Origin of the sequence: Xenorhabdus sp. IM139775, from assembly GCF_028598745.1 — a bacterium.
In the GTDB taxonomy this organism is placed as follows: Bacteria; Pseudomonadota; Gammaproteobacteria; order Enterobacterales; family Enterobacteriaceae; genus Xenorhabdus.
The window spans coordinates 1-57671 of sequence record NZ_JAQRFK010000013.1 but is presented as its reverse complement, the minus strand read 5'-3'; the positions used below and the strand labels follow the sequence as shown (position 1 = coordinate 57671).

Annotated in this window: 50 protein-coding genes, 1 tRNA gene and 1 pseudogene (1 of these 52 running past the window's edge); 13 read left to right on the top strand and 39 right to left on the bottom strand. The window is 45.8% G+C overall.

All coding sequences use genetic code 11. The features are described 5' to 3' along the window. Positions 1-845: the 5' portion of a pilus assembly protein PilM gene (gene pilM / locus PSI17_RS04895; RefSeq protein WP_273550895.1), read on the bottom strand. The gene continues 4 nt to the left of window position 1, outside the view; only the first 845 of its 849 coding nucleotides appear in the window; its start codon is at positions 843-845; its stop codon lies beyond the left edge, outside the window. Positions 846-1069: 224 nt separating this feature from the next. Between pilM and mrcA the strand changes: the two genes are divergently transcribed. Beyond that, the gene (gene mrcA, locus PSI17_RS04890) at positions 1070-3601 is read left to right on the top strand and encodes a peptidoglycan glycosyltransferase/peptidoglycan DD-transpeptidase MrcA (RefSeq protein ID WP_273550894.1); all 2532 of its coding nucleotides are present in this window, start codon (positions 1070-1072) and stop codon (positions 3599-3601) included. 491 nt (positions 3602-4092) lie between these two features. On the opposite strand, the gene nudE is transcribed toward mrcA, so the two are convergent. Beyond that, positions 4093-4644: an ADP compounds hydrolase NudE gene (nudE, locus tag PSI17_RS04885; RefSeq protein WP_273550893.1), complete on the bottom strand. Its 552-nt coding sequence runs from the start codon at positions 4642-4644 to the stop codon at positions 4093-4095. Between the two features lie 355 nt (positions 4645-4999). Here nudE and PSI17_RS04880 point away from each other — a divergent pair, with 355 nt between their 5' ends. From PSI17_RS04880 to pckA, 4 genes are all read left to right on the top strand, one after another. Continuing rightward, positions 5000-7099 carry an IgaA/UmoB family intracellular growth attenuator gene (locus PSI17_RS04880; RefSeq protein WP_273550892.1) on the top strand — a complete coding sequence of 700 codons (2100 nt, stop codon included), beginning with the start codon at positions 5000-5002 and terminating at the stop codon, positions 7097-7099. A gap of 81 nt (positions 7100-7180) precedes the next feature. Then, entirely contained in the window at positions 7181-7612 is a 432-nt protein-coding gene (gene hslR / locus PSI17_RS04875; protein WP_273550891.1) for a ribosome-associated heat shock protein Hsp15, read from the top strand. Further along, positions 7599-8465, top strand: a complete 867-nt coding sequence (gene hslO / locus PSI17_RS04870) for an Hsp33 family molecular chaperone HslO (protein ID WP_273550890.1) — start codon at positions 7599-7601, stop codon at positions 8463-8465. The genes hslR and hslO overlap by 14 nt, the downstream gene beginning before the upstream one ends. A 249-nt stretch (positions 8466-8714) precedes the next feature. After that, positions 8715-10334 (top strand): phosphoenolpyruvate carboxykinase (ATP), encoded by a 1620-nt coding sequence (gene pckA, locus PSI17_RS04865; RefSeq protein WP_273550889.1) that lies wholly within the window; start codon positions 8715-8717, stop codon positions 10332-10334. A gap of 96 nt (positions 10335-10430) precedes the next feature. On the opposite strand, the gene PSI17_RS04860 is transcribed toward pckA, so the two are convergent. The 7 genes from PSI17_RS04860 to PSI17_RS04830 form a co-directional block, all read right to left on the bottom strand. Next, entirely contained in the window at positions 10431-11141 is a 711-nt protein-coding gene (locus PSI17_RS04860) for a pirin family protein (RefSeq protein ID WP_273550888.1), read from the bottom strand. A 78-nt stretch (positions 11142-11219) separates the two neighbouring features. Further along, a complete protein-coding gene (locus PSI17_RS04855) occupies positions 11220-12380 on the bottom strand; it encodes an MFS transporter (protein WP_273550887.1) in 1161 nt (386 codons plus the stop codon). A 282-nt stretch (positions 12381-12662) separates the two neighbouring features. Then, complete coding sequence (locus PSI17_RS04850) at positions 12663-13592, bottom strand: GNAT family N-acetyltransferase (protein WP_273550886.1); 930 nt, start codon at positions 13590-13592, stop codon at positions 12663-12665. A gap of 11 nt (positions 13593-13603) precedes the next feature. Further along, complete coding sequence (locus PSI17_RS04845; RefSeq protein WP_273550885.1) at positions 13604-14860, bottom strand: phenylacetate--CoA ligase family protein; 1257 nt, start codon at positions 14858-14860, stop codon at positions 13604-13606. A gap of 15 nt (positions 14861-14875) precedes the next feature. After that, positions 14876-17311, bottom strand: coding sequence for an acyl-CoA reductase (locus tag PSI17_RS04840; RefSeq protein ID WP_273550884.1), 2436 nt, complete (start codon positions 17309-17311; stop codon positions 14876-14878). A gap of 1 nt (position 17312) precedes the next feature. Continuing rightward, a complete protein-coding gene (locus PSI17_RS04835) occupies positions 17313-18446 on the bottom strand; it encodes a LuxE/PaaK family acyltransferase (protein ID WP_273550883.1) in 1134 nt (377 codons plus the stop codon). Positions 18447-19584: 1138 nt separating this feature from the next. Continuing rightward, positions 19585-20796, bottom strand: a complete 1212-nt coding sequence (locus tag PSI17_RS04830; protein WP_273550882.1) for an MFS transporter — start codon at positions 20794-20796, stop codon at positions 19585-19587. A 280-nt stretch (positions 20797-21076) separates the two neighbouring features. Between PSI17_RS04830 and PSI17_RS04825 the strand changes: the two genes are divergently transcribed. After that, entirely contained in the window at positions 21077-21994 is a 918-nt protein-coding gene (locus PSI17_RS04825) for a LysR family transcriptional regulator (RefSeq protein WP_273550881.1), read from the top strand. Positions 21995-22087: 93 nt separating this feature from the next. Here the strand turns inward: PSI17_RS04825 and PSI17_RS04820 are convergent, their stop codons facing one another. Beyond that, positions 22088-23290: an NAD(P)/FAD-dependent oxidoreductase gene (locus PSI17_RS04820; protein WP_273550880.1), complete on the bottom strand. Its 1203-nt coding sequence runs from the start codon at positions 23288-23290 to the stop codon at positions 22088-22090. Between the two features lie 299 nt (positions 23291-23589). On the opposite strand from PSI17_RS04820, the gene pitA reads away from it, so the two are divergent. Beyond that, complete coding sequence (gene pitA, locus PSI17_RS04815; protein ID WP_273550912.1) at positions 23590-25083, top strand: inorganic phosphate transporter PitA; 1494 nt, start codon at positions 23590-23592, stop codon at positions 25081-25083. Between the two features lie 94 nt (positions 25084-25177). On the opposite strand, the gene uspB is transcribed toward pitA, so the two are convergent. Next, entirely contained in the window at positions 25178-25507 is a 330-nt protein-coding gene (uspB, locus tag PSI17_RS04810; RefSeq protein ID WP_273550879.1) for a universal stress protein UspB, read from the bottom strand. 299 nt (positions 25508-25806) lie between these two features. Between uspB and uspA the strand changes: the two genes are divergently transcribed. After that, positions 25807-26238 (top strand): universal stress protein UspA, encoded by a 432-nt coding sequence (gene uspA / locus PSI17_RS04805; protein WP_273550878.1) that lies wholly within the window; start codon positions 25807-25809, stop codon positions 26236-26238. A 259-nt stretch (positions 26239-26497) separates the two neighbouring features. Next, entirely contained in the window at positions 26498-27841 is a 1344-nt protein-coding gene (gene gdhA / locus PSI17_RS04800; protein WP_273550877.1) for an NADP-specific glutamate dehydrogenase, read from the top strand. A 19-nt stretch (positions 27842-27860) separates the two neighbouring features. On the opposite strand, the gene rsmJ is transcribed toward gdhA, so the two are convergent. Together rsmJ and prlC are read right to left on the bottom strand one after the other, a co-directional pair. Further along, positions 27861-28604, bottom strand: coding sequence for a 16S rRNA (guanine(1516)-N(2))-methyltransferase RsmJ (rsmJ, locus tag PSI17_RS04795; protein ID WP_273550876.1), 744 nt, complete (start codon positions 28602-28604; stop codon positions 27861-27863). Between the two features lie 6 nt (positions 28605-28610). Next, the gene (prlC, locus tag PSI17_RS04790; RefSeq protein WP_273550875.1) at positions 28611-30653 is read right to left on the bottom strand and encodes an oligopeptidase A; all 2043 of its coding nucleotides are present in this window, start codon (positions 30651-30653) and stop codon (positions 28611-28613) included. 224 nt (positions 30654-30877) lie between these two features. Here prlC and PSI17_RS04785 point away from each other — a divergent pair. After that, positions 30878-30969 (top strand) — tRNA-Sec (locus tag PSI17_RS04785). A gap of 318 nt (positions 30970-31287) precedes the next feature. Here PSI17_RS04785 and PSI17_RS04780 read toward each other — a convergent pair. Further along, positions 31288-31593 (bottom strand): His/Gly/Thr/Pro-type tRNA ligase C-terminal domain-containing protein, encoded by a 306-nt coding sequence (locus PSI17_RS04780; RefSeq protein WP_273550874.1) that lies wholly within the window; start codon positions 31591-31593, stop codon positions 31288-31290. Beyond that, positions 31544-32146 (bottom strand): annotated as a pseudogene (locus tag PSI17_RS17320) (aminoacyl--tRNA ligase-related protein). Before PSI17_RS17320 ends, PSI17_RS04780 begins: the two are co-directional and overlap by 50 nt. A gap of 216 nt (positions 32147-32362) precedes the next feature. On the opposite strand from PSI17_RS17320, the gene PSI17_RS04765 reads away from it, so the two are divergent. After that, positions 32363-32599 carry a hypothetical protein gene (locus PSI17_RS04765; protein WP_273550871.1) on the top strand — a complete coding sequence of 79 codons (237 nt, stop codon included), beginning with the start codon at positions 32363-32365 and terminating at the stop codon, positions 32597-32599. 73 nt (positions 32600-32672) lie between these two features. On the opposite strand, the gene PSI17_RS04760 is transcribed toward PSI17_RS04765, so the two are convergent. From PSI17_RS04760 to paaA, 17 genes are all read right to left on the bottom strand, one after another. Continuing rightward, complete coding sequence (locus PSI17_RS04760) at positions 32673-32999, bottom strand: lysozyme inhibitor LprI family protein (protein WP_273550870.1); 327 nt, start codon at positions 32997-32999, stop codon at positions 32673-32675. Then, positions 33000-33509, bottom strand: a complete 510-nt coding sequence (locus PSI17_RS04755; RefSeq protein WP_273550869.1) for a hypothetical protein — start codon at positions 33507-33509, stop codon at positions 33000-33002. Between the two features lie 88 nt (positions 33510-33597). Then, positions 33598-34929 carry a hypothetical protein gene (locus tag PSI17_RS04750; RefSeq protein ID WP_273550868.1) on the bottom strand — a complete coding sequence of 444 codons (1332 nt, stop codon included), beginning with the start codon at positions 34927-34929 and terminating at the stop codon, positions 33598-33600. A 245-nt stretch (positions 34930-35174) separates the two neighbouring features. Continuing rightward, positions 35175-36836, bottom strand: coding sequence for an alpha,alpha-phosphotrehalase (treC, locus tag PSI17_RS04745; RefSeq protein ID WP_273550867.1), 1662 nt, complete (start codon positions 36834-36836; stop codon positions 35175-35177). Between the two features lie 35 nt (positions 36837-36871). Next, positions 36872-38305 (bottom strand): PTS trehalose transporter subunit IIBC, encoded by a 1434-nt coding sequence (gene treB, locus PSI17_RS04740; RefSeq protein WP_273550866.1) that lies wholly within the window; start codon positions 38303-38305, stop codon positions 36872-36874. Between the two features lie 672 nt (positions 38306-38977). Continuing rightward, positions 38978-39916, bottom strand: coding sequence for a phenylacetic acid degradation operon negative regulatory protein PaaX (paaX, locus tag PSI17_RS04735; protein ID WP_273550865.1), 939 nt, complete (start codon positions 39914-39916; stop codon positions 38978-38980). 89 nt (positions 39917-40005) lie between these two features. Continuing rightward, the gene (gene paaK / locus PSI17_RS04730; RefSeq protein ID WP_273550864.1) at positions 40006-41334 is read right to left on the bottom strand and encodes a phenylacetate--CoA ligase PaaK; all 1329 of its coding nucleotides are present in this window, start codon (positions 41332-41334) and stop codon (positions 40006-40008) included. A gap of 41 nt (positions 41335-41375) precedes the next feature. Continuing rightward, positions 41376-42590: a 3-oxoadipyl-CoA thiolase gene (gene pcaF / locus PSI17_RS04725; protein WP_273550863.1), complete on the bottom strand. Its 1215-nt coding sequence runs from the start codon at positions 42588-42590 to the stop codon at positions 41376-41378. Further along, positions 42587-43039: a hydroxyphenylacetyl-CoA thioesterase PaaI gene (paaI, locus tag PSI17_RS04720; protein ID WP_273550862.1), complete on the bottom strand. Its 453-nt coding sequence runs from the start codon at positions 43037-43039 to the stop codon at positions 42587-42589. The genes pcaF and paaI overlap by 4 nt, the downstream gene beginning before the upstream one ends. After that, positions 43029-44666, bottom strand: a complete 1638-nt coding sequence (locus PSI17_RS04715) for a 3-hydroxyacyl-CoA dehydrogenase (RefSeq protein ID WP_273550861.1) — start codon at positions 44664-44666, stop codon at positions 43029-43031. Before PSI17_RS04715 ends, paaI begins: the two co-directional genes overlap by 11 nt. Before the next feature lie 2 nt (positions 44667-44668). Continuing rightward, entirely contained in the window at positions 44669-45466 is a 798-nt protein-coding gene (gene paaG / locus PSI17_RS04710) for a 2-(1,2-epoxy-1,2-dihydrophenyl)acetyl-CoA isomerase PaaG (RefSeq protein ID WP_273550860.1), read from the bottom strand. Positions 45467-45469: 3 nt separating this feature from the next. Further along, on the bottom strand, positions 45470-46243 hold the full coding sequence (gene paaF, locus PSI17_RS04705; RefSeq protein WP_273550859.1) for a 2,3-dehydroadipyl-CoA hydratase PaaF: 774 nt from the start codon (positions 46241-46243) through the stop codon (positions 45470-45472). 19 nt (positions 46244-46262) lie between these two features. Further along, complete coding sequence (paaE, locus tag PSI17_RS04700) at positions 46263-47378, bottom strand: 1,2-phenylacetyl-CoA epoxidase subunit PaaE (RefSeq protein WP_273550858.1); 1116 nt, start codon at positions 47376-47378, stop codon at positions 46263-46265. Positions 47379-47394: 16 nt separating this feature from the next. Further along, a complete protein-coding gene (gene paaD, locus PSI17_RS04695) occupies positions 47395-47892 on the bottom strand; it encodes a 1,2-phenylacetyl-CoA epoxidase subunit PaaD (protein WP_273550911.1) in 498 nt (165 codons plus the stop codon). Positions 47893-47968: 76 nt separating this feature from the next. Next, positions 47969-48760 carry a 1,2-phenylacetyl-CoA epoxidase subunit PaaC gene (gene paaC, locus PSI17_RS04690; RefSeq protein ID WP_273550857.1) on the bottom strand — a complete coding sequence of 264 codons (792 nt, stop codon included), beginning with the start codon at positions 48758-48760 and terminating at the stop codon, positions 47969-47971. Positions 48761-48771: 11 nt separating this feature from the next. After that, entirely contained in the window at positions 48772-49059 is a 288-nt protein-coding gene (paaB, locus tag PSI17_RS04685; protein WP_273550856.1) for a 1,2-phenylacetyl-CoA epoxidase subunit PaaB, read from the bottom strand. A gap of 12 nt (positions 49060-49071) precedes the next feature. Then, positions 49072-50031, bottom strand: coding sequence for a 1,2-phenylacetyl-CoA epoxidase subunit PaaA (paaA, locus tag PSI17_RS04680; protein WP_273550855.1), 960 nt, complete (start codon positions 50029-50031; stop codon positions 49072-49074). A gap of 327 nt (positions 50032-50358) precedes the next feature. On the opposite strand from paaA, the gene paaZ reads away from it, so the two are divergent. Further along, positions 50359-52431: a phenylacetic acid degradation bifunctional protein PaaZ gene (gene paaZ, locus PSI17_RS04675; RefSeq protein WP_273550854.1), complete on the top strand. Its 2073-nt coding sequence runs from the start codon at positions 50359-50361 to the stop codon at positions 52429-52431. Positions 52432-52606: 175 nt separating this feature from the next. Here the strand turns inward: paaZ and PSI17_RS04670 are convergent, their stop codons facing one another. Continuing rightward, entirely contained in the window at positions 52607-53596 is a 990-nt protein-coding gene (locus tag PSI17_RS04670; protein WP_273550853.1) for a glycosyltransferase, read from the bottom strand. A 667-nt stretch (positions 53597-54263) separates the two neighbouring features. On the opposite strand from PSI17_RS04670, the gene PSI17_RS04665 reads away from it, so the two are divergent. Continuing rightward, positions 54264-54743 (top strand): Hcp family type VI secretion system effector, encoded by a 480-nt coding sequence (locus PSI17_RS04665; protein ID WP_273550852.1) that lies wholly within the window; start codon positions 54264-54266, stop codon positions 54741-54743. Between the two features lie 32 nt (positions 54744-54775). Here the strand turns inward: PSI17_RS04665 and PSI17_RS17395 are convergent, their stop codons facing one another. The 6 genes from PSI17_RS17395 to PSI17_RS04650 form a co-directional block, all read right to left on the bottom strand. Beyond that, positions 54776-55060, bottom strand: coding sequence for a DUF1240 domain-containing protein (locus tag PSI17_RS17395; RefSeq protein WP_443256001.1), 285 nt, complete (start codon positions 55058-55060; stop codon positions 54776-54778). 236 nt (positions 55061-55296) lie between these two features. After that, a complete protein-coding gene (locus PSI17_RS17390) occupies positions 55297-55605 on the bottom strand; it encodes a DUF1240 domain-containing protein (protein WP_443255999.1) in 309 nt (102 codons plus the stop codon). Positions 55606-55835: 230 nt separating this feature from the next. Further along, entirely contained in the window at positions 55836-56177 is a 342-nt protein-coding gene (locus tag PSI17_RS17385; protein WP_443256000.1) for a DUF1240 domain-containing protein, read from the bottom strand. Positions 56178-56287: 110 nt separating this feature from the next. Beyond that, the gene (locus PSI17_RS04660) at positions 56288-57151 is read right to left on the bottom strand and encodes a hypothetical protein (RefSeq protein WP_273550851.1); all 864 of its coding nucleotides are present in this window, start codon (positions 57149-57151) and stop codon (positions 56288-56290) included. Positions 57152-57205: 54 nt separating this feature from the next. Then, on the bottom strand, positions 57206-57406 hold the full coding sequence (locus PSI17_RS04655; protein ID WP_273550850.1) for a hypothetical protein: 201 nt from the start codon (positions 57404-57406) through the stop codon (positions 57206-57208). A 112-nt stretch (positions 57407-57518) separates the two neighbouring features. Then, on the bottom strand, positions 57519-57671 hold a 153-nt coding region (locus PSI17_RS04650), incomplete at its 5' end, for a transposase domain-containing protein (RefSeq protein WP_273550910.1).

Here is a 57671-nt window from a genome sequence, read left to right as displayed (position 1 = left end):
TGATCACTCGGCCTGAGCGCCAAACCTGCGGCAATGATGAACGCATTCATTTTGTCGGGTAGTGGGGGATGATAATGGCGAAACGCCATCAAGAGTTGCCAAATATCAGCCGATATTGTTGATACTGATGCCGCTTTGATGGATGTCGGTTGCCCTTCATCACTGTAATAAATGGCATAACCTTCTGTTTCTGGCGTCATGGGGAGTTGATTGATGACCCCAACCAGATGGAGCGCCGGTTGTGCAGCTAGCAAGCCATAGCTGAAAGGCCGGCTGGCGGGGGCGACCCATAGCCAGTCTGTCATACGTTTGTGAATCAACCAACTGTCGTCAGGCACGCCCGAAAGTTTGGCTGCATAACGCAGTGCACAAGGGGCAATATCAATGGCATCAAGGGATAAGTTGATCTCTGAGAACAGATTCAGCCAGAGATTAAGATCTTTTTGACGGGTTGCGCTGATGCAAATCTGCTGACCATGCACACGATAATCCAGCGCCAGATCGCTGACAGGAAATTGTTTTTCAGCATTGGCGTGCACAAACCAGCCAAGTTCCGGCTCCTGCAAGGCCGTATGGTCAGGTAAGGCGATTTGTTTCTGCAAAGTGTGTTGAACGGGCAGGGCGAACCTTAGACTAAGGTGCTTGGGTAATATTTTTCGCCACCGCCTTAAAATGTGGAGTAGTTTTTCAGGATCTTGTAGCCGTCCTCCTGAAATAACCCCGATGGGTAAGTGATATTGCCAGCAATGCCGAAGTTGCCAACCGTCACGGCGTTTAATGGCGGCCAGGGCGAAAATGTCATGATCTTGGACATCCAGTCCGATATACCATTTGGGCGGATACATGTCGCGATCTCCTTATCTACTGTCAATTCAACGAAAAATTAACTCGCCGAAAACATAAAGTTAACGAAAAACAAATGAAAAGTTGCTATACATGAACGGGGTATTGGTAAAGGTGATATCTATCGTGTTGTACAGCCCTTATACTAATCCCTTTATACTAGCCTTTTATACTACGTACTGATCGTTTATAAACTGCCCGATTAACATGGCGTGAGAAATTTCAGGTGAAGTTCATAAAGTATTTTTTGATCCTTATTGTTGTTTGCATTTTATTGGGAGTCGCCTCGATTTTTGGTTTGTACAAATATATCGAGCCACAGCTTCCTGATGTTGCGACCTTAAAGGATGTCCGACTACAAACACCGATGCAGGTGTTCAGTGCTGATGGCGAATTGATCGCCCAATATGGTGAAAAACGTCGTTTACCCCTTACCTTGGCAGAAATACCGCCTCTCATGGTGCAAGCCTTTATTGCTACGGAAGATAGCCGTTTTTATGAACATCATGGTGTTGATCCCATCGGGGTTATCCGTGCTGCTTCTGTGGTCATCACGTCTGGTCATGCTTCTCAGGGGGCAAGTACCATCACTCAGCAGCTTGCGAGAAACTTTTTTCTCGGCCGCGAGAAGACATTGGTACGTAAAGCGAAAGAAGCATTTCTGGCGATTAAAATCGAGCAAATGTTAACTAAGGATGAAATCCTTGAGTTATATCTCAACAAGATCTATCTCGGTTATCGTGCTTATGGGGTTGGCGCTGCGGCTCATGTCTATTTTGGCAAGAACATCAATGAGTTGACATTGAGTGAGATGGCCATGATTGCTGGTTTACCGAAAGCGCCTTCAACGTTTAACCCGCTTTATTCTTATGACAGGGCGGTCAACCGCCGCAATGTGGTATTGGGGCGGATGTTGGAAGAGGGGTATATCACCCGGCGTCAGTATGACGAAGCCAGGAAAGAAAAACTGGTTTCCCGTTACCACGCGCCACAAATTGCTTTCTCTGCACCTTATCTGACGGAAATGGCTCGTCAGGAAATGATTAATCGTTATGGTGAAAATGCCTATACAGAAGGTTATAAGGTCTATACCACGATCACACGCAAAGCTCAGTTAGCGGCGGTTGATGCGGTTCGTAGCAATGTGATTGACTATGATGTTCGTCACGGTTATCGCGGCCCTCAGGAAGTGTTATGGAAAGCAAACCAGCCAGCATGGGGTCAGGCGCAGATTATCGATAAGCTGAAAACCTTGCCCAAATACGGTTCTCTGGTGCCGGTTGTTGTGACGAAATCCAATGCTAATCAGGCACAAGTGATGCTGGTGGATGGCAGTCAAGTTGAGTTGACGATGGCCGGCGTTCGTTGGGCGCGCCCATTCAAAACCGACAGCCTGCAAGGGACGGCGCCACGTAGCGTCGGTGAAGTCATTCGGGCAGGCGAACAAATCTGGATCAGGAAAGTCAATGATACTTGGTGGCTGGCCCAACTTCCCGAAGTGAATGCGGCGCTGGTTTCCCTCAATCCGATCAACGGTGCGATCGACGCGTTGGTCGGTGGATTTGATTTTGAACTGAGCGAATTTAACCGTGTGACACAATCATTGCGTCAGGTCGGTTCCAATATCAAGCCATTCCTGTATACCGCCGCAATGGATAAGGGGCTGACGTTAGCCTCATTGCTGAATGATGCACCAATCAGCCGTTGGGATGCCGGAGCCGGGACGGATTGGCGTCCTAAAAACTCACCACCGACTTACGATGGCCCCATTCGCTTGCGTCAGGGATTAGGACAATCCAAAAACGTCGTGATGGTGCGTGCCATGCGTGCGATGGGCGTTGATTACGCCGCTGATTACTTGAAGCGTTTTGGTTTGCCGGGTGAAAACGTGGTGCGCACAGAATCTTTGGCGCTGGGATCGCCTTCATTTACCCCGTTACAGTTAGTACGCGGCTATGCAGTCATGGCAAACGGGGGTTATTTGGTTGATCCTTACTTCATCAGCAAGATTGAAAATGACGAAGGGAAAGTGCTGTTTGAAGCGAAACCTAAAATTGCTTGCCCGCAATGTGAAAACATTCCGGTGATTTATGGTGAAACCGCCCGTTCCATCGAATTGTCTGAAGATTCCATTGAAAACGTGTCGCATTCTGACGTTCCGCAAAATATGGCCTTGCCGCCGCAACCGGAGTTAGAGAGTGTATCGGGAAATGTGAATGCGGAAGACCAACAGTATGCTCCTCACGTTATCAGTACACCGCTGGCGTTCCTGATCCATGATGCCTTGAATACCAATGTCTTTGGTGAGCCGGGTTGGATGGGGACGGGGTGGCGGGCTGCCCGTGACTTAAAGCGTCGTGATATTGGCGGCAAAACCGGGACGACCAACAGCTCAAAAGATGCATGGTTCTCCGGCTATGGCCCGGATATGGTGGCAACGGCCTGGATTGGTTTCGATGAGCACAGCAGAAGTCTGGGGCGCACTCCGGTATTAAAAGGTGAAGGTGGTGCGAAAACGGCTCAACCCATTTGGGATGATTTTATGAAAGTTGCGCTGGAAAGTGTTCCTGTGAAAACCATGGAACCCCCTGCCGGCATTGTTTCTGTCACGATTGATCGGGCAACGGGCAGGTTATCTGACGGTGGCAGCTATACCCGCAAAGAGTATTTCATTGATGGCACTCAGCCGACGGAGTATGCCGTACCCGATGTGGGAACGACAGTCACTGAGAATGGTGAAAGTCATGAATTATTCTGATTGATGTTCCGGTCGTCAATATCACTCACAATGAAAGATAAAAAGGCCTTGTCGGGCAGGGCGAGAGCGCGAACGTTTTTTGACCTTAATTTGTATGTAGCATAATCAATTATAGGGTGAATATCACTCAATTCGGTCTTGTTAAAGTATCAATCAGTATTTTATTTGCACGGATCGTTCAAAAAACAGGCTTTCATGCTCTCGCCCTGCCTTGTCGGGAAACCGGCGAGGTCTTTTGTTATTTAATAAGAGGATATGATTATAATGCGAATTAATTTTAAGAATATAGTTAAATGGTTTATTTATTATTTTTAATAAACAAAATTATTTTTCATCAATATCATTAAAATTATTACACGGATAAAATTAAACCTTACTCTATTTAAGTGATTATTTTTGAACGCCGTATTTCACTTAAAACAGGTATAAAATGGGTATTGAAATATCAATTTTATACCTGTTTTAAAGAATGAAACGATTAACGCTCCCCATTATTTGTTTGCTTGCAGGTATCGTTGGGCAAAAAATAGCGCACTGACATTTCTGGCTTCATTAAAATCGGGATGCGCCAATAATGACATCATGTCAGAGACAGGCCATCGTTTCTGCACAAGCGGCTCAGGTTCATCGCCTTTCAGCCATTCTGGATAAAGATCATGAGCAATCATGATATTCATCTTGCTGGAAAAATAGGACGGTGCCATCGTTAATTTTGCCAGCAGCTCCAATTTTCCTGCACCGAAGCCAATTTCTTCCTTCAATTCACGATTGGCAGCGTCAAAGATGCTCTCACCAGCATCAATAGCACCTTTTGGGAAACCTAATTCGTATTGTTCAATACCCACCGCATATTCGTGAATAAGCACTAATTCATCCCCGATAATTGGAATAATTAAAACTGCTTCACGATTTGCCGGTTTCATTCGTTCATAAACGCGTTTTACACCATTGCTGAATTCAAGATCAACCGATTGAATATTGAATAAGCGTGAGTGGGCAACGTCATTTATATTCAGTATCTTAGGTTTTTTTAGATCAATCATGCTTGCCCCTGATGGTTGTTATGTGCCGGATAATTGAAAACAATAATGCGACCATTCACTTAAATATTACTGTATATTTTAAGTGTTATAACGAAATGGATACCGTCCCCACGCTTTGCTTTAATATGGCCGATTATGTTAGTAAATGATAGCGATTATCGCTTGAATGTATTTTTGTTGCTATCTTACCCTTGCAAAAAGTCTTTATTTTATGGAAAGGTATGAGAAAAATTATATAACCTTTTGTAAATAAAATTAAAATAGAAGGCAAGAATAGGAATAGCCTGATTCTGTGTGTTTCATGAGATTGTTATTCTGCTGAACTCTGTACTGCTGTCGTGAGCGTGGGGAAAAAATGAGCTCATTGGTCATTATATTGGCTATATTTATCATTAGCCTGATTATAATGGCCTCCTTTCTGATTTTCAGATGGAGGCGGCTTGATAACGCGCGTTATCTACAGTCGATGACGAAAACGGTCTGCCGTAAATTGAATACCGACGAATATCAAGCCATAGAATCTTATTTGCACAATGCCCGTCTGCTGATGAAGCCGGATAGGCACCGGGCGGGTTATTCGGTGCTGCCTGTTAAACCGGGTGATGTTTATACCACCACTCACCCCATTACCCGTTTTTCTTCCGCTACGGATGGTGTGCACCATTGGCGCTATTATCTTGGTGAAACGGAAATACATTTGCCCGTGTTGCTTGAGCCATTTATCAAGCAGCAGAATACGATTGAAATTGTTCAAACCGCATCAATGCCGCTTGTTATCGCGGTTAATGGCCGCTTTCTGAAAGATTATCAGCAAGATTTGTACATCACGAGAGTCGCGGCAAAAACCGAGCAGGCTTCCATTCAAAAAAACGGCAATTCGAGTGCTAACTTACTGTATGTCCGCAAGGAAACCTTAGAAGAATATCGCCTGCGGAAATCAACGGGCATTCAGGAAAGTATTCTAATGTGTGCGGGTTTATCGCTGTGGTTTGTGGCCCTTTTCGTGCCCATGCCAATATTGCCGTGGTTAATGTTGGCGGCGTTCCTGTTTATTCTCGGGAGCTGCTGGCTGCATGTTCGACTGCCACCGGGCCGAAAATTAGCCAACATCCATTGCTTTAATGGCATTCCCAAACGATGGGGCGTATTTAGCGAGTTTGAGCCGGAGCAAAAAAAGAATATCTCTCTGGGCGGCATTGATCTGGTTTATCCCGTACATTGGGGGCCTTATATTTCCCATTATCTTGATCAGAATACCGATATCGACATGTACACTAACTGCCATGTTGTGCGGCAGGGGCGCTTCCTCTCTTTACATGAAGAAGAAAAGCACTATGCTTATCAGCGTAGCAGGAAGAATGTGATATTGGTGGTTTTCTCTGTACTTATCATGCTGTTGCTTTATTTTTACCAACCCGTGAATTTATCCCTACGGCTGAGTTTTGCTTGGTTATATGGCAGTAATACCAAAGTCATTACCAGTTTCAATGAACTAAAAAATATGCCGTTGAAAGAAGGGGATGTGTTAAAGGTGAAAGGTGTTGGGATGTGTTATGTTCCGCCTAATATCATGCCCAAAGCCAACATTACTATATTTGCGCCCTTTGATTGTGTGGGTATCTATTGGAATAGTGAAATTCCATTACCCATGCTGGAGTCGGAAGTTGTCGAAAATGCGACATCGCTGCTTAAAACCGTTAGTGAGCAATTACATCCCGTTGAACGTAAAATTAATCCCAGTCTGAATGACGCGATTGCTCAATCGGGCATGACCCTGCTCGACAATTTTTCACAAATCATTTTGAAAACCCAAAAGTTGTGCCAGAACGATGTGGATTGTGACCGTTTGAAAAATGCGCTGGTCAATTTGGGCAATGCCAAAAACTGGGATAAATTGTTGAAAGATGCAGCAAGCGGAAAGCTGGCTGGAAATAAAGTGTTATTGCGTTCTATCAGTGCCGATGCGTTGGAAAAGCTGGTTGATAGCACGACGGCATCATTTATCTATCGGGAGATCGATAGGATGGTTATTCTGATCAACAGTCCATCCCCGGGAGGCGTCTTACTGCTGAGTGATGAGGGAAAGACATTAGTTGAATACCCGATGCGGACACAATATATCTATGAACACTCTGCCTTAGACCGATGGCGGGAATTACAGGGGCTCTTGGAATTGTTGATGAAGACCCCCTTCGAAACCGAGGGGATTGTGACAAAATTGTCAGAAGATCCCAATGGGACGCGTCATATCATATTGCATCGTGAGCCGGATTCCACGTCTGTCATTCGTTATCTGGGAAGTTGCCTGCTGGGGGCAATCTTGTCGGCAATGTTGATCATCAACCTCGTATTGATTATCAAGAAAAAGCAGAGAAACCAGCGGCGTCTTCAACATATCACGCAATACTACGATAACTGTTTCAATGCGCCACCGCCGCCAATGGATTGGCGATAATCCAGCAGGCTGTGTTACCCTCAGCCCGTTTTTTGCCAGCACCGATTAAACATGTGAATGAGATCATTGGGAGAAATATCCATGCAGAATTCAGACACTAATCAGGCGATTCGTCTTGATAAATGGTTGTGGGCTGCCCGTTTTTATAAAACCCGTTCCATTGCGCGTGAAATGATTGAAGGGGGGAAAGTCCATTATAATGGGCAGCGGAGTAGGCCGAGTAAGCTGGTTGAGTTGAATGCGCAAATCAAACTGCGTCAGGGGAATGATGAAAAAACAGTCACCGTCTTGGCATTGAGCAGTCACAGGCGGAGTGCCACCGAAGCCCAGCAGCTTTATCAAGAGACGGCAGAAAGTATTACCAATCGGGAAAAAATGGCCTTGGCGCGTAAAATGAATGCGCTCACCATGCCGCATCCCAATCGTCGTCCAGATAAAAAAGAACGGCGTACATTAATAAAATTCAAGAACACAAAATTAAATGAGTCGGAAGAGATTTATGATCAAACATGACCAATTACACCGCTTTTTATTTGCAAGCCATTCTGTCAGGGGGGAACTCGTTTCCGTGAGTGAAACTTACCAACGGATGCTGGAGAATCACCATTTTCCTCAACCCGTACAGCAGCTATTGGGTGAATTGTTGGTCGCAACCAGCCTGTTGACCGCCACATTGAAATTCAATGGCGATATCACGGTACAGATTCAGGGTGACGGGCCGGTCAAACTGGCGGTCATTAATGGCAATAACCTGCAACAGATGCGCGGCACGGCTCGCATTGATGGCGAAGTGAATGCCGCAAGCAGCCTGCATGACATGATCGGCAAGGGGTATATGGTCATCACCGTGACACCAACAGAAGGCGAGCGTTATCAGGGTGTTGTGGCACTGGAAGGTCATACCTTGGCAGAGTGTCTGGATGTGTACTTCAGACAGTCAGAACAGTTACCCACCCGTCTGTTTATTCGTACTGGGATGCAGGATGGCAAACTGGCAGCAGGCGGTATGTTGTTGCAGATTTTGCCGGGAGCGCAGGAAAGCAGCGAAAATACGCTTGATCATTTGGTGCAACTGACTGCAACCATCAAGGGAGAAGAGCTGTTTACGCTGGATGCGAAAGAAATTTTGCATCGCCTTTATCATGAAGAAGATGTCACGCTGTATGAACCCCAGCCAGTCGAATTCCGTTGCACCTGTTCCCATCAACGTTGTGCTGACACGCTGGTGATACTACCGGAAGCGGATATTCAGGACATTTTGCACAACGATGGCAAAATCGACATGGAATGCGAATTCTGTGGTATGCACTATATTTTCAATGAGAAAGATATCAGCGAGATAAAGGCGGCAAAAAAAGCGCATTGACACTGATTAAGCGGCTGCATTGCCTGTCGGGTTGCACATAGTGGCACCAATTGTTAAATCATGAGTTCGCATGGGGCGTTACTGACGCCCTGTTTATTCTGAGTTATTCCCCCTATTTCGTGTTCTGCGTCTCATATAACCTTAAAAAAAGCAATAAAATTCCAATTTTTTGATAACAATCGCGGTTAATTAGTCATAATTATTTATTATCCCCCGCAGAGAGAAAGTATAACTGACCAGGAGCAACAAATGAGCGTGACAGGCATTACTGAGCAGGAACTTGCGGTTTATGGTATTCGCGGTGTGAGTGAAATTGTTTATAACCCAAGTTATGAATTGTTATTCTCTGAAGAAACTCAATCCTCACTACAAGGCTATGAGCGTGGCACATTGACTGACCTTGGTGCTGTCGCCGTCGATACGGGGATTTTCACGGGGCGCTCCCCGAAAGATAAATATATTGTCCGCGATGATGTCTCCCGCGATACCGTATGGTGGGCTGATCAGGGCAAAGGCAAGAACGACAATAAACCGCTCAGTCAGGAAACCTGGTCTCATCTTAAGGGTCTGGTGACTCAGCAGCTTTCAGGCAAACGTTTGTTTGTGGTTGATGCTTTCTGTGGCGCTAATGCGGATACTCGTCTGAAAGTGCGTTTTATTACTGAAGTGGCGTGGCAGGCACATTTTGTGAAAAATATGTTTATCCGCCCGTCAGATGAAGAGTTAGCTGGCTTCACGCCGGATTTTATTGTGATGAACGGGGCCAAATGCACGAACCCACAATGGAAAGCGCAGGGGCTGAATTCTGAAAACTTTGTTGCTTTTAACCTGACAGAGCGCATGCAGTTGATCGGGGGAACTTGGTACGGTGGTGAAATGAAAAAAGGGATGTTCTCAATGATGAACTACCTGTTGCCACTGAAAGGGATTGCTTCTATGCACTGTTCCGCCAACGTGGGTGAAGAGGGGGATGTCGCTATTTTCTTCGGTCTTTCTGGAACCGGGAAAACCACGCTTTCCACCGATCCGAAACGTAAGTTGATCGGTGATGACGAACATGGCTGGGACGATGACGGCGTGTTTAACTTTGAAGGCGGTTGCTACGCGAAAACCATCAATCTTTCCAAAGAGGCGGAACCGGATATCTATCACGCTATTCGCTGTGATGCGCTGCTGGAGAATGTCACGGTACGGGCGGATGGTACGGTTGACTTCAATGATGGCGGCAAAACAGAAAATACCCGTGTGTCTTATCCGATTTACCACATTGAAAACATCGTTAAGCCGGTATCCAAAGCAGGGCACGCGACTAAAGTCATTTTCCTGACTGCCGATGCTTTCGGTGTCTTGCCACCGGTATCCCGCTTAACCCCGGAACAGACCCAATATCATTTCCTGTCTGGCTTCACGGCGAAATTAGCCGGCACTGAACGCGGTGTAACAGAACCCACACCCACGTTCTCTGCTTGCTTCGGGGCGGCATTCCTGTCACTGCATCCGACGCAATATGCGCAAGTTCTGGTTAAGCGCATGCAGTCATCCGGAGCGAAAGCCTATCTGGTCAATACGGGCTGGAACGGCACAGGCAAACGTATCTCCATCAAAGATACCCGTGCAATTATCGATGCGATCCTCAATGGAGACATTGAAGATGCGGATACCATTCAACTGCCGATTTTTGATTTGGCTGTACCGACCACGTTGCCGGGCGTAGAGACGAACATTTTAGATCCGCGCAATACCTATGCCGATAAATCCGAATGGGATGTGAAAGCAAAAGATTTGGCACAGCGCTTTATTGATAACTTCGATAAATATACGGATACTGCGGCGGGCGCGGCATTAGTGAAAGCGGGTCCTAAACGGTAATGTAACTTTTCCATGCAAGAACGCTATTTCACTGAATAGCGTTCTTTCTCAATGCCTATTCTGCAATACCCGAAGCCCGTGATACAAAAACCACGATTAGTTAGAGGGTAAGCTGCTGGGCGGTAAGTCGAACAGTAAGATCTCACTTTCTTGGCTTGCAGCTAAGTGGAGATGGGATTCATCCCGGATAGCGATCCCATCGCTGGTGGTAGCTTGTATTCCATTAATCATCACTTCACCACGAACGACCTGAATCCAGATGTTTCGCGTTTTTTCCATCTGATATTCACCCTGTTCGCCATTTTTCAATGTCCAACGCCATAATGTCATATCCTGAAAAACTTTCAGGGAGCCGGAACGGGCATCAGGAGAGAGAACCAATTGACGCCCTTCGGGAGTATTAAAGCGGTGTTGTTCATAGCGGGGAGTGAGTCCCGTTTTTTCCGGCATGATCCAGATCTGGTAAAGATGTAATGGCTTATCATGCTGTGGGTTATATTCTGAGTGACGGATACCCGTGCCTGCACTCATAATCTGGTATTCTCCGGCAGACACTTGCCCTTTGTTCCCCTGACTATCCTGATGTTCGACTGTTCCAGACAGCACATAGGTCAAGATTTCCATATCCTTGTGCGGGTGCATACCGAAGCCTTGACCCGCGTCAATCACATCTTCGTTAATCACCCTGAGTGCAGAAAATCCCATGAAATTTGCATCATAATAGTCAGCGAACGAAAAAGTGTGCCAACTGTCCAGCCAGCCGTGATTAGCGTGACCGCGTTCTGAAGCCCGACGTAAGTAGATCATCTTCAAAATCCCTCAATGTTTTTTGGTAGTCTAGTTGAAGGACTGAAATATAAAAGGTTGAAAATTTAATCTTAGGATTCAAAATATTTGAATGAAATGTATTGGGTAAAGGCGATTAAAACAAATCAGGGCAAGGATGAAAAGCCCCCACATTAAACCTGCCGCAGTGGTTGTATGCCCGCTGGCGAAAAACAATAATGCAATAGCCGAGCCGGCCATTTTTAGTGCGCCTTGTAAAGCACTCCCGGTTCCGGACAGTTCAGGATGCCCGTGTAAGCTGATCCCAAGTAATAGCGGGGAAGAAAGTCCACATCCGAGTCCCACCGTAAAACTATAAATAGTGATAAATGCAATTGATAATATCTGTGTGAAATAAAGCGAAATGAGCGCTACTGCGGTAAAGAAAAGTAATAACGGAAGCGAAACTTTAAGAATTTTTTCAGGGGCAGCGTGTGACAGCCATTTTTTTGTCAGTAATGAGCCTATTACAATCCCGGCAGAATAGATCATAAACAGATATCCATTCTGGGATGCGGATAAATCAAACTGTGTCTGAAAGACGAAAGGACTGGCAGTAAAATAGCCAATGGTAATAGCAAACAAAACGGCAGAGACAACACTGTATGCAACGAAATTAACGTCAGATAACAGAATTCGAAAACCGGTTATCCTACCACTACCTGTTGATTTCACCGGCGATGTTTCTGGCAACGTCATCTTCACAAAAAATAGGCCTATCAGCATCATGATGGCGAGCGCGATAAAATTAAATTTCCAGGGCAGATACTGTGTGATATATCCGCCAATAACCGGCGAAACTTGTGATGCCATCGAAAAAACAGCCAATGATTTGGATAATTCTGTCTTATCACGGAAAGTATCACTGAGTATCGCTCTGCTGATAACCGGGCACCCGCCAGCGCCAATCCCCGTCAGCAGTCGGAATAACGACAGCGTGTGAAATGATTCGGCCATCGAGGTCAAATAATTACCAACGGCGGCAAATAATAAGGAAAATAAAATAACAGGGATACGCCCATGCTTATCGGAAAGGGGGCCATAAAATAGCTGAGACACAGCAAAACCCAATAGATAATAAACGACAAGACCTTGTGCTTGATTATTCGTTATTGCGAGTGCGGATGTTATGGCAGGTAGCGCCGGATTATAGAGATCGATGGAAAATAATCCCAATACGAGAATAACGCACGAATTAATGATGATTGATTTTGATTGCATTGATGGATTAAGTGAATTCTGTAGGTTTTCTCATTATGCAAAGATTTACGTAAACAAAAAGTAAATAAATTGTTAATTTAATATTTGGCGTTAAATTTCAGGCAAAAAAAAGCCAACATAAAAGTTGGCCTATAAAAGTAAACACTGGAAGCAATGTGAGCAATGTCGTACTTTCACATGGACCCTGAAGGTGGTGCACTGAAAGTGCTAAGAATGATAATCGTTCTCAATATCATTTGTAAAGTGTTTTTTTAACCAAATGTGTAAAATACAGTTATGTTGTCAGCTCACCCCCAATTCCATTTGATAGAGATATTGAGTCCCTGTGTCGTGAAATTGATAGGGCGTTAATTGGTAGCCGCGTAGCCACAGCAAAAACCATCCATCATGGGTGTCCGGGCAAAGTCCGGCGAAGCGGAATCCGCCTTTTTTAAGTAATGGGCACAATCCCAGCGCCTCTTCACACGCAGGCAACTTCAAATAGATTAACTGCCCGGCGGGAAAATTGATGACCTCCGATAAAAAGTCAGAATGGACTTCGTAAAGGGTGATCTCCAAACGCCGGCCGGATTTTTTAAGGGTAAATGGCGTAGGGATCATGGCGTGCCGATGCGCAGATTGGGCATTTTGTGATGCTTCACCAACATATTGGCTAATTCGGGAAACCCAATTTTGCCAAGGACGGGGCCAGTTCAGCTTAGGCAGTGGCAATGATTTAAGCGGCAAGATGCCCTGAACGATACTTTCAGGTTTTGGTAAGCCAAATGGCGAATCGACATAATCCAGCATCAGAGCCGTAGAATAGAAACCTAAATTTCGGGCGATGTACTGGCTCTTCGGGTGTGAACAGACCTGTTTTATCGTCAGTAAATTATAACCTTGCTCTTGCGCATAACCGCATAAATAACTGCCCAGAGACTTGGCCACGCCATGACCTTGAAAATCGGGATACACCGCAATCAGTGCCAGCTCTGCCTGATTTTTCTGCACAGCATCTTTCACCAAAGCAGCATGACCGATAAGCTGCCCCTGATGGAATGCCAAGGCCGAGTGCCATTGCCCTGAGGTTTGGTAGTCATTGATAAGTCTTGGCAGATAGATGTCAGGGTAGACATAGGCATCGCCGTAAACCTCCCGAAATAACTGGCTGATTTTTTTATCATCGCCTGACTGATAGCTGCGGATCTGAATAGCAGATGGGAAGATAGTCATCGATTTCAACCCTAGTTATAACGACAGGTATAACGGCGTAGATCCACAACTCGCTGCAATTTACCTGATCGTGGATGTGTATACATATCCTCAATGTGGATTTGCACGATCTCCAGCATGTTTTGATGTAGGCATGCTTTTGCCAGATTGGGAAAGGCTGTCATGACACGGTGGCGTATTTTGTCGATATCCACCGTTTGCAGGCTTGCTACCAATAACCGGATCTGATCTTGCCCCGCTTTCTGGCTTAACACCAATTGCCAGGCCAAAAGTTCCGTTTGTTGTGATAGCTGTGTGGCTAAATCGTCAGGGAATAATGACAGTGTGCCAAATCGTATACGGTAGCCCTGATCAGCACGTCCTTGCAGGGCGAATTTACGGCTTGGTTGTTCTGGTTCGCACCAGCAGGCCAGATCACCGGTAGGATAGCGGATCACCGGCATAAGGCGTCGTTGCAGGTTAGTGACAACCAGCAGGCCATGCTTTCCCAGCACAGTAATGGGCTGATGATTGCTTTCATCCACGATCTCAACAATCGTGTCATCACTAAATACGTGGTGTTCTCCCTGCCGGCATTCTGGATCAGCAAAGCCGATCAAACCGGCATCGACACTGGCACACCCGATTGAGCCTAAACGGGCCTGAGGAAAAACGTGTCGTATGACAGCGATCTGTGCATCAAACAGACTTTCTCCACCGTAAAGAATGGTCTCCACCATCGGCAATGCTTGCCCCCTGTCTTTCAGATAGTGCGCCAGACGGATTAATTGCGCCGGTACACCCGCCAGCACATTGATGTTATGCAGACGGATATTGTTAATCAGCAATTCATCCTCTACTTTGCAGGTGAAAGGAAATTCTATGATGGGGAGTGGCGCATTCGATAATGCGCCGTGGATAAAGAGAAAACTGGTATAAAGATCACCGGCAAAAAACAGGTTGGCGACCCGATCGCCATGCTTTAACTGGCGGGCAATACCTTGGCCAAAGGAAGCAATGAATGCTTGCCACTCTTGTTGGCTGAAAACGGATAACCGCCCATCACTGGTGGAGCCACCTGTTTTAAACACATGACCGCCTTCCAGCGGTGCAGTCAGCACCGGCCAGGTTGGTAGATCGTTTGAATGTGCCCAGTAATGACTGGGTTCCACGAGGGGCAAATCTTCCAGCGTCCAATTATCGGGAATGGCTTGATAGTGTTGTCGGTAATAAGCAGAATGCTCGCGTGCATGATGGAGCAAATCAATCAATGTTGTTCTGGTCATCATCTGAATTTTACTCAATTAATATTTACGCAAGTCGATGAACAACGGGGTTTTTCCACTATGTTCATTGCGGCGAAATTCAGCGGCTGGGGTGGAAGTCACGTCTAAATTCAGCAGATTTCCGCTAACCACTTCAGTAATTTTGGGATCTTTCAATAAATTCTGACGCACGGTGAGGGGATCGGCATGATCAACCAAGAGTTGGATGTTATCGATGCCTTCACTGTTATGATCGATGATCCATTGCACTGGCAATGCCAGTTGCTCAGATAAATCAGCAAGATTGAAAAAGATACTTCCTATGCGTAGCAGGGAGTCATGTCGCCCTTTAAGCCGGAAACGCGGTGAAGTCAGGCCACAAGAACAAGGTGGGTTAATCCAGCCGCCGAGATCGCCTAAATCGTAGCGTTGGACGGGTTGAGCCTCACGGTGGCGGGAAGTAAATACCAGACGTCCGGTTTCGCCCTCTGCCACGGGGTGATCATTCTCTACATTGGGAATTTCCAGCCATTGCGTGTCAGCCATTAAATGGAACACGCCGTCTTCGCTGGCCGCGCACGCATGGCCGACAGGGCCGGCATCGACTGAACCGTAAATAGTTGAACGTATCAGGGTGACGCCAAAACCGGCCAGAAAATGCCGTTGGTTAATATTAAGGTGTTCGCCACCCAGAAATAGCTTACGAATGCCACCATATTGACGTAATTTGGTTTCTTCATTCAGAAATAACCGGTGCAGTGTGCTTGGCATGCCGACCAGCGTATTAATACGTTGTTGCACGATAAAATCAGCGATTTCGCTAAAGTCATTGTCAGCCGGCCCGCCCATGGGATATTGCGTCACGCCCAATTTATCCAGAATGGTGAAGAAGCTCATCATGCCACCATACAGTTTCCCGCCATATAACAGATTCATGACGCGATCGGTTGCGGGTTCAAGCCCGGAGGCAAATACACCATCGGCGGCGGCCTGCATCTGCCGATGGTAATCACGGTAGCTATAGGCGGCCAGTTTAGGTATCCCACTGCTGCCGCCACTGCGGAAAAACAGGCGGGCCTTATCATTAGGGATCATCGCTTGAAAATCGGCCTTATTCATCACGGGAAGATTTTCTAACCCGCGTGGACGATCGGGAGGAACATCAAGGTGGGCGCAACCCGCCATTAAATCCGGCGCAAGGCTGACAGATACGCGCTTGGTCAGGCGTGCCAGTGCATAGACCCCATCGTGGGGTTCACCACGATAGCCGTCATGCATCTGACCTGCCGGGGTGATACGGCTGATACCCGCAGCAAACAGGATATGGCTCATTTCGCTGATATGTTCTTGGCGGGTAATCAGAGCACAGCTTTGCAGATGGTTACGCCAGGGCAGCAAAATAGAGCACAGGCGCTGACGTGGAGCAGGACGTACCTGCAATGTACGGAACAAAGGCGACGCGGCTAATTCTTCTTCGTGTCGCCATATCACCCGCCACCCGTCGGCTTGCCAAATTTCACCGTTGATTTGCGCAAAAGCAAAATCGAGTTGCTGGAAAGCGGTTTGGGTGGTAATTTCTGCGGCTTCCTGAATATCCGGTTTCAGGGCTGGGTGTAATCCGGCGCGGCGTTGCAGGGCGGCAGCCATGCGTTGCCCGATATGTTGTAATACTTCCGGATCATCGCTATCCACTAATAAACACTGTGGGCTGGAACAGGCTTGTTGGTCATAACGACAGACATCATCAGCCAATGCGTCCAATTGGGTATCATCGGCCGACTCAGGGCTTAACCAAGCCATACTGATACGGTGTCCCCAATCTATCCAACGGCAACCTGCGGGCAGTTGGGTACGTATGGATGTGAGGGAAGCGTCACTTCCCCAGGCCGAAACCGCATCAGCCTGACTAAACAATTCTGCCAGTTGTGTGACCGGCAACGGCAATACAGTGACCCGATCAGCCAAATCCCCAGAAATATCGTGGGCTAAAAATTCTGACCAAAGTAGCGCACTAAACCCGTTATCGCTGCTGCTTGGGCGTAACCAGTTAATATTACCCACCAGCAAACTTTCGAGCACGGCCATAAAGGGCAGAAGTTTCGCGTTGGAGGGCGTAATATGGACGACCAATCCCAACGGTTTCCAAGTCTCATACCGGTTCTGGTTATAATCGAATCGACGCAGCGAAAACGCGTTTTGTCCGAGTTCCCGCTCCAGTTTGGTCGCCAGCGCTTCACGTTGGCAAAAAGCGATAAGTTCCTCCCGGATTTGGGTATCAAACAGTGGGTGCGCACTCAGATTGGCCAGATATTCAGTAAAGCGTTGTGCGCAATCAAGTACCTGTTCAGAAGTATGCGGACGAGCCAGCAACTCAGGTAATCGCTCGCGTAGTGTCGCGATTTTTTGTTCGGCCAACAGTTCTGGGGAAACCGGGTTATTCCTTGTTTTTATCGAGTCAGTTTTTATGGAAGACATATCAAGATCTCTTAATCAATTCTGAAGCGGCAATCGCGCAACTACGGTTTTTACTGGTACCGGCCCGGCCAAGCAGCTCAAACCAATCTGTGTCCAGTTCACAACCACAGCTTTTGCCGGAATGCAGTACGGCCAGATCGCTGGTCACAATGCTGTGGGCTGGGCAGGAAGTGATATAAGGTGAGATAAAATGCAGAAAACCGGGTTCTCCATAAGGTTGGCAGGTCAGGTTGGCGGTATGGCGCACATAGGCTCTGGCATAGACGGGAACGTGGAAATTATGGCGGGAGCATTCAACATAAGGAACCGGGTGTTCAACTGAACCATAACCATCACGACATCGAGCATCAGGGATACCCAGTTGTTCGGTTAGCCGTCGATACAGTTCTTCTTTGGGAATGGATTGATCGACATGTGTTTTCCAGCCTCCGCCGAGGAAAACCAGCGATTCAGGATGTAATTTTAATGCCGGCAGACCCATTTGCTTCATTCTTTGCAGGGTAAACCACAAAAAGGCGGGGAAACCGAAAATACGTACCGGCAACCCTTCCTGAGCAAATTGCTGGAGTGCCGTGATCGCCCCGAAGGGATCGAATTCATTACCTTGCCCATTATGGCGCAAGGCATAGCAGGCCCGATTGGCCGGCGCATATTTGCACAGGAACTGATCGGTGTAGGCTGTGCCCAGCGTGATGGCACCTGCGGGTTCGTAGCTAAGCAGTAGATAGTTACACGGTTGATCCGGGGTATTCCAGCCATAATAGTCAAAAATGCAATTCACCATATACTGGGCCGCCGTAATACTTGCAGGATCATAGCGCATGCGGCTTTTCTGGCCGGTAGTTCCGGAAGAGGTCAGTTCCAGCGCATCATCATCTGCACTCTCACTGAGGATCAGATTACGTTTGAAATAATTGGCAAATAGAAAAGGCAGCTTTGACCAATCATCCAGCGCCATTATCGCTTGTTTATCCAGCCCCTGATCGGCCAGCCATCGCTGATAACCGGAAGTATGTTCACAATGGTATAGCGTCAATTCACGCATGGCGTGATTAAATAAGGCATCATATTCGGCGCAGGCACGGTAAGGATGTGCGATAGCACGTAGTGCTTTGACGTAAGGTAAATTTTGCATATCAGTACTCATTTTTCAGTAACAACTACGAAGGATGATTAATTAAGGAATTAATTTGTTGTTATTTGATTCAAAGTAATAAATTTTAATAGACGATATTTATTACCTATGACAATGAATTTAAAGACCCTATTTTAATTTCTGGGCATTATTGGAATATGATGTGTTGGAGGCTGACAGTGTATGAGCTTTTTTTTAAAAACATTGATTTTATGGATGGTAATAGGTTTTATTACCCAGGGCGAGAGCATGAAAGACTAATTTTTGAACGAATTGTGTAAATAAAGCACTAATTCATACTTTAACAAGACCAGATTGAGTGATCTTTATTCTAATTATGGTTGCGTAGCATACATTTCAAGCTCAAAAAACGTTCACGCTCTCGCCCTGTTTTATTACCAACTTTAGCATTAATGTCAGTCCTGCGTTTGCGGAGCGCATTATTCCAAACCCAATGCTAACAATCAAACTGTTTTTCTAATATTTTGTCTAGTTATTGTCCTTAACTCAATCATTATTTAGTACGTCGCAATCATTATTTATTACTATGTAATGATTGGATTAATTTTATTTTGGTAAACGGGTAGTTGATAAAATACTTGTTTTCAAGTTAACTTAATAAATTAAATCGAATTGAATAATCAAATCAGAAAATTGATATTGAGTTATTAAAGACAGGTTAATCTTCCTAAGAAATATCAAAGGGGTAATGGAGAAGATATTTAATGAATGGAATAAAAATAAAGTGTAGTGGAATATTGATGCCTTGAATCGGGGATCTTAGCCCTTGAGTCAACCATTGGTAATGTTTGTTTTTTCATTTTAGGTCGCTATTTTGTTGTTTAAGATACTGAAAAATGTAACACAGTTGAGTCAACCGCTAAAAAACGGCCTGTTGTTCTTATTGTATTAATCCAGCGTCCGCATTATTGGGTGATTTTTTCTAAAAGAGCGTAATTAAAGAGTTGTATTATTAAGGGATGTCCAAATAGGTATAATTTTTCTGTTTCATGAACTTCAACTCACTTTAATGCTTAACTAATATCCGTTTAATCCCGCCCGGAATTCCGGGCAGTTTATTTGGGTTAGATTTTGTTGTAGCAGCGATAGCAGCTTGGTATGTGGTTAGTCTCTTTTTTCATAGGGTTTTCTCTGTGAGTTTTTCACTAATCGGTTTACTTGAGGGGATTATCGTGACGAAAAGTATGGACAGCACGATGGTGACACCCGCTGTCACAAATAACACCTGAAGTGATAATGCTGAACCTATCCAGGCCCCCACTGAAGCGCCAATGCCGATTGCGCCGTTAAAAAATGAAACGTAAACAGCCGATGCTGGGAAAGCTGCATCACCCGCTAGACGGAGAACCCATGTTTGAAAACCAACGAAGACGCCTGAGATTGAGATTCCCCACACAACCAAAGCAATCAGGATATTAGCGCGTGATAGTGACTCCGAATTATTACCTAACATCAACAGTACAATACCAATAAGTAAAGCCGACAGTACGACAGTCGCTTTTAGATATTTATCAATAATCATACCCGTGAGGAAATTACCTGCCAGACCCGCAATTCCATAAATGAATAGGGTTGCAGGAATGAAACTTTTAGACAGTGTTGGTTGTGAGTGAAGCCAGGGTTCGATAAAAGTAAACGCGGCAAAATGTGCGGAAATAGCAAATAGTGTGGCGGAATAGATTTTCCACAGTGTCGCTGAACCCAGAACGCCTTTTAACGCGTTAATGCCAATTGTACTTTTGGCTGTGATCTTAGGGAGAATAAGCATAATACCAATAAATGCAATCACACTGAGCACAGCCATCAACCAGAAGGCCTGACGCCAACCAAAATTCAATCCTATATAGTTAGACAGGGGGACACCAAATACGCTGGCAGCGGATACACCGCCAAAGACAATGGACGTCGCGGCACCCAGATATTTTGTTGGCACCATTGCCACGGCTGTTGCGCCGATCATCGCCCAAAACGCACCGTGTGCCAGCGCACCAATGACCCGGGCAACCAGTAGTACTTCAAATGAATCAACAGTTGCAGACAAGACATTGGAGATGAATAGAATGACGGTTAGCGTTAACAAAAGTAACTTTTTGGGTAAATTACCCAGAAATACAGAGGCAAAAAGTGCACTGAGTGCACCAACCCAGGCGTAAAGTGATACTGTCATGCCAATACTGGATTCTGAAGTGTAAAGCCCTGCTGCCATAGGAGTTAGCAGACCGACCGGAGCCAATTCCGTTGTCACAATCGTAAATGTTGATATAGAGAGTATAAATAAAGCTAACCATGCCCTGAATGTCATTTCAGGTTTTCTCATTTCTGTAGTCATAAATGACGACCTTTAATCAGTATTAAATATGATTCCATCACATATTTTGTAGACATATTAAATACGCAGTGGTTATGAATTTCGTTTGTATAATTACCATGATAAGATTTCATGAGAATTGTTAATTTTGTAATTCACTTTTTATATCAATGAGCGTCTCGATTGCTTTGTTAATGAAAATTTACAATTTATTTGCAGAAAAATTGAAGTGAGATAAGGTGACAAAGTAAAATGACAATGTACTTGTCAATTAATAGGTCACCCAATTAATGGAGAATCTGTGGACAGCATTAACAATAAGCTACCCAGCATAAAACAGTTACAATGTTTTTTAGCCGTTGCTCAGGAGCTTAATTTTAGAAGGGCCGCAGAGCGGTTACGCATGACGCAACCTCCCCTGACTCGACATATAAAATGTCTTGAGGAAACGCTTGGGTGTGAACTTTTTGCGCGTAATACTCATGAGGTTCACCTGACCGATACGGGTCTGATGCTTGTTGAAAAAGCAACCTATCTTATCAATGAATTTACATTGTTTATGCGTGAAATTAAAAACGAGAAAACGCATTTGCGGATTGGTCTGACCAGAACGCTGAATTTCGACAATATACCCGAACTTGGGTATAAAATAAAAACCCTCATGTTTGACGACATTGATATACAGCACTTGGCTTCCAGTCAACTTTTGAATTTTCTCTCAAAAGGACAAATGGATATTGTTATTACTGGAGAGCGAAGTTTGCACAGTGAACATGATTTTAAATTTCACTGGCTTTATCGGGAACCACTTTTACTGGCCATTCCATCATCTCACCCCAGCAGTCTGAAAGAAAAAATTTCTCTTACCGATGTTTCAGATCTTCCTCTCTTTTGGTTTTCAAGGAACGCAAATCCTGTTTTTTATGACAAATGTGAAAAATATTTTCAGCGCTTGCCTTTCTTGTTGAAAAGGCGCAGGGAACCTGATGATTCACTGGTGATGCTTTCCTTTATTGCAAGAGGAAAAGGAATGGCGCTCATGCCGCGCTCCATGTGTATATTTAATCAAGAAGGGCTTTGTTATCGGGAATTAGTGGATGATGTGGCTCAATCCCTGAATATTGATGTCTATGCCGCAATGAGGAAAAACGAAACCAGAGAAGTGGTCATAAATGGTTTAAACAGTTTGCTGAATGAGAAGCCTGCGGTACAACCTTAAAATTAACCTATGCTATATCTGCTTTCTCAACGTACGTACAGATGGTGTTCGTATCCAACCAACGCCATCTGTTAAAGTGAACAAGCTGCTATTTTATTTCCTATCCTCGGATACCAACGCTTGCGCACAAGCCCATGCCGAGCTCCATGCCCACTGGAAGTTATATCCCCCAAGCCAGCCGGTGACATCAACCACTTCGCCAATAAAGTACAGTCCTTTCACTTTATGGGCTTCCATGGTTTTTGATGACAACTCATGCGTATCCACGCCGCCAAGGGTGACTTCCGCCGTGCGATAGCCTTCTGTTCCGTTGGGTTGTACCTGCCAGCCTTGCAGGGTGGTGAGCAGGGCTTTTTTCTGGGTGAGGTTCAGTTGTTTCAGGGACAGCTCCGGTAATTGCCCAAGGGACTGCAAACATTCCACCAAACGTTTGGGCAGTAATTTAGCCAGTGTGTTTTTCAAACTCTGGTTGGGATGCGATTCCCGTTCTTTATCCAGAAAATGGTCTAAGTCGGTATCAGGAAGTAAGTTAATACTTACATATTCACCTGACTGCCAATAGCTGGAGATCTGCAAAATAGCCGGGCCGGAAAGACCGCGATGGGTGAACAGAACATTTTCCCTGAATAGGGTGCCGTCTTTTGCGGTCACAACAGAAGGAACCGCGACACCGGAGAGCATCTGGAGTTGTTCCAGTAGCGGTTTATGCAGAGTAAAAGGGACTAATGCCGCTCGTGTAGGCAGGATATTGAGTCCAAATTGCTCTGCGATGCGGTAACCCAGAGGAGAAGCGCCCAAGCCGGGCATGGACAATCCCCCGGACGCGACAATAAGTGAGTGCGCACTTACTTCTTTCCCTGCCGTCGTGATAACAAAACCCGGCTCTTTTTTCTCGACATGAGTGACTTCACTGCGTAGCCGAATGGTGACCTCTCCTGTTTCGCACTCTTTCAACAGCAGATCTAAGATTTGTTGCGCTGAGTCGTCGCAGAAAAGCTGCCCCAATGCTTTTTCGTGATAAGGAATAGCATGGCGTTGTACCAGATCAATAAAATCCCATTGGGTATAGCGAGCAAGTGCTGACTTACAAAAATGGGGGTTGGCAGAAAGGTATGCTGCCGGTTCGGTATACAGGTTGGTAAAATTACAGCGCCCTCCACCGGACATCAAAATCTTGCGGCCTGCTTTTTTGCCATTATCCAATACCAAAACATTTAATCCGGCTTGTCCTGCCTGCGCAGCACAAAATAAGCCGGCAGCGCCGGCACCAATAATAACTACATCAAATTTTTCCATTCGTTTGTCTCTTGCGGCCGAGTTATTTGTAGGAATTCACGGCATTGTGAAGGCTCTGTTCACGAACTACAGAGAAAAATAGGCATTTGGTTTAACTTTCTGCGGTAAAAAGTTATTTCCCATTAAAAAAAATATCAAAATATTAAAATTAAATAACTCTTTGATATATTTAATAAATGCAAGAATTTTCATGCTATTTGACCATGATTAAATCAAAAAAAGGTCATATTTCTCTTTTCCCGCTAACGTTTGTCACTGATAATGCGCGCGTTCATGTCCTACTAACTGGCTTAACGTCTATGCTACATCTGTTTACTGGCCTGGAATTTTATACCGGCCTCATGTTAGTGCTTGCTCTGTTGTTTGTGCTTTTTTATGAAGCCATCAATGGGTTTCATGATACCGCAAACGCAGTAGCAACTGTTATTTATACCCGGGCGATGCGTTCACAGCTTGCTGTTGTGATGGCTGGGGTTTTTAATTTTTTGGGTGTGCTTCTTGGTGGATTAAGCGTCGCTTATGCGATTGTGCATCTGCTACCTACGGATCTTCTGCTCAATGTCAGTTCGGCGCACGGCTTGGCTATGGTGTTCTCCATGCTGCTGGCGGCGATCATCTGGAATTTAGGTACGTGGTATTTCGGTATTCCTGCATCAAGTTCCCATACGTTGATTGGCTCTATTATCGGCATCGGCCTGACCAATGCGATAGTGACCAGTTCTTCGGTGGTTGATGCCTTGAATATTCCGAAGATGATACAGATTTTCATGTCCTTGATCCTGTCTCCGCTTGTTGGTCTGGTGATTGCCGGAGCGATGGTGTTTTTACTGCGCCGTTATTGGAGTGGTACAAAGAAACGTCGTCGTATCCACATGACGCCTGTTGAGCGTGAAAAACAGGATGGTAAACGTAAACCGCCATTCTGGACACGGACTGCCCTGATCCTTTCGGCTGTTGGGGTGAGTTTCTCCCACGGCGCGAATGATGGTCAGAAAGGTATCGGTTTGATTATGCTGGTTCTGATTGGCGTTGCACCTGCGGGTTTTGTCGTCAATATGAATTCAACCAGTTATGATATCGCCCGCACTCATGATGCCGTTGTCCACTTGCAGCAGTATTATGGGCAGCATGCCCCGGCATTGGCTCATGCAATTGAGTTGCATCCCGCCGCGACGTCTTCTGTTGAAGAGCAGCCGGATATGGCGTTCCATTGCGATAACTCACGCGCGTTGGTGGTGTTGAACAAGACTGAAAATATGCTGGCGAATATCCATAATTTCAGCGAGTTGAACCCGGATCAACGCAACAGTATGCGCCGTATGCTGATGTGCATCACCGATACGGCCAGCGCGGTGGCTAAGTTACCCGAAACCAGCCATGAAGATGCGCGTTTCCTGAATAAACTGCGTAAAGATCTGCTGAATACGGTGGAATATGCGCCATTGTGGATCATTATTGCGGTGGCACTTGCCCTGTCTTTGGGCACTATGGTCGGTTGGAAACGGGTTGCTGTGACTATCGGTGAGAAGATTGGCAAAAAAGGCATGACTTATGCGCAAGGTGTTTCTGCTCAGGTGACTGCGGCGGTTTCTATTGGTGTTGCCAGTTATACGGGGATGCCCGTCTCCACGACACAAGTACTCTCTTCTGCGGTTGCAGGTACGATGCTGGTTGATGGTGGTGGTGTGCAAAGCAAGACCATCAAAAATATCATGCTGGCGTGGGTCTTGACGTTGCCGATTTCCATTGCATTGTCAGGCGTACTGTATTGGATCGCGTTGAAACTGATCTAATGACGTTGTAGAAAATAAGGTTGGCTGCTCGCTATTGCAGGCCAACCTTTTTTATTTTCATTGGTTTTTGGTTTACATTCATCTCAAATTGACGCTAAATCACAATCGCTATCAGGCATAGCAGCACAATGCCACAGAGCATTTCCATCAATATAAATTGTTTCCTTATCCTTTCGCAGAACAAGATGACATCAGGGTCGTGATGGTTGATATAGCTTTGTGAATTGATATAACGCACGAGCCTAATCTGTTTATTGAACTGACCATGAGTTTTAAAAAAACCATTTCCATCAACGGATTGATACAGCATTGGGTCTGACTCGCGTAAAATCGACAGCAGTACACGGAGCGAAGAAAAGTAACGAATTATATTAATAATGCAGATAAGGCAAACTGCCCAAAATAGTGCAGTGGTATTGAACATACTTCCCCCTCCTGATAGCGGCAGCAAAAGTGGCTCATGTTGCCCGTTAAAGAAGAAACCAATCGGAAAAGTTTTTATTTGAGTAATAACTATATTAAATATTTGGTAAAAATACAGTGTCAAATTGGGATTATTGTGGGCGTGTCATTCTTTAGTGTGGATAGTCTGCTGGAAAGTAAAACAATAAGTTGTGATCGAAACAACACTCAAAAGACATATTGAGCAGTTATAGTATAAACATCGAATCATGGCGTTTAATATTGCCAATCCGTTTAATTGACGTTATGGAAGGAGCTCTTATGGCTTATAAACATATTCTTGTTGCGGTTGATTTATCTCCGGAAAGTCAGGTCTTGGTGGAGAAAGCTGTGTCAATGGCGAAACCGTACAATGCCAAAGTTTCCCTGATCCATGTTGATGTTAACTACTCTGATCTTTACACCGGCCTGATTGACGTAAACCTTGGCGATATGCAGGAACGTATTGCGGATGAAACGCGCAATTCCCTGAAAGATTTATCTGCCGGTGCAGGTTATCCGGTTCAGGAAACGTTGAGTGGCAGCGGTGATTTAGGTCAAGTCCTTGTTGATGCTATTAAAAAGTACGACATGGATTTGGTTGTATGTGGTCATCATCAGGATTTTTGGAGCAAATTGATGTCTTCGGCTCGCCAGCTTATTAACACCGTTCATATTGATATGTTGATCGTACCTTTGCGTGACGAAGAATAATCTTCGGTTGATATTTTATTCTGTAAAATCGCCTGCTCATGCAGGCGATTTTTTTGTCCCCAGAAAAGGTGATGAAACTGCTTTAGAAATTATAAAAGTTATTTTTTGGAAAACCTATAAGAAATAGTTGTTGAAATTTAAGCATGAAATAGTGATATATTCAGAAAGCAAACCGTAATTACCTCACATTTTCGACAACAAAATAATATGGAAAATGGCTGGGGGTCATCACTTCTGAATGACAAAAAGGAAGCCCAAAATGAATATTTCATCATCTTTAGTTTCATTTCTCGATTCGGTTCAATCCCGTAATCAGCATCAAGTAGAATATTTACAGGCAGTACGAGAAGTGTTGACCTCTCTCTGGCCTTTTCTTCAACAAAATCCACAATATTGTGAGCAAGGGTTATTGGAACGTCTGGTGGAACCGGAACGAGTGATCCAATTCCGCGTCTGCTGGGTGGACGATCAAGGGAAAGTACAGGTTAATCGTGCGTGGCGAGTGCAATTTAATGCTGCCATCGGGCCATTTAAGGGAGGGATGCGTTTTCATCCTTCGGTTAATCTTTCTATCCTGAAATTCTTAGGCTTTGAACAAACCTTGAAAAATGCGCTGACAACATTGCCGATGGGCGGCGGAAAAGGCGGTTCTGATTTCGATCCCAAAGGGAAAAGCCACGGTGAAATCATGCGATTCTGTCAGTCCCTGATGACAGAACTTTACCGTTATTTGGGGCCGGATACCGACGTGCCTGCCGGAGATATTGGCGTAGGCAGTCGCGAAGTCGGTTTTATGGCGGGCATGATGAAAAAACTGTCCAACAATACAGCGTGCGTTTTTACGGGCAAAGGGCTTTCTTTTGGTGGCAGCCTGATCCGCCCCGAAGCCACCGGATATGGGTTGGTTTATTTCACCCATGAAATGCTTAAGCGTCATGGCTCCGGGCTTGAAGGTATGCGGGTTTCTGTGTCCGGTGCCGGGAATGTCGCCCAATATTCCATTGAAAAATGTATGGAACTGGGGGCGAAGGTTGTTACGGCTTCGGATTCAGGCGGTACGGTATTGGACGAGGACGGTTTTACGCCGGAGAAACTGGCTCACCTTGAAGAGATCAAAAATCAGCGTTACGGCCGTGTGGAAGAGTATGCCAAAGAGCGTGGCCTGACTTTCCTTAAGGGCCAAGATCCGTGGTCTATTCCTGTCGATATTGCCCTGCCTTGTGCAACCCAGAACGAACTGGATTCGGCAGCGGCGAAAACGTTGATTAAAAATGGTGTGAAAGCCGTTGCGGAAGGTGCCAACATGCCGGCGACCATTGCGGCGACTGCGGCTTTCGTTGAAGCAGGCGTTTTATTTGCACCCGGTAAAGCCGCTAATGCGGGTGGCGTGGCAACGTCGGGGCTGGAAATGGCACAGAATGCAGCGCGCCTGAGCTGGAAAGCGGAGAAAGTGGATATTCGTTTGCATCACATCATGCTCGATATCCATCAGGCTTGCGTAGAGTATGGCGGAGAAGGGAAACAAACCAACTATGTACAAGGGGCGAATATCGCCGGCTTTGTCAAAGTGGCGGATGCGATGTTATCACAGGGCATTGTGTAGCCCTGGATAAAAAACGCCGTCAGCAGGGATAAATATCGAAACGGTGGTTTTTGGTGGTAACGGCGGCGGACGCTTTAATGCCTGCGAGTGGTTCTGCATAATCCGGCCGTTTCACCACAACCCGACGTTTCGCCAGTGCGCGGGCAGGAGCCAGCAAACTGTCAGCATCCTCATCTGCCCCGACCAGCGATTGGAAAACACGCATCTCCTTTTTGACCAGCGCACTTTTTTGTCTATGCGGATACATCGGGTCGAGATAAACCACATCCGGCGGTGGTGTAATATTAGCCAATGCCGTAATGCTTGAGGCAGGGATCAGGGTCAGGCGCTGTTTCAGCCAGCCACCAATCTCTGCATCCTGATAGCCACGCTGTAGGCCGTCATCCAGCAATGCGGCTACCACGGGGTTACGCTCCAACATCCTGACATGGCAGCCGACAGAAGCCAGCACAAAAGCATCACGTCCCAATCCGGCGGTGGCATCCACGACATCAGGTAAATAATCTTTCTTGATGCCGACCGCTTTCGCGACGGCTTCGCCACGACCACCACCAAAGCGGCGGCGGTGTGCCATCGTCCCGCCAGTAAAATCGACATAAATCCCGCCCAGCTTGGGTTCATCGCGTTTGCGTAATTCCAGCCGTTCGGCCGTCAATACCAGCGCCATGACGGACTCTTCATCGTGGATCAAATCCCAACGTTCAGCCAAGCGCGATAAGGCGCTGTGATCAGCGCCTTCTTCACAAATCAAACAAATCTTCACAGGTGATTATCCGCCGATGCCGTAGCTTGCTAGCATGGCATCCAGTTCTGGTTGACGGCCACGGAAGCGGACAAACAGTGTCATGGGATCTTCTGAACCGCCACGGGACAAGATATTGTCGAGGAATGACTGACCCGTTGTGCGATTGAAAATTCCCTCTTCTGAGAAGCGAGAATAGGCATCGGCTGCCAGAACATCCGCCCACAGATAGCTGTAATAACCCGCGCCATAGCCGCCATTAAAGATATGGCTAAAGGTGTGCGGGAAGCGTCCCCAATCTGGCGATGGCACAACAGCAACCTGTTTTTTCACGGATTGCAGCGTTTCCAGAATCTGTGATCCCTTAGCGGGATCATATTCCACATGCAGGCGGAAATCGAACAAACCAAACTCAAGCTGCCGCAGAATTTTCATGGCCGCCTGATAGTTTTTGGCGGCCAGCATACTATCCAGCATCTCTTTTGGCAGAGGCTCCCCAGTCTGATAGTGGCCGGAGATAAACGCCAATGCTTCCGGCTCCCAACACCAGTTTTCCATAAACTGGCTCGGACACTCTACCGCATCCCACGGTACACCATCGATACCGGCAACGTCCAGGGCGTCAATCTGGGTCAGCATATGGTGCAGGCCATGCCCAAACTCATGGAACAGCGTGATGACTTCATCGTGCGTAAACAGGGCGGGCTGATCACCGACGGGTTCGTTGAAGTTACAAGTCAGGTAAGCAACGGGATTTTGCAATTCGCCGGATGCGTGACGCATTCTGCCGACATAACTGTTCATCCATGCACCACCGCGTTTATGCTCACGGGCATAAAGATCTAAATAGAAGCTGCCGCGCAATACTTGGCTATCATCATATAGCTCAAAGAAACGCACATCAGGATGCCATGTATCCACATCATGGCGCTCTTTGGCGCTGATGCCATAAATGCGGTGAACCACTTCAAACAGCCCTTCCAGCGCCCGTTGTTCAGGGAAATAAGGACGCAGTTGTTCATCATCAATAGAGAAGTCGTGCTGTTTTTGCTTCTCGCTATAATAAGCCAGATCCCACGCTTCCAGCGCTTCAACACCGTAGTGAGATTTGGCGAAATCGGTGAGAGTCTGCAACTCATCCTGACCTTGTTGATGAGCGCGTTTGGCGAGATCATTCAGGAAATCGAGCACTTGCTGAGGTGTTTGAGCCATTTTGGTCGCTAGGGAACTTTCAGCATAGTTCTTGAACCCCAGCAATTGGGCGAGTTCATGACGCAACGCCTGTATTTCCGCCATCACTTCACTGTTATCCCACTTTCCGGCATCCGGCCCTTGATCAGACGCACGGGTCGTATAGGCGTAATATATTTCCTTGCGCAGTTCACGATCATCGGCATAGGTCATGACTGGCAGATAACTTGGCATATTCAGCGTCAACAACCATCCATCCAGCCCCTTGGCCTCGGCAGCGGCTTTGGCGGCGGCCCTGGCACTCTCTGGCAGACCGGCCAGATCGCACTCATCGGTCATCAGCTTGGTCCATCCCATGGTGGCATCCAGCACATTATTGCCGAACTTCGCGCCCAGCTCAGACAAACGGGCAGTCATTTCACCGTAACGTTTCTGTTTCTCTTCGGGCAAACCAATGCCGGTCAATTCAAAATCACGCAGCGTATCGTCAACAACTTTGCGCTGTGGCAGGGAAAGGGTTTCGAAAGATTGGCTCTCTTTCAGCGATTTATAGGCTTGATATAACCCTTTGTGCTGCCCCAGCCAAGTATCGAATTCGGAGAGCAGGGGCAGGTTTTGCTCATAGGCTTCGCGAAGTTCCGGACTATTCTTGACCGCATTCAGATGTCCGACTGGCGACCACACGCGGGAAAGTTTATCTTTCTCTTCTGAAATGGGCTGACACAGATTGTCCCAAGTAAAAGCGGCGTTTTCGGATAAAATCTTCTCAATGACTTGACGGTAATTGGCTAACGTCTCTTTCACAGCAGGCACGACATGTTTTGGTTCGATGGCAGAAAACTTAGGCAATGCAGAAGGTGTCAGTAACGGATTAGTCATAATGAGCGCCTTATATGTGTAGTTGGGTACAGGCAGAAACCGGCACTATAGCCCAATGGGTTGTTGACGATAGATGGGGATAGGATACTGTGAGTTCAATGCTAATACCGCTCTTTTATGTGAATAATTAGGCTCTTTTTCTATCAGGGATCTGTGAAGTCACGGGGAAGTTTAGATATTAGCGGGAACGCGCTATAATCCCTGCCCATCATTAATTTATTAATGGAAGATCATCGTCCCCGGTGGGGCGGCTGGACTTCAAATCCAGATGGGGTCGCCAGCGACCCTCGGCAGGTTCAACTCCTGTGATCTTCCGCTATTTGATGCCTGTTTTTTTAGAATAAAATACCAAAAATTAATTTTAATCATAAATTACTCGCTATTTTTTCTAATGATATAGTTAATGTTGATATTTTATGTCGATTTTTCACAAGATATTTTAGTTGGATATCGCTGTCGCGTTTGTAAGACTGTGTATTAAAGATTAGCTAAGGAACTTTTTAACGCTGTGCCATGATCTACTGGCTTGTAATTGGGTATAACAGGCAAGATTTCATCAAATCAGAAGTCTTCTGCTTGTTCTTAAGCGCTCAGCCACTGAATTACTCAGTGGCTGAACAGGTGCTTTCGGGCATTACACATTCCTATATGCAAGTAACTGCTCAACCAGTTTAGTTTTCTCTATCGTCGTGACACTTTTTCCCCGGCGTAGCGCAACTTGATGTGTTTTCATCTCTTGTTCTCCGACAAGCAAAATATTGGGAATTTTCATTTGATGGAACCGTTTGATTTTACGGGCAACGGAGCTGTTACTGTGGTCTGTCAGTACATGCAGGTCAGCCAATCTGAGCAAATCCACTAATGTATCAGCGTAGTTGATAACAGATTCATCAACGGTAGCAATCGCCACGGGTAACGGATGAATCCACTCCGGCAGCATTTGTATAGGCGATATCGAATCGTTCCGGCAGATTAAAATCCAGTTGGATTGTGCCGCATTGCCACTCGCGCCCCGGATTATCCTGAAGAGCCAGTTCAATTTTGGGGCCATAAAATGCCCCTTCCCCGACTTGTAATTCGAAATCAATCAACTCATTTCGGCACACGTCAATCAGGATTTGTTCAGCTTTTTGCCACAATACTTCGTGCCCCAGAGATGATTCCGGGCGTGTGGAAATTTTGACTGAAAGATGCTGATAACCGTACTGCCTGTAGACGAGTTTGGCTCTATTCAGAAAATTAACGACTTCATCCTGCGCCTGTGATCAGGCACAAAAAACATGCACATCATCCTGAGTGAACTGACGCAGACGCAAACAGCCGTTCAGAGAACCCGAAGATTCATTGCGATGAACAAGACCAAATTCAAATAGCTTGACGGGCAGTTCCCTGTAGCTGTGTACGCCGCGTTTGAACAGCAGAATATGCGCCGGGCAAGACATCGGTTTTAGCGCATATGCTTGCCTATCTTCTCGATCGCCACCGAAGAACATATCTTCTCCGTACATCATAAGATGGCCGGAAGTTTGCCAGAGATCTTTTTTCAAAAACTGAGGGGTACGAACTTCCTGAAAGCCGTGTTGTTGATACAGTTGGCGAATATGCTGCTGAATATTTTGAAATAAACGCCATCCGTTCTGGTACCAGAAGATCATGCCCGGCCCTTGTGGTTCTGAGTGGAACAGGTCAAGTTGTTGTGCGATTTCGCGATGAGTTTTCATCATGACTCCTTTAGTGAAACTCTGGGCGAAGCGCATGGGGCAGGTATAAAAAACCCTCTGGCGAATCGCTCAGAGGGTTTAAAAATTCAGTCGTGCCTACCCCCCGAACAACCTGATGGTTTCGGTGGTGGTAGTTTGTTGGATTGGCTTAACCAGTTTGTCGAACAATTTATTTTTCATCATGCTGAAATTATTAACAGTCAGTATAAGAAAAAGCAAGTATAAGTTTTATACAGATTATTTTTGATAAAAAACTCAAGGAAAGAAAATCCTTCCTTGAGTTCCTAATGCGTTATTATCAAATCGGTTTCTCTATTGAATTATACAGCGTATCAAGTTGTTGAATGCGTTGGCGGTAACTTTGCAGCAGACAGGTTGTACTTCCCTTGCATTTTTGGCGCTGTTTCAGCCAAGCATTTTGGTTATCATACATCTCGCCTGATACGCCCATGGCAAATAATCCGCGCAGAAAGTGATATTTCACACTTAACTCCACATCCAGATCATTGAGCTTTGGATTTGAACAAATTGCTTTCTCATCCGGTGCCTTAGCTTTTGCACAGTCAAAACTGGCAGAAAAACCCAGTGGGGAGAAAATAAGTAACATAAACCAGCAATATTTCATTTACTTCTCCTTATGGGGAGGAATGACAGGCCCTGGCCCGGTTTGCAATTTTGGCGGCACAATGTTTTCGAACTTGAATGACTGGGCTTTGCCGGTTGCAGTTAATTTGCAGGAGAATCGTATGTTGTGCCAGCCATTATCGGTTCTGTACATGCCTATGCCGACCAATTCAGACGCGTTTTTGAGTTTAATATCCTCTGGTGAATCAATACCAAGAAAAACCTTATCAGCGTCTTTGTGATATTTTTGAATAACGGGCAAGGCAAAAGGGCGGCAAATAAACTCTGCCACTTTTTTGGTTTCTGACCAACCTTCGACCATTGATAGTGCAGATTTATCGATAACATGTTCATTAATTTGCTGTTGCAGGTATTTTTTCTGGCTTGGAGACAACTGTTGAGAGGGGACTTGTGCTTGTGCAAAGGTAGATAGTGCAAAGGTAGATAGTGCAAAGGCAGGGAAGAGTAAACTGATGGCCCCCAAATAAGTGAAGTATCTTGAGTAAAACATAATGGCATACTCCTTGTCTGAGATTAAAAAAGTATGGCACAGATCTTTTTGGCGTGCCATTGCTATACTGCCATTGCATGAGCCTTCACTAAAGTACCTTCCAATTGATAGCTAAAGCGAATATTGTCGCTGTTGTATCTTTCACATTATCGATAAGGATGATATTAGGATATTCTGTTTTTGTTATATGTGGATGAAGCATTTCTACCAATCCATTATTCGCTATATCGGCCAATTCTCTAATACTGTTGCCAATCCCGGTGGAACATGATGAAACTTCTGAAAATTGTTGAGTCAGAGTCCACTCTATTTCAAAGTACTGCGCTGGTGCATGGTTGTGCATCTTTTTAAGTTGGTCATCAACCATGTAAATATAATCATCTGAATTAGAATAATTAGAAAACATATTTAATTCACGAAGGTAAAAAAATCCTGCATCTTCATATTCACCTAAATCAACATTAGGATCTTTTTCTTGATCGACAAAGAATAAAACGGCTGGTTGCGTTCCATCCGCGGTCAGGGTGTTGATAGTTGAGTCAGAGACGTTACCTATACCGTTATGATAGTAAACATGATTAATGGTAGCTAATTGATCGAATAAATCAAACCACTGATCTTTGCTAAAAGGGCGATATGTCTCCAAGAAACCGACATCTAAATTAAGAGAATGGGAAAGTTTTATCATAATCAATTCATTATTGTATTCCGTGAATAAATTAATTCCATTAATAATAGATTCAATGGATTCACCCAAGGCGCCTTCCCAAATACCCAATTTACTAAAGTGCTCAGTAAAAAAATTCCCATCGCTAAGGGCAGGTCTAATATCAAAATATCTTATGCCTAATTTCAACTGCCCTAAGATATTATTTGTTTGAGTTAATGTGTTACATTCGGAAGCTAACAATGTTTTCCATGTAACGACGCTCATTCCTGCATCATGAGAGCCTGAGATACAGATCTCTTTCAGTGAGTGATCGCCTAAAAGATGAAGGTGGTCTTGTATCCAAGATTCAGCATTGATATCAGGCCCTATATAATAATCAGCATCACCAATAAGAAATAAGTAAGTTAATTCATTTGGTTCCGAACCAAGGCTGACTATATCCCCTTTGCTATGATTGCGTGTTGATATATTATCCAAATAGAGTTCTAAACCTAATCGTGCAGGCTCGATTTGATACCTTCCGAGTATTCTGAAACAACTATTTATTGAATCCATTATTTGGTATTGCACATCAAAGTAACAATTAACTATGTTATCCTCATGAGTGCCGAAAATGAAAAAATGTTTATTTTCATGAGGGTTAATTAAATCAGGGAAGACAGAGGTATCTACATTATGAGACGATTCAGATATTTTTTTCCAAACGGAATTTGTGCCATTAACTGGCATGAAATTTGCGATTTGAAACATGATTATCTCTCCTTATTAAATGTAATCATATATTATTATTTCTATATGTTACTTTTAAGTATAGCAAGGATTATCAAATATCAAGTTGGATTTAAAGAATGTTTTTTATACCGAGTAAATATAAAATTTTATTATATTTTTAAAATAAGTAACCATACCTCGCGGGTTTTTAGCGAGGTATGGTTTTTAAAGAAAAGCTTTATAAACAACTTATTATGATAAATGAAAATATATTAGTCATATTATCATTTAGATATTAAATATATTGATTCATAAGGTTTAATTTTAATATCATGTTCTACCTTTGCAGGAGATGGATAATTGCTTATCAAGACCTGCCACTCTTTGTTTAAAAGAGCGGACTCCGGAGACCAAAGTTGTGTTTCACCGCTCAGGTTTGCAATGACCAGTAAGGTTTGCCCCTGCCAACGACGCAGATAGCACCACAGTGACGGGTGCTCTGGCAGCAGATCCAGGTAATCACCGTATGTCAGAATGGGTTGTTGCTTTCTCAATTTAATCAAATTGTGGTAGCAATAGAAAACGGAATCTTCATCCTGCAATGCGGTTTCGGCGTTGATCTCGGAGTAATTACGGCAAGGCGCAATCCACGGCGTTCCAGTGGTAAAACCCGCATTTGCTGAATCATTCCACTGCATGGGTGTTCGGCTGTTGTCACGGGATTTCTGCGCCAAAATTGCCAGTGTATCCTCTGGCTGCATGCCTTTTTCAATTCGCTCTTGATACATATTCAGGCTTTCAATATCCCGATAATCTTCAATGCGCGTAAAGTGAGGGTTTGTCATACCCAACTCTTCACCCTGATAAATATAAGGCGTACCTTGCATACCATGCAGCACCATTGCCAGCATTTTGGCGGATATGCTGTGATACTGATGTTCATCCCCAAATCGGGAAACAATGCGGGGCTGATCATGGTTACACCAGAAGAGCGCATTCCAGGCCTTTTGATGCATCCCTTGCTGCCATGTGGAGAAAATCTTTTTCAGTTCAACATAATCTGGTTTTGCGAGCGTCCATTTTTCGCCATTTGGATAATCAACTTTGAGGTGGTGAAAATTAAACGTCATGGAGAGCGCCGTTCCATCCAAGGCACCATAGCGTTGGCAGTGCCCAAGGCCGGTGGAGGACATTTCACCCACCGTCATCAATCCCTTGGGCTGGAAAACATCACGGCTCATCTCTTGCAGAAACTCATGTATCCGCGGGCCATCGGTATAGAATCGGCGGCCATCGGCATGATCATCATCAGGATAATCTTGCTGTTTTGAGACAAGGTTAATGACATCCAGACGCAAGCCATCAACACCACGATCAGCCCAGAACTCACAGATTGTCTTCAGTTCGGCACGAACTGGCTCATGCTCCCAATTTAAATCGGCTTGTTCTACCGCAAACAGGTGGAGGTAATATTGCTGGCTCTCTGCATGCCATTGCCACGCATTACCGCCGAATTTGGATTTCCAGTTATTAGGCAGAGAACCTTCAGCACCATCCCGCCAAATATAAAACTGGCGGTAGGGGCTATCAATCTCCTGCGCCGCTTGGAACCACGGGTGTTGGGTTGAAGTGTGATTGAAAACCATATCCAAAATAATGCGAATGCCACGGCGGTGGGCATTTTGCACCAAATTATCAAAGTCTTCCATCGAGCCGTAATCAGGATTGATAGCGCAGTAATCGGCGACATCATAGCCATTATCCACTTGTGGAGAAGGGTAAATTGGCGTGATCCAAATGGCATCAACACCGAGTCGCTGTAGATAATCTAGTCGTTGGGTGATCCCGTTGATATCGCCCGTGCCGCTACCGGTACTATCCTGAAAACTCTTTGGATAAATTTGGTAGATAACGCTATCCATCCACCAGGGTTTTTGTTCCGTCATAATTTTTGTTCCGCCATAAATAGATACCTGCAAAATTAGTTAGCGAGTTCGTTGGGTAAGTTCGCTTTGCGTTCATTTCTACGATAAACCAGAATGGTCAGTAGTAACGGCACAATAATCGCGACGATCATGGCAATAAAGTAAACCATCCAGAATTGCGGCTTGATAGAGAGAATGCCCGGAATGCCGCCAACGCCGATGCCATTGGCCGTCACATGATTGAGTCCGCAAATCAGCCCCGCGATAGCTGAACCAACCATCGCACAGAACATGGGGTAACGATATTTAAGGTTGATACCGTACATGGCGGATTCGGTGACACCCAGATAGGCTGAAATGGCTGCGGGAATAGACACTTCGCGTTCTTTTTGCTTCTTGCTGGCCCAGACAATGCCGGTAACGGCAGAACCTTGGGCGATATTAGAGAGCGCAATAATAGGCCAGATCGGCGTTCCTCCGGTGCTCTGGATCATTTGCAGGTCGATGGCCAGCGTGGTTTGGTGGACTCCGGTGATCACCAGCGGGGCGTAGAAGAAACCAAACAAAGCTGCCCCGATAGGCGCAAAGCTACCCGTCATCAGCCCTTTGACCGCCCAGGCTACACCATCCCCGATAGCGCGTCCGGCAGGACCGATCAGGGCATGGGCAAGGAAGACCGCCAACAGCAGAGAAGTCACCGGGACAATAACAAGGTAAAGGTAGTCCGGCACCCATTTTTTCAGCCGCGTTTCAATCCATCCCAATGTTAGACCGGCTAATAAAGAAGGAATGACCTGAGCCTGATAACCGACTTTAGAAATGGTAAACCAGCCGAAATTCCAGACTTCGGGTGTTTGTTGCCCAAGCAGGTAAGCATTCATCAATTGCGGGGAAACCAGCGTGATCCCCAGAATAATCCCCAGAATGGGTGTTCCGCCCATCTTTTTGACGGCAGACCAGCAGATACCCACAGGGAGGTAGAAGAATATCGCTTCACCGATCAGCCAGAGAAAATCATAGATACTCTGCCAGACAGGGTGGAGTTGTGCGAGTGATTTCCCGTCACTAAAGGGAATATCCCCGATCAGGTTACGAAAACCGAGGATTAAACCGCCGCTGATCAAGGCAGGCAGTAGTGGGAAGAAGATCTCAGCAAAATGTGAAATTGCACTTTCGTACCATTTCATATTTTGGCGAGCAGCCTGTTTAACTTCTTCTTTATTAACGGATTGTTTCCCCGTGGTTTCAAGCAAAGCTTTATAATAGACATCCACATTCGTCCCAATCACCACCTGAAATTGCCCGGCATTGGTGAAGCACCCCTTGACCATGGGTAACTCTTCAATGGCTTTGGCATCGGCATTTTCTGGTGTATTAAGAACGAATCTGAGGCGGGTGATACAATGACTGACGGAAGCGATATTCTCTTTACCACCGATCAAGGTAATAAGGTTATCAATATCCTTTTGATTTAATTGTTTTTTCTTCATGCCTTTTCTCCTTTGTGTGGCAGGAGTGATAAATAAATGGGGTCTTGCGATTAACAGAATGATTACTATCGTGATGAGATAATGAATAGACTGAAATAATAGCAACTCAATCCTAGACAGATTTTTATATTTTGAATATGAAAAGATGTTTTGTTTGAGTTTTAGATCACATTTTAAGCCATTGATTTGAAATTAAAGGTTTTTTTACATTTGTGATACTTATTATTATTGAATTTTTAATTGCCATGGTGATTAATGGATTTAGATTATAATTCATCCATCGTTTGGCAAAACTAAGAAGGGCTTGCGTGCTATCGGGCTGCGGCTTGGGTGCATGGAGTTAGTATAATTTTTGAACGTAATGATTTCGCCGCCAGCCATTTATATCGAAGATCCACTTGGATTCACATGATAAGTGGAGTCATACCGAAAGTTTCATTAATTATTGTCAGGCTGTGTTGAATCAATTGCCGTTAAATAATATCGCATCGGGCTTTCAATACATGGCATAGCAATATGCGTTGTTGATAAAAGTTCTGCGCCCGGTCATGGCGCAGAATGTCATTCAATTCAGAACTATATTAATAGGCCCAATTGATGGCTATTTCGTTAATTTAATCTCCATCATTGTTTCAATCACACCATTGCGTAAACATCGCTGCTTATTAGGTGTTAGACACTTGTCTCACTGTGTAAGCCACCAAAACGCCGATAGTACGCCGCAGTGGGCTGAGGTAATTGACCAATGGTGGTTTCGCAGTGTTCACTGACATAGCGTGTCGCGGCAAGGTCAATGTGCTGATAAAGATTTATACATAAATTACGGGCAATTTGCCCTTCCCATTGTGCGGGCAGCAGGGCATTCGGCAGCAGTGGATCACGCAGGACGATGCGGCGGTAAAAGTGGATGAGTAACAGGCGTAGCTGGAAACAGCGTTCTGGTGTCAGGTCGGCTTCATGGCAATCCCGCAGCAGTGTCATCAACGGGCGGAAGGAAACGATAAATTCGTGATAGTGCTGTGATATCTGCGCCAGTGACCAATTGACCGAGACGAGTGCTTTCAGGCTCTGTTCCGAACGCGGATACGGATAATCCGCCCGGAAATAGATAACGGAATCGCTGGCGTTGAGTTCTCCCAAGAGCGTGGGGATGTCTCTTTGGGGACGGCTCGGGGCGGCCATCAGGGTGCTGTTAAATTGGGCAAACCCAAGCCAGCCTAACTCTTTTTTCAGGCGGGTACGCGCGTTCTTAGCGACGCCTTCCAGAAGGAGTAGATCCCATTTGCCATCCCATTCCGGTTGTTCACTGAGATAGATTTTGTCTTCTGCATGACGAAACTGATTCATGCCCCGTTCGGCGATGTGGTAATAACTGCGTCGCCCCAATTTTTCTACCGTAAGCCACCCCTCTTTTTGCAGCCTGAATACGGCGGTTCTCACGAAACGGTCACTAAACCCCATCGGTTCCAGCAAGAGGCTTAAGCTGCCAAGCCAGACTTCACCGCCCCGGTGGCTGAGTGCATCGCCGTATAAGGAGATGATCAGCGATGTCCCGCTGATGGGCTGTGCATTGAGGGCGTGCCGAATAAAGTCGTCAAGTTTGTGTGCCATAGTTTCTGTGATCTGCTCATAAAGTGTGTCATGACATTAGCATAACGATATAAATGGGCTTAATCGATACGCTTAGAAAAAGCCAAAGGTTACTCGCGTGCCCGATTATCAATCACCCGTACCGCTTTCCCTTCTGAACGCGGGATAGTTCCGCAGTTGACAAGGCTGACTTCGGCATTCAGCCCTATCATGGATTTAATGTCATGGCGCAACTGCTGGCAGAGGTCGCTGCGTTGTTGATCGTTCAACTGATCGGGATCTTTCAGTTCGACCTTGATGGATAATTGGTCATAATTGCCGACACGGTTTACTTCTATTTGGTAGTGCGGTGATAGTGCTTTGATGCGCATGATCTGTTCTTCTACTTGTGAGGGAAACAGGTTGATGCCACGGATAATCAACATGTCATCGGAACGTCCGGTGATCCGCCCCATGCGGCGCATATTGCGTGCCGTACCGGGCAATAAACGGGTCAGGTCGCGGGTGCGGTAACGGATTATCGGCATGGCTTCTTTGGTCAGCGTCGTGAGAACCAGTTCTCCCGTTTCGCCCTCTGCCAGATTATACAGGTGGTCAGGATGAATCACTTCAGGGTAGAAGTGATCTTCCCAAATCGTGGAGCCGTCGGGGTGTTCCAGTGCTTCCATCGCAACGCCTGGCCCGATGACTTCGGACAGGCCGTAGATATCCAGTGCCTTGATGCCCATACGTGTTTCAATTTCAGTACGCAGGGCGGCTGTCCACGGCTCTGCGCCAAAGATACCCACCCGTAAGGAGCACGTGCTGGCATATCCACCCATTTGGCGTTCTAGTTCATCCAGTAAGGTCAGACAGTAAGAAGGAGTCATCATGATGACATCCGGCTTGAAATCCATAATCAGTTGTACCTGCCTTACGGTGTTGCCACTGGACATCGGAATGACGGTCGCTCCCAGCCGTTCGGCACCGTAGTGTGCGCCTAAGCCCCCCGTGAACAGTCCGTAACCGTAGGCAACGTGAACTTTGTCTTTGGCGCTGGCACCGGCAAAGCGCAGGCAACGGGCGATGATGTTCGCCCAATTGTCGATATCCTGTTGGGTATAACCGACGACAGTGGGTTTTCCTGTGGTGCCGGATGAAGCGTGAATGCGCACGATCTGTTCCATCGGCACGGCGAAGGTGCCAAAAGGATAATGTTCCCGCAGATCTTGTTTGGTGGTGTAAGGAAATTGGCTGATGTCATCGAGTTGCTTGAAATCACTTGGATGAATACCCGCCGCATCAAACTTGTGGCGGTACATGGGGACGTTGTTGTAGGCGTGGTTGAGAGTCCATGCTATCTGTTTAAATTGCCATGCCTGAATCTCATCACATGAAGCAAACTCAATAGAATCCGGGTGTTCAGAGGATTGTTTTAGAGTTTGTACGCGGTTGCTCATCGTTTTCTGTCCTTCTGTTGATTAAGCCAGATCACTGTGTATCAATTAATGCGTTCAATAATCATGGCAATGCCTTGCCCTACGCCAATACACATGGTGCACAAGGCGTAGCGTCCGGCGCGGCGCTCCAGTTCAAGGGTAGCGGTCAGTGCGAGGCGGGCGCCGCTCATCCCCAGAGGGTGCCCCAATGCAATCGCACCGCCGTTCGGGTTGACGTGTTCGGCATCATCCGGCAATCCCAGTTGGCGCATCACCGCCAGTGACTGTGAGGCGAATGCTTCATTCAGCTCAATAATATCCATTTGGTTTAGGGTTAAGCCGGTCAGTGCCAGCACCTTGCGGGTCGCAGGGAGTGGCCCGATCCCCATGATGCGTGGTTCTACGCCACAGGTTGCGGTTGCGACGATGCGTGCCCGTGGTGTCAGCCCTTGGCGTAATACCGCCGTTTCTGAGGCGATGATCAGCGCCGCTGCACCATCGTTGACGCCGGAAGCATTGCCGGCGGTAATGGTGCCGCCATCCCGGAATGGGGTTTTGAGCCGTTGCAGTTGTTCGAACGTGGTTGCTGGCCGGGGATGCTCATCCTGTGAGATGACCGTATCTACGCCTTTTTTGTTGATTGGCGGCAGAGTCACAGGGAGGATTTCTTCGGCCAGTACACCGTGCTGTTGGGCGCTGGCGGCACGTTGCTGGCTGCGTAGGGCGAAGGCATCTTGGTCATCACGGCTAATTTGAAACCGGGTGGCGACATTTTCTGCTGTTTCTGGCATGGAGTCTGTGCCGAATTGCTGCTTTATCAACGGATTAATAAATCTCCAGCCAAGAGTGGTATCAAAGATTTCAGTCTGCCGGCTGAATGCGCTGTCTGCTTTACCCATCACAAAAGGGGCACGGGTCATGGATTCAACGCCACCGGCCAGAATCAGTTGGGCCTCGCCGGATTTAATGCTGCGGGCGGCGAAAGCCAGTGCATCCAAACCGGAGCCGCACAACCGGTTGATGGTGGTGCCGGAGACTGAATCCGGCAATCCCGCCAGTAATCCGGCCATGCGTGCGACATTGCGGTTATCTTCCCCGGCCTGATTAGCGCAGCCGAGGATCACATCATCAATTTGTGCCCAATCCAGTGCCGGATAACGCGCCATCAATGCCCGCAGCGGCAAGGCGGCCAGATCGTCAGTCCGCAGGCTGGCCAGCGCACCGCCATAACGCCCGATCGGGGTGCGTATCCCATCACAGATAAAGGCGTGGTTCATGATTGCTCTCCCTTGGCCAAAACAGGCTGACTGAGGCGATGGGAATGGGCGCGAAAAAAGGCCACCGGCTTGCCGTTTTGATTGGTGATTTCCACATCGTACAAGCCCGTGGTTTTCCCCTGATACTGCACGGACGCGGTAGCAATAAGGTGATCACCCACTAAGGCCGGACGGATGAAATCAATGCTGCCACTGGAGGCGACGGCTACCAGCCCCTCGCTGTTGCAGGCATAGGCGAAAGCCGTATCCGCCAGACTGAACAGAATACCACCGTGACAACGTTGATGGCCGTTGAGCATATTGGGCATGATCTTCATGCTGAGTCGGGCGAATCCGACATCGATATGCTCGATGTGCATGCCCATCTCTTGAGCGCAGGCATCTTGGGCATACATGGCTTCAATATGGCGGCGAGCCTGTTGACTTGCCGTGTTATTGCTATCTTGCATGGTCGTCCCCTTTCTGGTGTTTTTCGGGCGGCTGGCGGGGGAGTTGGGTATGTCCCGCCGCGAGCTGACGCAATAAGGGCGCAGGGCGGTAACGCGGCTCCCCGTAGAATTTTTGTAAGTTTTCCAGTGTGGTGAGAATGTGCTTCCAGCCCAATTGTTTTCCCCATGCCAGCGGGCCGATGGGATAGTTCACACCGTAGCGCATGGCCAGATCGATATCTTCGGCACTGGCAATGCCTTTGTTGACGGCATCCAGCGCCTCATTGCACAGCATGGCGACGGTGCGCATCGTTAACAGGGCGGGGTAATCCGGCAGGAGGATCACTTGTTTACCGAGGGATTGCAGGAACCCGATTACTTTTGCGGTCTGTTGGGGCGTATTCTGGCAAGCGGCACTGAGCGTGATGATGGAAGCCGATTGGTGATTAGTAGAAAGATCGAACTGCATCACGGGTGACCTGATTTCATCAGCAATCTGGGCACAGGTTCTCCCTTTGGTCAGCCTCAAGAGAATGTCATCAATCTGCAACGTCGGGGAGTGGAATCGGTCATTGTTGTTTTCTTCGAAGGTGATCCCATATTGCTGTTGCAGCTCAGGTTTTTGTAACAGGGCAACAAAGTGCGGCAATGCGACCCAATGTCCGGTCGCTTTGATCAGCATGGGTGGTTTCTGGGTTTTGGCATGGCGATATTTCGGCGCTATTTTGGGTTGTAGCTGAGTCTCTTTTTTGCCGTTGTTTCCTTTTGTGTCATGGGGGCTTATGTCATAGAGGTAAAAACCACGGCCGCGTTTTCGTCCGAGATGATTGGCGTCCACCAGTTCTTTCTGCCGCAGTGAAGGCTGGAAGCGGGGATCGCAATAGAAAGCATGGAACAGGGATTGCGTGACGGTGTAGTTAATGTCATGGCCGATCAAATCCATCAGTTGTAACGGCCCCATCGCAAATCCCCCGGATTCTTTGAAAACGGCATCCAGCGTAGCGGGATCGGCAATCTGCTCTTCCAGTGCGCGCAGGGCTTCGGCATAGAATGGACGGGCGATGCGATTGACGATAAACCCCGGTGTAGAACGGCAAATCACGGGCTGTTTTTCCCAGTCGGTCACAAGGGTGTTGAGCGTTGCCATGGTTTGGGGCGAGGTTTCCAGCCCCTGCACGATTTCCACCAGCTTCATCAGCGGGGCGGGGTTGAAAAAGTGTAGGCCTGCCATGCGCTGTGGTGCCGACAGAACCGCGGCAATGGCGGTAATCGATAATGATGAGGTGTTGCTGGCAAACAGGGTTTGGTGTGAACAGACAGATTCCAGTTGTTGGAAGAGATGCTGTTTGGCGTCCAATTGTTCGACAATCGCTTCAATCACCAGACCACACGGTGCCAGTGCATGTAACGAATTCACCGGCGTGATGCGCTGTAGCAGGGTTTTTGTTGCACTGGCGTCTGCTTTGCCTGCTTCCACACGGTGATGCAGTCGGGTGCGCAAATTGTCCAGTACCTGACCTGCCGCTTCGCTATTGGCATCAAACAGCAGGACGGAATGCCCTGCTTGCGCTGCGACCTGAGCAATACCGATACCCATTGTTCCCGCCCCAATGACGGCGATGGGGCTGTGAAGGTGAGGCGTGTTCATGCTCATTTCCCCTTGAACGCTGGCTGGCGTTTTTCAATGAACGCATTAACCCCTTCACGGAAATCTTCGCTATGGCCGCATAGTCGTTGTAAATCACGTTCGAGATTAAGCTGTTGTTCCAGTGAATGGGTTGCCGCGGCATAAGTGGCTTGCTTGATGCAGCCAAGCGCGATGGTCGGTTGGGTGGCAAGGCGTTGTGCCAGTTGCCGGCTTTGATCTGCCAACGCTTCCGGCTCAACGACCTGCCAGATCATCCCCCAGTCCAGTGCCTGTTCAGCGCTGATTTTGTCGCCCAAGAGCGCCATGCCCATGGCTCGTGCGTGTCCAATCTTATGAGGCAGGAACCAGCTACCGCCGGAATCGGGCATCAGGCCAATGCGACAGAAAGCCTGAATAAAGCTGGCTGTACGGGAGGCAATAACAATGTCACCGGCGAGGGCAAGGGAGACGCCGGCACCGGCGGCGACGCCGTTGACGGCGCAGATGATGGGCTTAGGTAAGGAAGTCATGCGCCGGATGAGCGGATTGTAGTAGCGCTCAATGGATTGGCTGAGATCGGGAATCCCCCCATCCGAGATGATGGCATTACGATCATGTAAATCTTGTCCGGCACAGAAGCCGCGTCCGGCACCGGTGAGCAGGACACAGCGCACTGCTTCATCCTGTTCGGCAATGTTCATTGCCTGACTTAATTGTTGATGCAGCTCCTCATTAAAGCTATTGAGGCATTCTGGACGGTTAAGGGTAATGCTAAGGACACCTGCTGTGATATCAGTGAGTACCATTGACATGTTTTCCATCTATCAGAACCCCTTGAATGTTGGTTTACGTTTTTCCAGAAAGGCGGTGATGCCTTCCTGACGATCGGTTGTGCCCGCCAAAGCAACAAAGTGCTGGCGTTCGGCGAGTAGACCTTGTGACAGGCTGGTTTCCTGTGCGGCGTTGAGGGCGGCTTTGGCCGCCCTCAACGCCAAGGGGGAAAATTCACTGATGCGTTGTGCAATGTGTTTGGCTCGTTCTAGTGTCAGGGCATCAGTGCACACTTCGCTGACCAGCCCCGCCTCTTTGGCGCGTTGGGCATCGATAGCCTCGCCGGTCAGTATCATCTGGTAAGCCAGTGCCTTGCCGACACTACGGATGAGGCGCTGCGTTCCCCCCGCCCCCGGCATCAGCCCCAAGCTGATTTCGGGCAGGCCAAAGCGGGCGTTTTCGCCACAAATCACCAAATCACACGCCAGTGCCAGTTCGCAGCCAGCGCCCAGTGCGTAACCATTGACGGCGGCAATCAGCGGTTTGCTGATATGGTTTAAGCGTTGCCAGAGCTGGGGACGGCGATCAGTCATGGCGGTGGCAACGCTTTGTTGTTGCAGTTCTCTCAGATCGGCACCTGCCGCGAAACAGTGCGGTGATCCCGTGATAACCATGACGCCTGTTTCGTTATCCGCCTCCGCGTGTTCCAATTGCTGCACGAGTTGTTCCAGACAGGCATTGCTGAGGGCATTGCGGACTTCTGGCCGATTTAGGGTGAATGTTCGTACCCTTTGCTGCTGGTGGCATAAAATCCATTCCTGACTCATGGTGGCTCCTTACTGGTAGCTAGACATCGAAATCCACAACGACGCCATCACCTTTCGGCCATGACTGGCAACTTAAGATATAACCCGCTGCCAATTGTTCGGGGTCAAGGCTGTAGTTCACTCTCATGTCTACTTCGCCGGATTTCAGCTGGCATTTACAGGTCGCGCATACTCCTCCTTTGCAGGCGTAGGGCAAGTCAGCCCCTTGGCGTAGTGCGGCATCGAGGATGCTGTCATCGTCGGCGTGCATGACAATGTTGAGGGTGCGACCATCCAGATGGATCACAACGCGGGTTTCGCTGCGTCCAAGATTGGCCGGATCGGAACCCATCGCGGCTTTTTGGGCGCTTCCGGTATTGAAACGTTCACTATGAATGCGTTCGGCAGGTATTCCCGCCTGCTCCAGCGCAGAAAGAGCATGGTCTAACATGGCTTCCGGCCCACAAAGAAAAGCCTGATCAAATTGGGCAAAATTGAGCAAGGTTTTGCCGATGCGGTTCAGGTGTTCAATATCAATGCGTCCGTTAAACAGGGGGCTATTGGTGGTTTCCTGACTGAATAGGTACAGCACCTGAAAACGGCACAGGTAGCGATTTTTGAGATCGGCCAGCGCTTCTTTGAACATCACGGAGCGGCTGGTGCGGTTGCCATAAATCAGGGTGAAGGTGCTATCGGGTTCCAGTACCAGTGTACTTTTGATGATCGATAAAATAGGGGTAATACCCGAACCGGCGGCGATAGCCAGATAATGCCCCGATTGGCTTGTGTCGGGATAATAGCTATTGAGGTGATAGCCATTGAGGTGATAGCTATTGGGATGGTGGCCGAAGCTGCCCTGTGGCGGCATGACTTCCAGTTCATCCCCGACTTTTAATTGCTGATTGATGAAGGTTGAAAAACGACCCTGATGGATAGCTTTGACGCCAATCTGTAATACGTCCTCCAACGGTGAGCTACAGATGGAGTAGCAACGGCGTAATTCTTCGTGATTAATTGTCGCCTTGAGCGTCAGGTGTTGGCCGGCGTGGTAGCAGAAATGATTTTTCAGCTCATCGGGAAGTTGCAGGGTGACGGTCACGGCATCCGGTGTTTCTCGTTCAATGGCGGCAATCGTCAATCGGTAAAAACCGGACATCTTCTTCTACTCCCTTTTAAATACATTTGAAATAATCAAACGGCTCCAAACAATCGCGACAGCGATAGAGCGCCTTGCAGGCAGTGGAACCGAATTCGCTGATTTTTTCTGTTGCACGGCTGCCACAGTACGGACAAATGATGGCTCCCATGTCTGCTGTTTTTTCACAAACCCATCCCTGCGGCGGGGCGATGCCGGATGCGCGTAAGCGTTGTTTGGCCCCTGCATTTATCCAGTCTGTGGTCCATGCAGGGGTTAGACTGACTTTAATGTGCACCGGAGAAAAGCCGGCTTGTGCCAGGGTTGCCTGAATGATCTCGATCAGGTATTCCGTTGCGGGACAGCCGGAATAGGTCGGGGTAAATGTCACCTGCCAGCCGTTTTGTAACGGCGTCACCGCCCGTACCATGCCAAGATCAGTAATGGAGAGCGCAGGAAGTTCTGGATCAGCAATTTGGTGGAGACATTGCCAGATTTGATGAATTTCCGGCGGCTGTATTGTTGAATGAGAAATTGCTGAATGAAAAATGGCTGAATGAAAACGTGTGTTGCCTTGCTGTTCCATGATCGCCTCCCATTGGCCTCTGTTTTTACCAATTGCAGTTGGGGTAGGTGCGTTGTAGATATTGCATTTCTGCCAACATGTAGCCCAAATGTTCCGTATGCAGTCCTTGTTTACCGCCTTGTCGGTAGGGCAGCGCCTGTGGCACGGCTAACGTCGCTTCGGCAAAGGTTTCGTTGATGATTTGCCGCCACGGTTCATGCAGGGTGCCGGGATCAACGGCAATACCTTCTTCTGCCAGTTGTTGTTCTATTTCGTCGCAATGGAAGAGTTCACCGGTAAAGCGCCACAATTGATTAATGGATTGCTGGATTTTTTCGTGGCTCAGTGCTGTGCCATCCCCCAGCCTGATCATCCAGCCCCGGCTGAATCTCAGGTGATACTCCACTTCCTTCAACGATTTGGCACTGATCGCCGCCAACTGGGGATCACGGCTTTGTTTCAGTGCCTGATGCAGCAGGAGGTGATAGGCATCGATAAAAAACTGGCGTACCAGTGTGTCGTTAAAGCCGCCATTGGGTTGTTCCACCAGCAGCAGGTTGAGGAATTCGCGCTCATTACGCCTGAACGCAAGCTGATCTTCATCCACCCCGGTTCCTGAAAGCGTGGCGGCATAGCTGAGGAAATGGCGGGATTGTCCCAACAGGTCGAGGCCGATATTGGACAGGGCGAGGTCAATTTCCAGCTCCGGCGCATGCCCACACCACCCGCACAAGCGTTGTGCCAGAATCAGTGGCGTATCTCCCTGACGGAGAACATACTGGCGGAGAACATCGTTGAACAGAGCCTGTTTGGGGGATGAAACGCTGGGTGTATTCATCTTCTTGTCCCCTACATATTTTTGATGCCGTCAGGAATGGCGTAGAAAGTCGGATGACGGTAAATCTTGTCCTCCGAGGGGTCGAAAAAAGCGCCGCGATCTTCCGGTTGTGAAGCCACCAGATAGCGGGATTGCACTACCCAGATGGAGCAGCCTTCATTGCGCCGGATGTAGGCATCGCGTGCGTTTTCCAACGCCATTTGATCATCTGCCGCATGAAGACTGCCGACATGACGGTGCGCCAGTCCTTGTTTACTACGGACAAACACTTCATACAGTGGCCAATCGGTATCGTTCATTGGATTGCTCTCCTAATTCCTGCGCTGTTTCAGGGCGTGAACAAAAGCCGCTTCACGTACCCAACGCCCGTTTTCCCAAGCCAGGCGTTTGGCTTCCAGACGTTCGTGATTGCAGGTCCCCTGTCCTTTCAGCACTTGATAGAATTCGTCCCAATTGATTTCACCAAAACGGTAATGCCCCGTTGCTTCATCTAAGGCCAGCGCCGGATCGGGAGCTGTCATGCCCAAGGCTTCCAACTGAGGTACGGTGTTATCGATAAATTTTTGCCGCAGTTCATCATTGCTGAATCGCTTGATTTTCCATGCCATGCTCTGGGCGCTGTTGGGGGAATCACTGTCATTGGGGCCAAACATCATCAGTGTCGGCCACCAGAAGCGGTTAATGGCATCCTGCAACATGGCGCGTTGGGCTTCGCTGCCCTTTGCCAGCACGGTTACCGCCTCATAACCTTGCCGCTGGTGGAAACTTTCTTCCTTGCAGATTTTTACCATTGCACGGGAGTAGGGACCGTAAGAGGCACGGCACAAGGCAACCTGATTAACAATGGCTGCGCCATCCACCAGCCAGCCAATCACCCCGACATCCGCCCAACTCAGGGTAGGATAGTTAAAGATTGAGGAATATTTCATCTTGCCATCCAACAGATTTTGGTAGATGTCCTGACGGGAACAGCCCAGTGTTTCGGCGGCGCTATAGAGATACAGCCCGTGTCCTGCTTCATCTTGTACTTTCGCCAGCAATACCGCCTTACGGCGCAGTGTCGGGGCGCGGGTGATCCAATTGGCTTCCGGTAACATGCCGACCACTTCCGAGTGTGCGTGTTGACTGATCTGGCGTATCAGATTTTGGCGATAGGATTCAGGCATCCAATCTTTGGCCTCAATCGAAAGGTCTGCGGCTATTTTGGCGTCAAAACGCTTTGCATCAAGGCTCTTTGTATCAATATCTTCCTGAAGTGGATCAGTTGTCATAGGGACTCCATTATGATTCTTAATTATTGACATTAAAAATAAAAACGAATCACTTTTTGCAACCATAAATCTACAAATTAGCAACAAGAATAGCAAACATCAAAGCTGTATATTTGTCGTTCATGTCACAATATGAATTTATACCCTTTATAAAACAATTAATTAATTATTTTTATTTGATGATGGGAAGAATATTAATTAGTGATTGGGTACAAATGTTTTTATTTTGTTAATTTTATGGGTGGTTTTGTCAATCGAGTATGTGATACATAAATAGCATTCTGTTACTTCATAATTGTTTCATTGATTAAATCGGTGGAGAAGAAAATGCAACAGTTAACGAGTTACCTTTGTGGCACTTGGGCTTACGGGCAAGGCAACACCAGAACGATCCATCATGCAGTCAGCGGCGAAGCCTTGTATCAGGTATCGTCGGAAGGCTTACCATTGGCCGGAAGTTTAGAGTACGCCCGTGAAAAGGGGGGGAAAGCATTGGCTGCGATGACGTTCCAGCAACGTGCGAAGATGATGAAGGCGGTGGCAAAACACTTGCTTGCCAACAAAGAAGCTCTGTATGCCATTTCTACAGAGACAGGCGCAACTCGTGCGGATAGTTGGGTGGATATTGAGGGGGGAGTCGCGACACTCTTCGCTTATGCCGGATTAGCCGGGCGTGAATTGCCGGATGATACCCTGTGGCCGGAGGATGAGATGATCCCGCTGTCTAAGCAGTCTCAGTTTGTGGCGCGTCATGTGCTGACTTCCCGTCCCGGTGTGGCACTGCATATCAATGCGTTTAACTTTCCGTGTTGGGGGATGCTGGAAAAATTGGCACCTACGTGGATGGCTGGTATGCCGGCGGTGATCAAACCCGCGACGGCATCCGCCCAACTGACACAGGCAATGGTGAAAATGATCACCGACAGCGGTCTGGTGCCGGAAGGGGCATTGCAATTGATCTGCGGTGGTATTGGTGACCTGTTCGATCACCTTGATTATCAGGATGCCGTGACGTTTACCGGATCGGCACAAACGGGGCAGAAATTACGTGCCCATCCTCGGCTGATAGAAAAATCCATCTCTTTTACGATGGAAGCGGATTCGCTCAACTGCTGCATTTTAGGCGAGGATGTTACGCCGGATATGCCGGAATTTGGTGTTTTCATCAAGGAAGTTGTCCGTGAAATGACGGTGAAGGCGGGCCAGAAATGTACGGCTATCCGGCGTATTATTGTGCCCGCTAACCAAATGGAAGCGGTCAAGCAAGCGCTGCTCAAACGGCTGGCCGGCGTGACCGTTGGTGATCCCAGTTTATCGGAAGTGCGCATGGGGGCGTTGATTAATGTAGAACAGCGTGATGAGGTGCAAGCGAGGGTTAACGAATTGCGCAAGAGTGGCTGCGAGGTTTTGTGTGGCGGCTCGCTGGATAAATTGGTGTTGGCAGGCAATCGCAACAGCAATGGGGCATTTTACCCGCCAACTTTGCTCTATTGTGCTGATCCCGTAACAAATCAGGTGGTACACGGTACGGAAGCCTTTGGGCCGGTTGCCACATTGATGGCGTATCAGGATACCGAACAGGCGATTGCCTTGGCGATGATGGGGCAGGGGAGTTTGGTGGGGTCATTGGTGACGGCGGATGAGCAGATTGCGCTACAGGTGATCCGTGCGACAGCGTGTGCCCATGGACGCATGTTGGTGTTGGATGAGGCGGCGTCTGCGGAGTCCACGGGGCATGGTTCTCCACTGCCGATGCTGGTACATGGCGGGCCGGGTCGGGCCGGTGGCGGGGAAGAGTTGGGGGGCTTGCGTGCCGTGAAACATTATATGCAGCGCACCGCGATCCAAGGCAGCCCAAGTATGCTGGCAGTGATTGGCCGTGAGTGGGTGCGTGGCGCAAAAGTGCAAGAAGCGCTGATACATCCATTCCGCAAGTATTTTGAACAAATTGCCATTGGTGAGAGTTTGCTGACTGCCCGCCGGACGGTAACGGAAGCGGATATTGTGAATTTCGCCTGCCTGAGTGGCGATCATTTTTATGCCCATATGGATAAAATCGGCGCGGCGGAATCTCTGTTTGGTGAACGTGTGGCACATGGTTATTTTGTCGTATCGGCGGCGGCGGGTTTGTTTGTTGATAGTGCGGTTGGGCCGGTGCTGGCCAACTACGGGATGGAAAATCTGCGCTTTATTGAGCCGGTCAAAATAGGTGATACCATTCAGGTGCGTTTGACGTGCAAGAAGAAGGTCAAGAAAGTCCAGAAAACCCCGGAAGATAAGCCACATGGTGTTGTAATCTGGGATGTGCAGGTGTTGAATCAGGAACAACAGCCTGTGGCGCTTTACAGCATTCTGACACTGGTGGCGCGGCAGCAGGGGGATTTTGTGGCGTCGGTGTAACCACGGTCAGGGTTCAGGCTAAACCTATTGAGATTTGTTAAGTCGAAAGAACAGAAGAACCTGAGGATATTAAGGGTTGCAATAATCCTCAGGTTGCTTATTAGGGTTTAAATTCAGGCTGAATGTTATCTGTCGCATATATAAGTTGCCATTTTTGGAAAAACCCTATCAGATTTTAAGTGAATGGATCTTCATCTGAGTATTTTTTCTTTATAATGGAAGACCAATTTGCATCATCTTTGACATTTTTAAATATGCCATCGCTTTTATTTTTAGATCTTAATTGATATTTTCCGGGAAAGTTTAAGTTTTGTTTAGGGTTAAGATGATTATCAATAAAATCAGGCCCTGTCATGTCAGTAGTATAATCAATTCGCCTAATCTCACGACTGTGTGTATCATTGCGTCCATGAGGATCAATGCCGGTTCTCCATACAGGATCTTGTATACCGCATCTCGTATCCAGATTGATTTGGTTAGCGTGGTTTAATTTTAGCGCCAAATCGACTCGCTTATCGATCTCATGATATTTATTGAATCTTCTAATTCTACAGATTTCATCGACTTTAGGTGATTCATACATTTGAATAGACAGATGATGTTTTTTTGTCTGAACAGCCATCTTTAATAAAATATTAAAAATTTCTTTTGATTGAGGAAGGGCGGCAATAATCGCATTGCCAAATCTATTATAGGGCGCACCCAAAAACTGCCAGCCTTGCCCACTACAATCACCAATCCCTATATTAGACTTAAGACGTAAATCGGCAAATTTAGCACTCCCTCTGTCAAGACTATTTTTTATGCTTGTATCACTCAATTCGACATCAGTATCCAGATATATTCCCCCTTCCTTATATAAGATAACCAGACGGGCAATATCACTGGATGAGGCATAATTATGATAATTACCCTTCAGATTAATACGATAGATATGTTGTAGATAATTCATTAAATCAACATAATCCCCATAACGTCTGGCGTTATCACTTTCCTTCTTCGTTTTAGTAAAATAACTTAAGCAGTTTAACATCGGTTCCTGAATGGAACCCAGTTGATGGGCTTGCAGGAATAGAAAATTGAAAGCGACGTCAACATTTTTATAATTGAAATTAATCGGGATTTCACCAATATCAAATTCAGCGCCATAATATTCAAATTTCATTTTTCTTAATGTTTTGTTAACTAAGAACTGTATGTTATTATTTCCCCAAATGTTGACTTCAAAACCTGGCTTTTCAAATTTAATTTCTATAATTTTCCTTAAGTCTTTTTCTGGTATATTATTTCCCGTCCAAAAGTAATGAATTTTTTTTGGGGATATTCATAATTTATTTTCCTTTTTAAAAATAACTACGAAAATTTATAATAATACACTGTTATTACATTATCGTGATTTGTATCACATTATCAATTATCAATTATCAATTATCAATGTTATTAATACATTATGGAGAGATTGTCATCAAGGCTTGTATGTTTCATTTTTCAACACAACTACAGTATGGAAGATCTGCGCCTTATAGCATCCTGACACTGGTGGAACGGCAGTGGGGAGATTTTGTGACGCCGGTATTGTTTGTGATCTCTAATTTTATTAAAGAATGTTTCTTCATTGATAAGTGCGTATAACATTAGGTTATATAAGTGATTTACGCAAGGGTTTGATTTTCAATATATATTATATAGATAGCACTGCTAACAAAAGATGATTTAAATATCTTTTTTTATCTTATTAATGCTATTAATCTGTTTTTTATGTGATAAATTAACCCTTTCTGGCTTAGAGACTTAAGCCGTTGCGTTTAAATAAAAACTAGGATGGTGATATTATGTCATATATGATTTATTTATCGTTAAATGGTAAGAAACAAGGTTTAATATCAGCAGGGTGTTCAACTCTCGATTCGATAGGAAACCGATACCAAAAAGGACATGAAGACCAAATACAGGTACTCAGTCTAAATCACTCAATATCTCGTCAGCAGAATGTAAGCCATCAACCCATACAGTTTATCAAACCTATAGACAAATCTTCTCCGCTATTAGAAGTGGCCATTGATTCTAACGAATCGCTAGATGGTAAATTTATTTTTTACAGAACCAGCCAAACAGGGCAGTTAGAACTATTTTATGAAGTGAAAATTACGGAGGCGACTATCACGGAAATTTCCTGTACTTATCCGAACTCTATAAATGATTTTGATGCTATGCCATATGAAAGAGTTATACTTAACTATAAATCAATCTCATGGAACCATGTGACGGCAGGTACATCTGCCTATAGCATATGGGAAGACCGAGTTTATTAAAAAATATTTCTAAGCATATATCTAATATATGCTTAGTGACATAGCCTTGGGTTTTTTACATATTTACTCGGTGCATTCCATGATAATTTATAACAAGTGGAATATCCTAGGTTATTAAATTTATAATTAGCATACCAAGACACAGGGAAACTAATAACAAAACCTAAAATTCCAATAAAAGTGAGGATCTTAAAAATTGAATTATTGTTTTTTGGTATTTTAAAAAAACAAATAATAAATTGGGTCAATGCAAAAATAACATACCAAAGGATAAGCAAACAATATTGCAAACATCCTCCATGAAAATACAACAACATCCGAAAGATTATACACAGATAAAAATCATCAATAACGAAAAAGAGCACCGCATTCATTATTAAAAATAAAAACAATGAACTTATTGTGATAATGAATTTGTTTTTATTGTCCACACCTACCTCTTTAACAACGGTTTTTTCTACATTTATAGTAATCTTACAAAAGATTATAAATATAATATTAATCTACATGCGCTATTTTAAGTTAAAAGATAAATATATATTAAATATATATTTTAGTTGCATAACTTTGAATTTTTTACATATTCATTTGGTGCAATTAAAGACTTTTTACTGCACGTTATATAGCCAGAATATTTTAATTTATTATCAACATATAAAGATACAGGAACACTCATTAATAAAGCCACAAAAAATATCCATACCAGAAAATTAACGACACGACCCCTATATGGACGAGGACTATCTGAAAAACAAGCACACATAATAGAAAACAACAAATGAAAACTTATCGGAAATCCAAAAGAAATAAAAAACACTCGCCAAGAAAAATACACTTTTTCTTTTAAATTAACTAGTGACATAAAATCACGCCATGAAAAAAAACCACCATGGACATAACAATTATAACCAATAACAATATTAGTATATAAAATACCCTACTCCAAAAAGGAAGAATAACTGTTTTTTTTGCATTGATTTTTAATCTTATTTGACATGCGGAAACTCCATCGTAATAACAATAAAAAATACTAGAATACTTAATTACATGACCAAATGGCTTGCGTGATTAATAAACGCGACGAATATATTATTAATGACATAAGTTTACATTATTCACATATTCATTTGGTGCAATCCAAGATTTTTTATCACATGTTAAATAACCAGATGATTTCAATTTATAATCAACATATAAAGAAACAGGAATACTTAAAATTAAAACAACAAAAAAGTTCACGGTAAAAAATTTAAACAAATGACTAATGTATAATTTAGGTTTTTTTATAAAAAAAACCAAGATAACAGAAGAAAACATATGAAAAACTATAGGGAACCCAAAGCAAATAAGAAAAATCCTCCACGAAAAGTATATTTTCTCCTCTAAATAAACTAACGAAATAAGATCACGCCATGAAAGAAAAACCACAAACATCATGATAAACAAACAAAGTAATGATATTAATGAATAAAGTATTTTCTTCCATAAAGGAATTAAAGTAATTCCATTGCTTTTAATTTTATTTGACATATATAAACCTTAATTTATCTAAACATACCCATGCTAAAACCTTTGATTAAATTATCTTTTATCTTTTTTTTATTTTCTTCATTTTTAAATTTCTCTACAACTTTGTCAGTTATTTCATACTCGTTATCCAGAAAATACAAAATCGCAGCAACACCTAAACCGAACAGGAATAACCCAACACTAATACCAACGATGCTTGCCCCTATAGCCAAAAGAGGGGTTGTTACAATTTTTCCTACAACTAAAGTTGCTAATCCACTAATAACTAATTTTGCTACATCGACGGTAATATTCCCTAAAAATTCAGCAAGAGCATATTCATCTTTCATAATCCATTCAATGCTTCTATAAGCAAGAGAAAAATATATACAATGAGTCACTCCATTTGTTATACCATTTATAATACCTTTTGAATCAATACCTATTTTTAATATTTTTGGATTATCAATGCGATAATTTGTTCCTGTGATAAATTTTCTCACACTTTTTTTACCTGTTATCTTGATGTATGTATCTCTTTCTCTTCCTTTATACTCTTTAGCTTCAACATCCAGGCTCTTAAACTCCTTTATTATTTTCATCACACCAATAGACTCAAGCATATTTCCCGCAAACGAAGATGCAGGGTCAGTACATGAAAATACCTTATCCTTCCATGCTTTATGTTCCCCATTTTTACAAAATACAGATTTTAAAAATCCAAGAGCTTCCTCTACAGTTATTAGAGCGTGATGCTCTTCATTTTCATTTAACTTTCTTTCAAGCTCAGAAAATTGGTTCTTTCTGTATTCTTCTAACTGTGAAAAATGCTTTAATTTTCCATCGTCACCATCAAATATAACCATACCATCAACAAAATCATCTGAAATTCGCTTCACATCCATTCCCTCATAAGTTGATATAATTTAATAATAATCTAAAATAAATCAGCTTTAATGTGTTAAATTACCTGCTTCAAATTTTAATGACAAAACCCTGCCATCCGAAACCCGCATGTTTATCCCGTCAGCCTGAGCTGATGACAATAGTTGAAAACAAAACATCATCATCACAGCCAGTTTATCTTCTGATCTGGCCGGGCTATGGGTTAATGCGTTACTTATTTTCTGCATCAATTCTTCTTTGTCATCCATACGAAAAAACCTTATTGTTAATCATTAGGTTATTATATGACAATTTTACACAAAAAATGTCCATCTCAATCACATAATAAAAGTAAGCGGCTCATTTGAACCGTATTGACGATTAGATATTGGTCAGGTTGAGTTTCCAGGGAAGCAGCTCATGTACCTTGTTTGATGGCCAGTCAGCTATATGGCTGATGACGTACCGCAACCACGCTTCCGGGTCTACACCATTAAGCCGGCAGGAGCCGATTAATGAGTACAGGATGGCCGC

Excerpts from the sequence above, each read along its gene's own strand:
- pcaF (WP_273550863.1), bottom strand. The coding sequence starts at position 42,590 with ATGAACCACGCCTTTATCTGTGATGGGATACGCACCCCGATCGGGCGT.
- paaX (WP_273550865.1), bottom strand. The coding sequence starts at position 39,916 with ATGGCACACAAACTTGACGACTTTATTCGGCACGCCCTCAATGCACAG.
- PSI17_RS04855 (WP_273550887.1), bottom strand. The coding sequence starts at position 12,380 with ATGCAATCAAAATCAATCATCATTAATTCGTGCGTTATTCTCGTATTG.
- paaC (WP_273550857.1), bottom strand. The coding sequence starts at position 48,760 with ATGAATACACCCAGCGTTTCATCCCCCAAACAGGCTCTGTTCAACGAT.
- PSI17_RS04765 (WP_273550871.1), top strand. The coding sequence starts at position 32,363 with ATGAGTTTTCATCATGACTCCTTTAGTGAAACTCTGGGCGAAGCGCAT.
- PSI17_RS17385 (WP_443256000.1), bottom strand. The coding sequence starts at position 56,177 with ATGTTTGTGGTTTTTCTTTCATGGCGTGATCTTATTTCGTTAGTTTAT.
- PSI17_RS17395 (WP_443256001.1), bottom strand. The coding sequence starts at position 55,060 with ATGTTGTTGTATTTTCATGGAGGATGTTTGCAATATTGTTTGCTTATC.
- PSI17_RS04840 (WP_273550884.1), bottom strand. The coding sequence starts at position 17,311 with ATGTCTTCCATAAAAACTGACTCGATAAAAACAAGGAATAACCCGGTT.
- paaB (WP_273550856.1), bottom strand. The coding sequence starts at position 49,059 with ATGAACGATACCGATTGGCCACTGTATGAAGTGTTTGTCCGTAGTAAA.
- paaK (WP_273550864.1), bottom strand. The coding sequence starts at position 41,334 with ATGAGCAACCGCGTACAAACTCTAAAACAATCCTCTGAACACCCGGAT.
- paaG (WP_273550860.1), bottom strand. The coding sequence starts at position 45,466 with ATGGAAAACATGTCAATGGTACTCACTGATATCACAGCAGGTGTCCTT.
- PSI17_RS04755 (WP_273550869.1), bottom strand. The coding sequence starts at position 33,509 with ATGTTTTACTCAAGATACTTCACTTATTTGGGGGCCATCAGTTTACTC.
- treB (WP_273550866.1), bottom strand. The coding sequence starts at position 38,305 with ATGAAGAAAAAACAATTAAATCAAAAGGATATTGATAACCTTATTACC.
- paaF (WP_273550859.1), bottom strand. The coding sequence starts at position 46,243 with ATGAGTCAGGAATGGATTTTATGCCACCAGCAGCAAAGGGTACGAACA.
- paaE (WP_273550858.1), bottom strand. The coding sequence starts at position 47,378 with ATGTCCGGTTTTTACCGATTGACGATTGCCGCCATTGAACGAGAAACA.
- prlC (WP_273550875.1), bottom strand. The coding sequence starts at position 30,653 with ATGACTAATCCGTTACTGACACCTTCTGCATTGCCTAAGTTTTCTGCC.
- paaZ (WP_273550854.1), top strand. The coding sequence starts at position 50,359 with ATGCAACAGTTAACGAGTTACCTTTGTGGCACTTGGGCTTACGGGCAA.
- PSI17_RS04750 (WP_273550868.1), bottom strand. The coding sequence starts at position 34,929 with ATGTTTCAAATCGCAAATTTCATGCCAGTTAATGGCACAAATTCCGTT.
- PSI17_RS04655 (WP_273550850.1), bottom strand. The coding sequence starts at position 57,406 with ATGGATGACAAAGAAGAATTGATGCAGAAAATAAGTAACGCATTAACC.
- PSI17_RS04670 (WP_273550853.1), bottom strand. The coding sequence starts at position 53,596 with ATGAAATTTGAATATTATGGCGCTGAATTTGATATTGGTGAAATCCCG.
- PSI17_RS04835 (WP_273550883.1), bottom strand. The coding sequence starts at position 18,446 with ATGCAAAATTTACCTTACGTCAAAGCACTACGTGCTATCGCACATCCT.
- paaA (WP_273550855.1), bottom strand. The coding sequence starts at position 50,031 with ATGACAACTGATCCACTTCAGGAAGATATTGATACAAAGAGCCTTGAT.
- PSI17_RS04760 (WP_273550870.1), bottom strand. The coding sequence starts at position 32,999 with ATGAAATATTGCTGGTTTATGTTACTTATTTTCTCCCCACTGGGTTTT.
- treC (WP_273550867.1), bottom strand. The coding sequence starts at position 36,836 with ATGACGGAACAAAAACCCTGGTGGATGGATAGCGTTATCTACCAAATT.
- gdhA (WP_273550877.1), top strand. The coding sequence starts at position 26,498 with ATGAATATTTCATCATCTTTAGTTTCATTTCTCGATTCGGTTCAATCC.
- PSI17_RS04715 (WP_273550861.1), bottom strand. The coding sequence starts at position 44,666 with ATGAACACGCCTCACCTTCACAGCCCCATCGCCGTCATTGGGGCGGGA.
- PSI17_RS17390 (WP_443255999.1), bottom strand. The coding sequence starts at position 55,605 with ATGTCACTAGTTAATTTAAAAGAAAAAGTGTATTTTTCTTGGCGAGTG.
- PSI17_RS04820 (WP_273550880.1), bottom strand. The coding sequence starts at position 23,290 with ATGGAAAAATTTGATGTAGTTATTATTGGTGCCGGCGCTGCCGGCTTA.
- paaI (WP_273550862.1), bottom strand. The coding sequence starts at position 43,039 with ATGCAAGATAGCAATAACACGGCAAGTCAACAGGCTCGCCGCCATATT.
- hslO (WP_273550890.1), top strand. The coding sequence starts at position 7,599 with ATGATCAAACATGACCAATTACACCGCTTTTTATTTGCAAGCCATTCT.
- pckA (WP_273550889.1), top strand. The coding sequence starts at position 8,715 with ATGAGCGTGACAGGCATTACTGAGCAGGAACTTGCGGTTTATGGTATT.
- nudE (WP_273550893.1), bottom strand. The coding sequence starts at position 4,644 with ATGATTGATCTAAAAAAACCTAAGATACTGAATATAAATGACGTTGCC.
- pitA (WP_273550912.1), top strand. The coding sequence starts at position 23,590 with ATGCTACATCTGTTTACTGGCCTGGAATTTTATACCGGCCTCATGTTA.
- PSI17_RS04780 (WP_273550874.1), bottom strand. The coding sequence starts at position 31,593 with ATGCTGCCGGAGTGGATTCATCCGTTACCCGTGGCGATTGCTACCGTT.
- PSI17_RS04665 (WP_273550852.1), top strand. The coding sequence starts at position 54,264 with ATGTCATATATGATTTATTTATCGTTAAATGGTAAGAAACAAGGTTTA.
- uspB (WP_273550879.1), bottom strand. The coding sequence starts at position 25,507 with ATGTTCAATACCACTGCACTATTTTGGGCAGTTTGCCTTATCTGCATT.
- PSI17_RS04845 (WP_273550885.1), bottom strand. The coding sequence starts at position 14,860 with ATGATGACCAGAACAACATTGATTGATTTGCTCCATCATGCACGCGAG.
- PSI17_RS04830 (WP_273550882.1), bottom strand. The coding sequence starts at position 20,796 with ATGACTACAGAAATGAGAAAACCTGAAATGACATTCAGGGCATGGTTA.
- PSI17_RS04860 (WP_273550888.1), bottom strand. The coding sequence starts at position 11,141 with ATGATCTACTTACGTCGGGCTTCAGAACGCGGTCACGCTAATCACGGC.
- PSI17_RS04880 (WP_273550892.1), top strand. The coding sequence starts at position 5,000 with ATGAGCTCATTGGTCATTATATTGGCTATATTTATCATTAGCCTGATT.
- hslR (WP_273550891.1), top strand. The coding sequence starts at position 7,181 with ATGCAGAATTCAGACACTAATCAGGCGATTCGTCTTGATAAATGGTTG.
- uspA (WP_273550878.1), top strand. The coding sequence starts at position 25,807 with ATGGCTTATAAACATATTCTTGTTGCGGTTGATTTATCTCCGGAAAGT.
- PSI17_RS04850 (WP_273550886.1), bottom strand. The coding sequence starts at position 13,592 with ATGACTATCTTCCCATCTGCTATTCAGATCCGCAGCTATCAGTCAGGC.